The 52,009-nt window shown below is 35.9% G+C and carries 65 protein-coding genes, 26 tRNA genes and 1 pseudogene; 13 read left to right on the top strand and 79 right to left on the bottom strand.

From position 1 onward, the window contains the following. Positions 1–68: 68 nt before the first annotated feature. The 5 genes from JCM14932_RS10085 to JCM14932_RS10070 all read left to right on the top strand — a co-directional run bounded on the left by JCM14932_RS10085 (position 69) and on the right by JCM14932_RS10070 (position 5,765). Complete coding sequence (locus JCM14932_RS10085; RefSeq protein ID WP_025024747.1) at positions 69–2,120, top strand: SpaA isopeptide-forming pilin-related protein; 2,052 nt, start codon at positions 69–71, stop codon at positions 2,118–2,120. Between the two features lie 51 nt (positions 2,121–2,171). After that, positions 2,172–2,345: an LPXTG cell wall anchor domain-containing protein gene (locus JCM14932_RS17680; protein ID WP_081776151.1), complete on the top strand. Its 174-nt coding sequence runs from the start codon at positions 2,172–2,174 to the stop codon at positions 2,343–2,345. 139 nt (positions 2,346–2,484) lie between these two features. Beyond that, the gene (locus JCM14932_RS10080) at positions 2,485–3,912 is read left to right on the top strand and encodes a carboxylesterase family protein (protein ID WP_025024746.1); all 1,428 of its coding nucleotides are present in this window, start codon (positions 2,485–2,487) and stop codon (positions 3,910–3,912) included. A gap of 76 nt (positions 3,913–3,988) precedes the next feature. Continuing rightward, the gene (locus tag JCM14932_RS10075; RefSeq protein ID WP_025024745.1) at positions 3,989–5,155 is read left to right on the top strand and encodes an MFS transporter; all 1,167 of its coding nucleotides are present in this window, start codon (positions 3,989–3,991) and stop codon (positions 5,153–5,155) included. Positions 5,156–5,231: 76 nt separating this feature from the next. Next, entirely contained in the window at positions 5,232–5,765 is a 534-nt protein-coding gene (locus tag JCM14932_RS10070; protein ID WP_025024744.1) for a dihydrofolate reductase family protein, read from the top strand. Here JCM14932_RS10070 and JCM14932_RS10065 read toward each other — a convergent pair. The 4 genes from JCM14932_RS10065 to JCM14932_RS10050 form a co-directional block, all read right to left on the bottom strand. Continuing rightward, on the bottom strand, positions 5,745–7,550 hold the full coding sequence (locus JCM14932_RS10065) for a DUF2207 domain-containing protein (protein ID WP_025024743.1): 1,806 nt from the start codon (positions 7,548–7,550) through the stop codon (positions 5,745–5,747). The genes JCM14932_RS10070 and JCM14932_RS10065 overlap by 21 nt on opposite strands. A 51-nt stretch (positions 7,551–7,601) precedes the next feature. Continuing rightward, entirely contained in the window at positions 7,602–9,026 is a 1,425-nt protein-coding gene (locus JCM14932_RS10060; RefSeq protein WP_304515685.1) for a DUF6056 family protein, read from the bottom strand. A gap of 166 nt (positions 9,027–9,192) precedes the next feature. Further along, the gene (locus JCM14932_RS10055) at positions 9,193–9,510 is read right to left on the bottom strand and encodes a carboxymuconolactone decarboxylase family protein (RefSeq protein ID WP_025024741.1); all 318 of its coding nucleotides are present in this window, start codon (positions 9,508–9,510) and stop codon (positions 9,193–9,195) included. Between the two features lie 508 nt (positions 9,511–10,018). After that, positions 10,019–10,228 (bottom strand): hypothetical protein, encoded by a 210-nt coding sequence (locus JCM14932_RS10050; protein ID WP_025024740.1) that lies wholly within the window; start codon positions 10,226–10,228, stop codon positions 10,019–10,021. 373 nt (positions 10,229–10,601) lie between these two features. Here JCM14932_RS10050 and JCM14932_RS10040 point away from each other — a divergent pair, with 373 nt between their 5' ends. Then, on the top strand, positions 10,602–10,817 hold the full coding sequence (locus JCM14932_RS10040) for a hypothetical protein (RefSeq protein ID WP_025024739.1): 216 nt from the start codon (positions 10,602–10,604) through the stop codon (positions 10,815–10,817). A 380-nt stretch (positions 10,818–11,197) separates the two neighbouring features. On the opposite strand, the gene JCM14932_RS16035 is transcribed toward JCM14932_RS10040, so the two are convergent. From JCM14932_RS16035 to JCM14932_RS16605, 44 genes and pseudogenes are all read right to left on the bottom strand, one after another. Next, complete coding sequence (locus tag JCM14932_RS16035; RefSeq protein ID WP_051528112.1) at positions 11,198–12,181, bottom strand: GH25 family lysozyme; 984 nt, start codon at positions 12,179–12,181, stop codon at positions 11,198–11,200. A 136-nt stretch (positions 12,182–12,317) separates the two neighbouring features. Further along, complete coding sequence (locus JCM14932_RS10025) at positions 12,318–12,620, bottom strand: holin (protein ID WP_025024738.1); 303 nt, start codon at positions 12,618–12,620, stop codon at positions 12,318–12,320. Then, positions 12,620–12,916 carry a hypothetical protein gene (locus tag JCM14932_RS10020; RefSeq protein WP_025024737.1) on the bottom strand — a complete coding sequence of 99 codons (297 nt, stop codon included), beginning with the start codon at positions 12,914–12,916 and terminating at the stop codon, positions 12,620–12,622. Before JCM14932_RS10020 ends, JCM14932_RS10025 begins: the two co-directional genes overlap by 1 nt. After that, positions 12,913–13,287 carry a hypothetical protein gene (locus JCM14932_RS10015; protein ID WP_025024736.1) on the bottom strand — a complete coding sequence of 125 codons (375 nt, stop codon included), beginning with the start codon at positions 13,285–13,287 and terminating at the stop codon, positions 12,913–12,915. The genes JCM14932_RS10020 and JCM14932_RS10015 overlap by 4 nt, the downstream gene beginning before the upstream one ends. Before the next feature lie 39 nt (positions 13,288–13,326). Beyond that, positions 13,327–13,461: an XkdX family protein gene (locus JCM14932_RS16380; protein ID WP_081776149.1), complete on the bottom strand. Its 135-nt coding sequence runs from the start codon at positions 13,459–13,461 to the stop codon at positions 13,327–13,329. 1 nt (position 13,462) lies between these two features. Further along, on the bottom strand, positions 13,463–13,795 hold the full coding sequence (locus tag JCM14932_RS10005) for a hypothetical protein (RefSeq protein ID WP_025024735.1): 333 nt from the start codon (positions 13,793–13,795) through the stop codon (positions 13,463–13,465). Between the two features lie 12 nt (positions 13,796–13,807). After that, positions 13,808–15,016, bottom strand: coding sequence for a hypothetical protein (locus tag JCM14932_RS10000; protein ID WP_025024734.1), 1,209 nt, complete (start codon positions 15,014–15,016; stop codon positions 13,808–13,810). Continuing rightward, positions 15,009–16,034: a hypothetical protein gene (locus JCM14932_RS09995; RefSeq protein ID WP_025024733.1), complete on the bottom strand. Its 1,026-nt coding sequence runs from the start codon at positions 16,032–16,034 to the stop codon at positions 15,009–15,011. Before JCM14932_RS09995 ends, JCM14932_RS10000 begins: the two co-directional genes overlap by 8 nt. A 67-nt stretch (positions 16,035–16,101) precedes the next feature. Beyond that, on the bottom strand, positions 16,102–16,698 hold the full coding sequence (locus JCM14932_RS09990) for a hypothetical protein (protein WP_025024732.1): 597 nt from the start codon (positions 16,696–16,698) through the stop codon (positions 16,102–16,104). Between the two features lie 4 nt (positions 16,699–16,702). Further along, a complete protein-coding gene (locus JCM14932_RS09985) occupies positions 16,703–17,038 on the bottom strand; it encodes a hypothetical protein (RefSeq protein WP_025024731.1) in 336 nt (111 codons plus the stop codon). Next, positions 17,038–19,299 (bottom strand): phage tail protein, encoded by a 2,262-nt coding sequence (locus JCM14932_RS09980; protein WP_025024730.1) that lies wholly within the window; start codon positions 19,297–19,299, stop codon positions 17,038–17,040. Before JCM14932_RS09980 ends, JCM14932_RS09985 begins: the two co-directional genes overlap by 1 nt. Then, the gene (locus JCM14932_RS09975; RefSeq protein WP_369342900.1) at positions 19,296–19,670 is read right to left on the bottom strand and encodes a phage tail family protein; all 375 of its coding nucleotides are present in this window, start codon (positions 19,668–19,670) and stop codon (positions 19,296–19,298) included. The genes JCM14932_RS09980 and JCM14932_RS09975 overlap by 4 nt, the downstream gene beginning before the upstream one ends. Before the next feature lie 17 nt (positions 19,671–19,687). Next, positions 19,688–20,149, bottom strand: coding sequence for a phage tail domain-containing protein (locus tag JCM14932_RS09970; protein ID WP_025024728.1), 462 nt, complete (start codon positions 20,147–20,149; stop codon positions 19,688–19,690). Further along, positions 20,142–25,463: a phage tail tape measure protein gene (locus JCM14932_RS09965; protein WP_025024727.1), complete on the bottom strand. Its 5,322-nt coding sequence runs from the start codon at positions 25,461–25,463 to the stop codon at positions 20,142–20,144. The genes JCM14932_RS09970 and JCM14932_RS09965 overlap by 8 nt, the downstream gene beginning before the upstream one ends. After that, complete coding sequence (locus JCM14932_RS09960; protein WP_155832115.1) at positions 25,463–25,621, bottom strand: hypothetical protein; 159 nt, start codon at positions 25,619–25,621, stop codon at positions 25,463–25,465. Before JCM14932_RS09960 ends, JCM14932_RS09965 begins: the two co-directional genes overlap by 1 nt. A 68-nt stretch (positions 25,622–25,689) precedes the next feature. Continuing rightward, positions 25,690–26,103, bottom strand: coding sequence for a hypothetical protein (locus JCM14932_RS09955; RefSeq protein ID WP_025024725.1), 414 nt, complete (start codon positions 26,101–26,103; stop codon positions 25,690–25,692). A 12-nt stretch (positions 26,104–26,115) separates the two neighbouring features. Beyond that, positions 26,116–26,757 carry a phage tail protein gene (locus JCM14932_RS09950; protein ID WP_025024724.1) on the bottom strand — a complete coding sequence of 214 codons (642 nt, stop codon included), beginning with the start codon at positions 26,755–26,757 and terminating at the stop codon, positions 26,116–26,118. After that, positions 26,757–27,125, bottom strand: a complete 369-nt coding sequence (locus JCM14932_RS09945; RefSeq protein ID WP_034543135.1) for a DUF806 family protein — start codon at positions 27,123–27,125, stop codon at positions 26,757–26,759. Before JCM14932_RS09945 ends, JCM14932_RS09950 begins: the two co-directional genes overlap by 1 nt. A gap of 1 nt (position 27,126) precedes the next feature. Then, complete coding sequence (locus JCM14932_RS09940; RefSeq protein WP_025024722.1) at positions 27,127–27,561, bottom strand: HK97 gp10 family phage protein; 435 nt, start codon at positions 27,559–27,561, stop codon at positions 27,127–27,129. Further along, on the bottom strand, positions 27,548–27,901 hold the full coding sequence (locus JCM14932_RS09935; RefSeq protein WP_025024721.1) for a head-tail adaptor protein: 354 nt from the start codon (positions 27,899–27,901) through the stop codon (positions 27,548–27,550). The genes JCM14932_RS09940 and JCM14932_RS09935 overlap by 14 nt, the downstream gene beginning before the upstream one ends. After that, a complete protein-coding gene (locus JCM14932_RS09930) occupies positions 27,891–28,229 on the bottom strand; it encodes a head-tail connector protein (protein ID WP_025024720.1) in 339 nt (112 codons plus the stop codon). Before JCM14932_RS09930 ends, JCM14932_RS09935 begins: the two co-directional genes overlap by 11 nt. 2 nt (positions 28,230–28,231) lie before the next feature. After that, positions 28,232–29,446, bottom strand: coding sequence for a phage major capsid protein (locus tag JCM14932_RS09925; RefSeq protein WP_025024719.1), 1,215 nt, complete (start codon positions 29,444–29,446; stop codon positions 28,232–28,234). After that, positions 29,439–30,038 carry an HK97 family phage prohead protease gene (locus JCM14932_RS09920; protein ID WP_025024718.1) on the bottom strand — a complete coding sequence of 200 codons (600 nt, stop codon included), beginning with the start codon at positions 30,036–30,038 and terminating at the stop codon, positions 29,439–29,441. The genes JCM14932_RS09925 and JCM14932_RS09920 overlap by 8 nt, the downstream gene beginning before the upstream one ends. Further along, positions 30,007–31,203: a phage portal protein gene (locus JCM14932_RS15255; RefSeq protein ID WP_025024717.1), complete on the bottom strand. Its 1,197-nt coding sequence runs from the start codon at positions 31,201–31,203 to the stop codon at positions 30,007–30,009. The genes JCM14932_RS09920 and JCM14932_RS15255 overlap by 32 nt, the downstream gene beginning before the upstream one ends. Before the next feature lie 29 nt (positions 31,204–31,232). Further along, positions 31,233–31,424: a hypothetical protein gene (locus JCM14932_RS09910; RefSeq protein ID WP_025024716.1), complete on the bottom strand. Its 192-nt coding sequence runs from the start codon at positions 31,422–31,424 to the stop codon at positions 31,233–31,235. An 8-nt stretch (positions 31,425–31,432) separates the two neighbouring features. Next, entirely contained in the window at positions 31,433–33,301 is a 1,869-nt protein-coding gene (locus tag JCM14932_RS09905; RefSeq protein WP_025024715.1) for a terminase large subunit, read from the bottom strand. Then, positions 33,301–33,783 (bottom strand): phage terminase small subunit P27 family, encoded by a 483-nt coding sequence (locus tag JCM14932_RS15250; RefSeq protein ID WP_025024714.1) that lies wholly within the window; start codon positions 33,781–33,783, stop codon positions 33,301–33,303. The genes JCM14932_RS09905 and JCM14932_RS15250 overlap by 1 nt, the downstream gene beginning before the upstream one ends. Before the next feature lie 96 nt (positions 33,784–33,879). Continuing rightward, positions 33,880–34,389 (bottom strand): HNH endonuclease, encoded by a 510-nt coding sequence (locus JCM14932_RS09895; protein WP_034543133.1) that lies wholly within the window; start codon positions 34,387–34,389, stop codon positions 33,880–33,882. Further along, positions 34,390–34,644 carry a hypothetical protein gene (locus tag JCM14932_RS09890; protein WP_025024712.1) on the bottom strand — a complete coding sequence of 85 codons (255 nt, stop codon included), beginning with the start codon at positions 34,642–34,644 and terminating at the stop codon, positions 34,390–34,392. It abuts the gene before it with no gap. Between the two features lie 501 nt (positions 34,645–35,145). Then, positions 35,146–35,658 carry a hypothetical protein gene (locus JCM14932_RS09880; RefSeq protein ID WP_025024711.1) on the bottom strand — a complete coding sequence of 171 codons (513 nt, stop codon included), beginning with the start codon at positions 35,656–35,658 and terminating at the stop codon, positions 35,146–35,148. Positions 35,659–36,008: 350 nt separating this feature from the next. Next, complete coding sequence (locus JCM14932_RS09865; protein WP_025024710.1) at positions 36,009–36,377, bottom strand: hypothetical protein; 369 nt, start codon at positions 36,375–36,377, stop codon at positions 36,009–36,011. Positions 36,378–36,402: 25 nt separating this feature from the next. Further along, positions 36,403–36,699: a hypothetical protein gene (locus JCM14932_RS09860; RefSeq protein ID WP_025024709.1), complete on the bottom strand. Its 297-nt coding sequence runs from the start codon at positions 36,697–36,699 to the stop codon at positions 36,403–36,405. Further along, positions 36,696–36,971 (bottom strand): hypothetical protein, encoded by a 276-nt coding sequence (locus JCM14932_RS15245; RefSeq protein ID WP_034543131.1) that lies wholly within the window; start codon positions 36,969–36,971, stop codon positions 36,696–36,698. The genes JCM14932_RS09860 and JCM14932_RS15245 overlap by 4 nt, the downstream gene beginning before the upstream one ends. Positions 36,972–36,980: 9 nt before the next feature. After that, positions 36,981–37,724, bottom strand: coding sequence for a hypothetical protein (locus JCM14932_RS09850; protein ID WP_025024708.1), 744 nt, complete (start codon positions 37,722–37,724; stop codon positions 36,981–36,983). A gap of 14 nt (positions 37,725–37,738) precedes the next feature. Next, a complete protein-coding gene (locus JCM14932_RS09845; protein WP_025024707.1) occupies positions 37,739–38,200 on the bottom strand; it encodes a hypothetical protein in 462 nt (153 codons plus the stop codon). Then, positions 38,193–38,627, bottom strand: a complete 435-nt coding sequence (locus JCM14932_RS16375; RefSeq protein ID WP_081776150.1) for a class I SAM-dependent methyltransferase — start codon at positions 38,625–38,627, stop codon at positions 38,193–38,195. Before JCM14932_RS16375 ends, JCM14932_RS09845 begins: the two co-directional genes overlap by 8 nt. A 285-nt stretch (positions 38,628–38,912) precedes the next feature. Then, positions 38,913–39,395: pseudogene (locus JCM14932_RS15240) on the bottom strand (DNA cytosine methyltransferase); the annotation flags it as partial. A gap of 63 nt (positions 39,396–39,458) precedes the next feature. Further along, the gene (gene ssb, locus JCM14932_RS09835; RefSeq protein WP_025024705.1) at positions 39,459–39,977 is read right to left on the bottom strand and encodes a single-stranded DNA-binding protein; all 519 of its coding nucleotides are present in this window, start codon (positions 39,975–39,977) and stop codon (positions 39,459–39,461) included. After that, positions 39,974–40,420, bottom strand: a complete 447-nt coding sequence (locus tag JCM14932_RS15235; protein ID WP_025024704.1) for a conserved phage C-terminal domain-containing protein — start codon at positions 40,418–40,420, stop codon at positions 39,974–39,976. Before JCM14932_RS15235 ends, ssb begins: the two co-directional genes overlap by 4 nt. A 29-nt stretch (positions 40,421–40,449) precedes the next feature. After that, positions 40,450–40,809: a helix-turn-helix domain-containing protein gene (locus JCM14932_RS09825; protein ID WP_025024703.1), complete on the bottom strand. Its 360-nt coding sequence runs from the start codon at positions 40,807–40,809 to the stop codon at positions 40,450–40,452. A 142-nt stretch (positions 40,810–40,951) separates the two neighbouring features. Then, positions 40,952–41,077 carry a hypothetical protein gene (locus tag JCM14932_RS17465; protein WP_268870371.1) on the bottom strand — a complete coding sequence of 42 codons (126 nt, stop codon included), beginning with the start codon at positions 41,075–41,077 and terminating at the stop codon, positions 40,952–40,954. 87 nt (positions 41,078–41,164) lie between these two features. Then, positions 41,165–41,401, bottom strand: coding sequence for a hypothetical protein (locus JCM14932_RS09815; RefSeq protein ID WP_025024702.1), 237 nt, complete (start codon positions 41,399–41,401; stop codon positions 41,165–41,167). A 14-nt stretch (positions 41,402–41,415) separates the two neighbouring features. Then, the gene (locus tag JCM14932_RS09810) at positions 41,416–41,739 is read right to left on the bottom strand and encodes a hypothetical protein (protein WP_025024701.1); all 324 of its coding nucleotides are present in this window, start codon (positions 41,737–41,739) and stop codon (positions 41,416–41,418) included. Positions 41,740–41,748: 9 nt separating this feature from the next. Continuing rightward, complete coding sequence (locus JCM14932_RS16605; protein WP_155832114.1) at positions 41,749–41,892, bottom strand: hypothetical protein; 144 nt, start codon at positions 41,890–41,892, stop codon at positions 41,749–41,751. 52 nt (positions 41,893–41,944) lie between these two features. On the opposite strand from JCM14932_RS16605, the gene JCM14932_RS09800 reads away from it, so the two are divergent. Continuing rightward, on the top strand, positions 41,945–42,454 hold the full coding sequence (locus JCM14932_RS09800) for a hypothetical protein (RefSeq protein ID WP_025024700.1): 510 nt from the start codon (positions 41,945–41,947) through the stop codon (positions 42,452–42,454). On the opposite strand, the gene JCM14932_RS09795 is transcribed toward JCM14932_RS09800, so the two are convergent. Then, positions 42,432–42,650: a hypothetical protein gene (locus JCM14932_RS09795; RefSeq protein WP_025024699.1), complete on the bottom strand. Its 219-nt coding sequence runs from the start codon at positions 42,648–42,650 to the stop codon at positions 42,432–42,434. The genes JCM14932_RS09800 and JCM14932_RS09795 overlap by 23 nt on opposite strands. Positions 42,651–42,664: 14 nt before the next feature. After that, on the bottom strand, positions 42,665–43,375 hold the full coding sequence (locus tag JCM14932_RS09790; RefSeq protein WP_025024698.1) for a phage antirepressor KilAC domain-containing protein: 711 nt from the start codon (positions 43,373–43,375) through the stop codon (positions 42,665–42,667). 50 nt (positions 43,376–43,425) lie between these two features. On the opposite strand from JCM14932_RS09790, the gene JCM14932_RS09785 reads away from it, so the two are divergent. Further along, positions 43,426–44,109: a hypothetical protein gene (locus JCM14932_RS09785; RefSeq protein ID WP_025024697.1), complete on the top strand. Its 684-nt coding sequence runs from the start codon at positions 43,426–43,428 to the stop codon at positions 44,107–44,109. Between the two features lie 84 nt (positions 44,110–44,193). On the opposite strand, the gene JCM14932_RS17460 is transcribed toward JCM14932_RS09785, so the two are convergent. After that, positions 44,194–44,325 (bottom strand): hypothetical protein, encoded by a 132-nt coding sequence (locus JCM14932_RS17460; protein WP_268870370.1) that lies wholly within the window; start codon positions 44,323–44,325, stop codon positions 44,194–44,196. A gap of 75 nt (positions 44,326–44,400) precedes the next feature. On the opposite strand from JCM14932_RS17460, the gene JCM14932_RS09775 reads away from it, so the two are divergent. Further along, the gene (locus JCM14932_RS09775) at positions 44,401–44,646 is read left to right on the top strand and encodes a hypothetical protein (RefSeq protein ID WP_025024696.1); all 246 of its coding nucleotides are present in this window, start codon (positions 44,401–44,403) and stop codon (positions 44,644–44,646) included. A 228-nt stretch (positions 44,647–44,874) separates the two neighbouring features. On the opposite strand, the gene JCM14932_RS15230 is transcribed toward JCM14932_RS09775, so the two are convergent. Further along, positions 44,875–45,078, bottom strand: coding sequence for a hypothetical protein (locus tag JCM14932_RS15230; protein WP_369342901.1), 204 nt, complete (start codon positions 45,076–45,078; stop codon positions 44,875–44,877). Between the two features lie 205 nt (positions 45,079–45,283). Here JCM14932_RS15230 and JCM14932_RS09760 point away from each other — a divergent pair, with 205 nt between their 5' ends. After that, positions 45,284–45,958, top strand: coding sequence for an XRE family transcriptional regulator (locus tag JCM14932_RS09760; protein ID WP_025024694.1), 675 nt, complete (start codon positions 45,284–45,286; stop codon positions 45,956–45,958). Positions 45,959–46,231: 273 nt separating this feature from the next. Beyond that, complete coding sequence (locus JCM14932_RS09750) at positions 46,232–46,939, top strand: zinc-ribbon domain-containing protein (RefSeq protein WP_025024693.1); 708 nt, start codon at positions 46,232–46,234, stop codon at positions 46,937–46,939. 58 nt (positions 46,940–46,997) lie between these two features. Here the strand turns inward: JCM14932_RS09750 and JCM14932_RS09745 are convergent, their stop codons facing one another. Beyond that, positions 46,998–47,234 carry a hypothetical protein gene (locus JCM14932_RS09745; protein WP_025024692.1) on the bottom strand — a complete coding sequence of 79 codons (237 nt, stop codon included), beginning with the start codon at positions 47,232–47,234 and terminating at the stop codon, positions 46,998–47,000. On the opposite strand from JCM14932_RS09745, the gene JCM14932_RS09740 reads away from it, so the two are divergent. Further along, complete coding sequence (locus JCM14932_RS09740; protein ID WP_025024691.1) at positions 47,221–48,009, top strand: hypothetical protein; 789 nt, start codon at positions 47,221–47,223, stop codon at positions 48,007–48,009. The two genes, JCM14932_RS09745 and JCM14932_RS09740, sit on opposite strands and share 14 nt — an antisense overlap. 140 nt (positions 48,010–48,149) lie before the next feature. Next, complete coding sequence (locus JCM14932_RS09735) at positions 48,150–49,289, top strand: site-specific integrase (protein ID WP_025024690.1); 1,140 nt, start codon at positions 48,150–48,152, stop codon at positions 49,287–49,289. A gap of 241 nt (positions 49,290–49,530) precedes the next feature. Here the strand turns inward: JCM14932_RS09735 and JCM14932_RS09730 are convergent. The 26 genes from JCM14932_RS09730 to JCM14932_RS09605 all read right to left on the bottom strand — a co-directional run bounded on the left by JCM14932_RS09730 (position 49,531) and on the right by JCM14932_RS09605 (position 51,996). After that, positions 49,531–49,614: transfer RNA gene (locus JCM14932_RS09730), tRNA-Leu, on the bottom strand. A gap of 25 nt (positions 49,615–49,639) precedes the next feature. Continuing rightward, positions 49,640–49,710 (bottom strand) — tRNA-Cys (locus tag JCM14932_RS09725). A gap of 18 nt (positions 49,711–49,728) precedes the next feature. Then, a tRNA-Gln gene (locus JCM14932_RS09720) sits at positions 49,729–49,800 on the bottom strand. Between the two features lie 6 nt (positions 49,801–49,806). Beyond that, a tRNA-His gene (locus tag JCM14932_RS09715) sits at positions 49,807–49,879 on the bottom strand. Between the two features lie 18 nt (positions 49,880–49,897). After that, positions 49,898–49,968, bottom strand: a tRNA-Trp gene (locus tag JCM14932_RS09710). A 6-nt stretch (positions 49,969–49,974) separates the two neighbouring features. After that, positions 49,975–50,057: transfer RNA gene (locus JCM14932_RS09705), tRNA-Tyr, on the bottom strand. A 4-nt stretch (positions 50,058–50,061) separates the two neighbouring features. After that, positions 50,062–50,134: transfer RNA gene (locus tag JCM14932_RS09700), tRNA-Phe, on the bottom strand. Positions 50,135–50,139: 5 nt separating this feature from the next. Beyond that, positions 50,140–50,213 (bottom strand) — tRNA-Asp (locus JCM14932_RS09695). Positions 50,214–50,237: 24 nt separating this feature from the next. Further along, a tRNA-Met gene (locus tag JCM14932_RS09690) sits at positions 50,238–50,311 on the bottom strand. A 35-nt stretch (positions 50,312–50,346) separates the two neighbouring features. Then, a tRNA-Ser gene (locus tag JCM14932_RS09685) sits at positions 50,347–50,436 on the bottom strand. A gap of 50 nt (positions 50,437–50,486) precedes the next feature. Continuing rightward, positions 50,487–50,558: transfer RNA gene (locus JCM14932_RS09680), tRNA-Glu, on the bottom strand. 8 nt (positions 50,559–50,566) lie between these two features. After that, a tRNA-Ser gene (locus JCM14932_RS09675) sits at positions 50,567–50,654 on the bottom strand. Between the two features lie 8 nt (positions 50,655–50,662). Next, a tRNA-Ile gene (locus tag JCM14932_RS09670) sits at positions 50,663–50,737 on the bottom strand. A 14-nt stretch (positions 50,738–50,751) separates the two neighbouring features. Next, positions 50,752–50,822, bottom strand: a tRNA-Gly gene (locus tag JCM14932_RS09665). A 46-nt stretch (positions 50,823–50,868) separates the two neighbouring features. Beyond that, positions 50,869–50,942: transfer RNA gene (locus JCM14932_RS09660), tRNA-Asp, on the bottom strand. Positions 50,943–50,953: 11 nt separating this feature from the next. Next, positions 50,954–51,027, bottom strand: a tRNA-Met gene (locus tag JCM14932_RS09655). 33 nt (positions 51,028–51,060) lie between these two features. Continuing rightward, positions 51,061–51,134: transfer RNA gene (locus JCM14932_RS09650), tRNA-Ile, on the bottom strand. A gap of 8 nt (positions 51,135–51,142) precedes the next feature. Further along, positions 51,143–51,216, bottom strand: a tRNA-Met gene (locus JCM14932_RS09645). A gap of 33 nt (positions 51,217–51,249) precedes the next feature. After that, positions 51,250–51,323 (bottom strand) — tRNA-Pro (locus tag JCM14932_RS09640). Positions 51,324–51,334: 11 nt separating this feature from the next. After that, positions 51,335–51,408: transfer RNA gene (locus JCM14932_RS09635), tRNA-Arg, on the bottom strand. Between the two features lie 13 nt (positions 51,409–51,421). Beyond that, positions 51,422–51,507 (bottom strand) — tRNA-Leu (locus JCM14932_RS09630). Positions 51,508–51,521: 14 nt separating this feature from the next. Continuing rightward, a tRNA-Gly gene (locus tag JCM14932_RS09625) sits at positions 51,522–51,593 on the bottom strand. Positions 51,594–51,598: 5 nt separating this feature from the next. Continuing rightward, a tRNA-Thr gene (locus tag JCM14932_RS09620) sits at positions 51,599–51,671 on the bottom strand. A gap of 66 nt (positions 51,672–51,737) precedes the next feature. Further along, positions 51,738–51,820: transfer RNA gene (locus JCM14932_RS09615), tRNA-Leu, on the bottom strand. Between the two features lie 25 nt (positions 51,821–51,845). Continuing rightward, positions 51,846–51,918, bottom strand: a tRNA-Lys gene (locus JCM14932_RS09610). 5 nt (positions 51,919–51,923) lie between these two features. Next, positions 51,924–51,996 (bottom strand) — tRNA-Val (locus JCM14932_RS09605). Positions 51,997–52,009 lie beyond the last annotated feature (13 nt).

Here is a 52,009-nt window from a genome sequence, read left to right as displayed (position 1 = left end):
TCACCTTGTGTTTACTAATCATATGAATTTATAATTGGATTGTACTATTCTATGAAAGGGGAAAAAATATGGGGAAGAAATTACGCAATATATTTACTATTGTAATTGCCGCCTTAGGAATTTTTGTAGCAGCGTTATGTTTTAATTCTACTGAAGTTTCTGCGGCAGCTTACACTAGTGAGGATTTGATTTCCAGTGCGCAAATAATCAGTCAGGACAAGACTTATTCCTATTCGAGCACGGTCGGCGTCCAATATAACTGGGATACCACTGGTACCGGAATCAAGCTTGCAGCGGGCGATACCATAACTATGGAATTACCTGACGAATTGAGAGCTAAAAGTAATGCCGGTGTTCCATTCGATTTTCATGACGAAGCTGGAAACGTTATTGGCCAAGCTGTTGTGAATAAAGATAATACTGTAACAGTTACCTTCAATGAAAACATTGAAAAGTTCGATGATGTTAAAGGTAGTATCACTATCGGCAACGGAATTGGTGTTAGTGATTCCGCAATTGTTGGTGATAACCAAGTTGAGTTCCCAACGATGAATGGTAATCAAACTAGCAACATGACTGTTATTGAATCAGAAAACAATATCAGTAAAAAAGGTACATTAGGTACTGATGAAAATGGTGACCACATCATTACTTGGACAATTCTTGCCAATAGACGTGAACTCGATCTCAACAACATGAACGTTTATGAAGATGTAACCCAAAGAGATCCAAACTTGGAATACATCAAGGGTTCTGTTGTTGTTAACAAGGCTCATTGGATTGGAAACAACAAGTACGAAAAGGATGAGGTTGTTCCTAGTGGACAATACGGATTAACTGAGAATGATAAGGGATTCCATCTCAATGTTCCTAATTCAGAAAACCAAATGTATGCCATCACAATGAAAACACGTGTACCCGCTGATCTAGCAACTAACGGTGAATATGTTTTTAAAAACCAAGCACAAATAACTTGGGGTGTACCTGGTTCTGATGGTGAGACTCCTCGTGAATCTGCCAGCGGTAGTGTTACCTCTGATGTAAGTGGTGGTAACTCTGGTTCTGGCTCTGGTAACGTTTATGGTGCTGTTAGATTGACAAAGATAAGTGATGACAGTGAAAATACCTTAGCTGGTGCTGTTTATGACTTATACCAAGTTGGTAATGACATACCAATTCAAACTGGTTTGACAACTGGTACAAATGGTCAAATCAATGTTTCTAATTTAAAACCTGGAGATTATTACTTCAAAGAAACGACTCCTCCAGATGGTTACCAATTGAATGATACAGAAATTCCTTTCAGAATTTCTGGAGATACCAGTACACCTATTTTACTTGAAGGTGAAGATGACCCAGTTGGTGAACCATTAGGATCAATCATCATTCAAAAAATAGATTTACATACTGGCGAAAAATTACCAAATGCAACATTCGTTATTAAAGGTACTGATGCCAATAATCGTAGAGTCATTAAGACAGTCACAACTGACGAAAATGGTATTGTACATGTATCTGACCTACCATACGGCCACTATAGTGTGAAAGAAATCAAAGCTCCAGATGGTTATTCGCTAAACGATAAAACATTTGAGTTTGATATTACACCTGATGACCCTAATCCTAACTTGATCACTTTTGAAAATGAAAAAGATGACGAAGAATTAGTTGATGGTAACTTCTCAGCATCCCTTGTAAAATTCGATACCGATGAAATGGAAAATGATAACTATATTGGTGTCCCTGGTGCTGTCTACGGATTATATGATGCCGACGGTCAACTAATCGGAAGTTATATGACTGATAAAAATGGTCATATAACTGTTAGTGATTTAGTTCCCGGAAAGTATTACTTCCAAGAAACATTACCTCCAAATGGTTATGACATCAACGATGACAAAATTGAATTTGAAATCACAGATTCCGATATCGATCTTGGTCATTTAATTACTTCTGATCCTAAGATAACAACTGGCGGTGGTGGTGATGGTGAAAATCCTGACACCGACGGTAATGGCGACAAAGACGGCGGTGACGGCGATGAAAATCCCGATACTGACGGTAATGGTGGAAATGAAGGAAACAATAATGGTAATGAAGCGGCGGTGATGGTGGCTTGATCACTAACCCACTCGACTGATGATAATAATGGTAATAACAATGGCGGGGGAATCACTAACGGTGGTTCTACTGATCCATCAAGTCCAAAACCTCCATATGAAGGCAATACTGATGAATCACAAACTTACCTACCACAAACAGGTACTCAATCAGGTATCTTGGCTACTATTGTTGGATTGTTAGCATTAACAAGTATTCTTTACTTCAGACGCCGTAAAGCATAAAAATAAGAGATTGAACTTTTAAAAAGTTCAACCTCTATTTTTTTAGTTAATTTTACCCTTGACTATAACGTTACGATACAGTTTAGAATGACTAAGTGTTGAAACAAAGTGATAAAAAATGTGGAAGAAGGAATTTGAAATGTCACATCCTAATAAAAAATTTAATAACGTGCAAGAATGGCTCGGTATCCCCTACGGTACTGCTAGCCGATTTCAAAAAGCTCAAATTGTTCCATTTGAACCTAATCATGAATATAGTCAAAGTGGACCAGCATCATTACAATTAACTGATCCTGCTTTTTTAAATTCTGACAAAGGTGAAAGTGAAGACTGTTTAAATCTGAATATCTGGGCTCCAGATAATGTCCAAGAAAAACTACCAGTTGTTGTTTATATCCATGGTGGCGGTTGGACTTACGGCGCTAATTCTCAAGATACGTCAGACCTATCTGGCTTAGTCGCTAGCGGTAAGGTTATTGGTGTTTCAATTAATTACCGACTTGGAGCGCTTGGTTGGCTTGAGCTATCACAATACGGTGGAAAATTTAAAGACGCCAGTAACCTAGGCTTACAAGATATCGTTCTAGCATTAAAATGGATCAACCAATATATTGGATCATTTGGTGGTGACCCCAACCAAATCACTCTTACAGGTCATAGTGCTGGTTCATTTTCACTGTTAACACTCTTAGCTGTACCTGAAGCTGATGGATTATATAACAAATTAGCAGCATTTTCTGGATATGCCGCACGTTATATCCCAGCCTGGTGGGCTGAAGAATTAGCAGATAAAGTTTTAAAAACACTAGAGCTAACTTCACCAGAACAGTTATTAACAGTTGATCCAAAATCACTAATTAAAGCAGTCAATCAAGTTTTGCCAACTGACGTTTTGAAACGTGGAAATCTAGACACAATTTCCATTGGAATTGTTGACGATGAGTTCTTACCAAACGGCGTTTTAAAAGCTAATCCTGCTGATGTTATTAAAAGTGGAAAACATAAAGATATTGACTTAATAATAACTTCAACAACTGAAGAGGCAAGTTGGTATGCAGCTAATATCCCAGATAATGTTGATCCAAAAACAATCGAAGCCGTAATTGATGAAATGGTTTATGACTGCCATATTCCACGCAAACAGGCTGAGGCAATTGCCCTACATTGTGGAGCTGGTAAAGATACCCCTCTAAATGTCAGGACTCGTTTCTTTACAGATTATAATTTCACCTTACCAGCTATCCGAGAGGCACATGATCATGCTCAAGCTGGTGGACGCGTATATCAACTAAGTGTTGGTCCAGCCGAAGGTTCACCTGCTTATCATGGTACTGATATGTACGGTATTGTCGGCCAATCTGCACCTGACGCCAGTCAAGAACAATTAGACCGTGATAACTTTATCAGTCAAACATTACTTAACTTTGCTACTGATCATCATGAAAAATTATGGTCACCAGTGAAAAAAAATCAATTAATCATCAAAGATATTGGTCAACGACCTTATAAAGGTGTTGAACACGCCAAAACTGTACTAGAACTATTTAAGGGTATTCCTCGTCCATAATTAATATTTATAAAAGGGTGTTATAAACATCCTTTTTTATTTGTCCAAAATAGATTTCAAAAGAGAAAAATAAATTTTGACAAAGAAATTTTCATTTTTTTCAAAAGACATTATTTGCGTCATGTTCGCAACTTTCTTTTATCAATTTAGTATTCAGGCAGTTAACCCACTAATGAATGGATATGCCCACAATCTAGGAATCAGTAGTGCTTTTGCCGGTATCATTGTGGGAGTTATGAGTATTACTTCAATGTTATTAAGACCTTTTGCCGGAAACTTAACCGATCGAATTTCTAAATATCGCTTGGCACTAATTGGAGGTAGTTTGTGTGCAATTAGTGATTTTGGATATCTTTTTGCTTCCAGCGTACCTTGGTTATTAACTTTTAGAATCATCAATGGTGTAGGTTTCGTCCTATGTACTGTTTGTCTGGCAACCTGGATGGCATTCTTAGTTCCACGACAACATCTTGGAGCAGCAATGGGGTATTACGGATTATTAAATGCTCTTGCAATGGCGATTGCTCCGGCCCTAGCAATCAGTGTCTATCAAATTCTAGGATATAAATTCGTTATAATGCTTGCGGCCTTAAGTGCTGTGGCTATGATAGTTGTAATACAATTAATCAACAACCGTGCAAAACCTTCTATTAAGTTAGAAGGCCAACACTTTAAGATTATTCAATGGGATGCATTACCAGTTGCATTAATTTTTTCACTATTATCTATTCCCTACTTCGTTACTCAAGCTGATATTGTCATGTATGCTCAAGAACGTCATTTGAATATTACCGTAAGTCTATTCTTTTTATGTTACTCACTTGCTTTGATTGCTATTCGGATTCTACTAAAAAATTATTTTGACACCATTTCATTTGGCATTTGGTTTTCTATCTGCATAATTGCAACGATTGGTTATATCATCCTATTAACGATAATGCAAAACAACTTTGAAATGATTTTAGCAGCTGGATTAATGGCAGTCGGTTTTGGAGTCATGGTTTCTGTTTCCCAATCAACCGCCCTCTTATTAGCTCCCTTAGAAGAACAGGGACTTGCCAACGCAACTTATTATTTAGGAAGCGATATTGGTATGTCGCTTGGACCCATCATCGGCGGAATCCTACCAACTGTTTTTCCACTCAAATTCTTTTACCCAGTGATGTTGCTCGTCGTGCCTTTAACAGCAATTCTCTACTTATTTAATCGTCGTAAACTCAACGCCGCGGTACAATCCAATTAAGACCACATTATCACTTGCGTTATATGACAATTCTCAATAGACTAAGATAATCAAAACATCAAAGGTGGATACCAATATGAGAAATGTAATCTTTTACGGAGCAGTTAGTTTAGATGGTTATTTGGCTGATGATAATTATTCTTTAGATTGGCTCTTCAAATACAATGACGAAAAAATCATGAAAGAAAGTTATCAACCGTTCTTTGAACAAGTCGATACTGTGATCATGGGCAGAAAGACCTACGACGACCTAATGAGAATGTCAGACGAATTCCCTTATCCCAATACTGAAGTATTTGTACTTTCTCATCGAAAAATTGATTCTAAATATGTTAAACAAACAGATAAACCAGTTGATGAATTAGTTAAAGAATTAAAGGAAAAGTCCGGCAAAAACATTTGGATCGTTGGTGGCGGTCAAATTGTTTCATCCCTTATCGAACATAATTTAATCGACACCATACAGATACAAATAACGCCCGACTTATTAGGGTCAGGCGTCAAACTATTTCAACATATGAATCATGCCTCAAGATTTCAAACAATCTTTGCTAAACAGTACGGTGAATTAATTGACATCAAATACCAACTAAAAAGCCCCACCGCCTGATCCGCCACCGAATCCACCGGAGCTTCCTCCTGAAAAGCCACCTGAACCACCAGATACACTGGAGTTAGCCGAGTGACTAGATGAGAATGCTCCCGAAAAGGCTCGATCAAGATTCATACCATTACTCATACTGCCGATGCCCCAATAGTAATACATCATACCAGGGTTGGCTTCGAAGGCTTCTGTACCAAACTTGAGTTTGAGAGCTTTAACAACTTTTTTAGAAATACCGAAGGCGACTGCATATGGAAGTATTTGTTCCCACAAAATCAAATCGCCAACTTCAGCAAGATTCAAATCATCGACATCTTCAAACATTCGTCTGAAAGCCTGTAATTCATTGGCTATCTGCTCACCATTCTCCGTATAATAACTTATTTGCCTTCTTATAAGTAAATACCCTACCCATGCTATTAAAATTGTTATAATGGATATTATGGACATTGGCACTAACCAGCTTTTGACGAACAATGAAGACAACATAATTGTAATTACCATTAATACTGACACAAATATCGCCGAACCTAATAATCGAGAAATAGTATTCTTGTTATTCGTATCAATATATTGATTGCTGTGCCGCGCAGCTCGTTTCTTCCAGTCTCCAAATTCGTTGTATAATTTGCCCTTCTTGTCTTTTTTAGCAAATTTATTAATCTCTTTAATTGTGACACTAGTACCATCACCGATAGTTTGGATCATAAACTTAATCAATTCATCCTGTGGAGTTTTAAGCGCAGTGATTCTAAAGGTCTTGTCCTCTTTATCGATCCTCAAATTACGCCTGTTAACTTCAACCAAAACATCCCCAGTAAATCCTTTACTATCGCCATCATTAGCTTTTTGCAGAATAATATTTGCCATGCTTGGAGCCACATCTGGCGCATCAAACCAATGGTGTAATGGTGTTGGCATGGGATGTTTGTTTATTGGATACTTGACTAGTTTATAATAATTCAAAGCAAAAATTATTATAACTAGGAAAACAATCATTCCGATAAACAACTTGGTCAATCGACTTGGCATTTGCCTCTTATAGTTAGCCTCCTGGGCTAGCTTTTTTTCTTGCGCTAGAATTCTATCCTTCGCATTTTTATTAACTGTATTTTGATTTAACGATGTCACACTAGTCGGAAAAATAATATGACTCTCGACTGAATCACCCGCATCGACCCTATCAGCCGTCAAAATAACCTGGCCATTGTCTTTATTGACTTTATTAAAGCCATTCAAGGTGCCATGTGCCCAGGCACGCAAAGACTTAATATTATTAGTCGGTAAATTAATAGTGATTTTGACATTATTCAAATCATGATCCCAGCCACCACCAATGATTTTCCAATTCAATTCAGCGATGTCACGATAATTAGTAATAACGCCATATAACTTGTACTTATAAACAAAAGTAATTTTTTTATTAGATACAGCATGATAAACCTTTAATTTCATATTATCCGCTGTCTTATCAACTGAGAAAGTATCATTGGCTTCAGATGTTGATTGCTTAATATCAGTTATGCTATCTCCATCATGAACCATAATTTCTGGGTCTCCAACTCCCCTAATCCCTTTGAGAGCTTGATTGTAATAAACGCCATGGAAACTTCCAGCAAAATTATAAGTAACATTTTGCGTCATTAAAGCATCGCCTTGCTGATCAACATCAATATTGACTGTGTAATTCGTAATCTCATAGTCGCCATCAGCTTTAACATTTGTTTGAAATAAACCAATAGATAAGACAGTTATTAGAGTCAGCCAAATACTTACAATAATTTTTTTCATACAAACCCCTTATTAAAAAAATCCACTACAAATCTTGTAGCGGATTTCAATTTATAATAATCTTTGTAACCACGACTTATTCAAGAACTCTTTCCAATAAGTTGAGGATTGTTGTAATAATGCATCATTCGATAAGACATACTTGCGATAAGGAACATGATTTGGTAACTGTGCTTGTCCAGATAAGAATCTTTCATTCTGAACTCTAACCATATTAGCATGATAATTGGCAGTCATCTTGTATCCAACGCTAACTGCGCAAAGTGCTAAAACAACCACCAAAACAGTTTTAAGATTCTTGATTACTGATTTATTAAAATAACTAGCAGCCTTCAAGACATACAATATCGCTGCAATATACAAAAAGACATATGCAGTAAAGAATTCACGTGAATTGATAGGTGAAATAATGATGATAAATGGAGATATCAATGCAAAATACGTGAATAAACTGAAATACAAAACATAATTCTTTTTAGGCTTGAACAAATATATCGTACAAAAAATCAAGAATAACCAGTACAAAATCGTCATTACACCATCGACCAGAGTAACTCTAGTACTCAAATTACGATACATAAAGAATTGATCATAATTATGACGACTCAACCAAAAGTTAATAACCAAATAGTAAACAATTAAAAATATTGAAGCAAGATTGATCATCCACTTCATTTTACTTGTGTGCTTCAACTTGTTAGTAGCAATAATAATAATTGCTACTAACAATGCTATGTTCACGATCAAGTTCAATGTGTTAAACCAATAATGAGTGATATAAAAATAATTATTTATAATTCCATGAATATCAAAATTGGTATCGCGATATGTTGATTTCTCATGATAAGCTGGATGGCTGAACATAATAGCTGCTGAAACAATTGCTCCCAACAAGTAACTACCCTCAAACCATTCAAAATTAGAATGATAAACATATCTACCGATCAGTATAACAACCACACCAATAAAAATCTGATAAAGAGTTAGATGTTCAACGAACAATCCTCCTATAAGACTCATAAAGAACGCATATACGGCTAAAAGGATGGGGTTGTATACTTTATTACCATCGTATAAATCCTTGATAAACGTCAAAAATAGCAGCATCAGAGCCAACGGTGGAATATAGTTTACAAAGCCAGCATTCCAAGCCAAAACTGTACTGATATAGCCATCTTGAAAAGTAAAAATGAACAATCCACTTAATACCAACGCCAACTTCGACTTACCGGCTAACTTCCAAATACACCAAATCAATAATGTCCAAAAAACTGCATATGCTAGCATGGCGACCAGTAAATGATGAACCGTAAAGATCTCTGAAATGTTACCGATCCAACGGCCATTGCTACTACCACCATAAATCTTCTGTGGTCCATAAAAGCCATGATTCATCAAATACCTACCCTGAGCTCCACCCCAGAAAAAATCATCACCTGAAGGTATCACTAAGAATCTAAAAATAAAGAAATAAATAAAAAACTATCGGGAAAAATATCTTTTCCCAACCCTTACTAGTTTTACTTTGCATAAGGTTCCTCCAAAATCAAAATACCTCTTACAGTATAACCTATGAGATTGATTATTTGCAGAAACAAAAAAGGCAACCTAACAATAAGTTAAGCTACCTTAGATATGATTATTAGTCAGTCCAGATTTCTTTGGCACGATTGAATGCTGACCATGCCTTAGGCCATCCAGCATAAAATGACAAATGTGTTATTTCAGCAACGGTCTCTTCCTTTGTAATACCATTTTTCTTACCGATTCTTAAATGAGCATCCAATTGCTCCAAGTTACCGGCAGAAATAATACTTGCAATAGTGATCATTGATCTGTCATGTGCTGACAATTCGTTTTCCTTGCTCCATACTTCACCAAATAATACATCATCATTTAACTTAGCGAATTGAGGTGCAAAATCTCCAAGTTGTTCTTGTCCTGCAGTTTGTTTTTTCATATTGTCTAATTTCCTCCATTTTGACTTAATCTTCTTAACAAAGAACATTAAATCACTTGAAGTTAACTTTAAGTCAATAGAATATCGATATTATTTTTTTAATATCTAAAAAACGTTATTTATGTGTTATACTAAAGTGTACTTACGGATTGGTCCCGTCAGTACAACTATGTAACATCGAGTCGTCTGTTCTCAGCAGGCGGCTTTTTTGTTTGTTCAAAACTACTAATTCCATAAATAAAGGTGCTCGAAAAGTGTCCAAAATACCTTTTTCCATTATTTTAAAGAAAAATAAAAAAGCCAGAACACTGATATATCAGCATTCTGACTTTTATAATTTCGACTTTTTAAGAGTTATACTCTTGTAATACCGGTGATCGGGGTCAACCATCGTTGGTGCTGTAAAGCTAAGGTCGCTCGATGTGCCAAAAGTGTGCCATTTTAGAAGCCCACACATAATAGGAAAAAACACGTCACACTTTTTAAATAAATTTATTGCACAGGAATCTTATGATTTCTGTGTTTTTTTATTGTCCAATTCTAAATCATCTAAATCTGAAAGGAAATCAAAATACATATTCTTTTGAGCCATCACAGTAAACATTTCAGTGGCTGCCATATGAACTGGTATATCACCATTCTTTTGTTTCTTAGATATTCTAGAACACTCAGTATCAGCAGTGTCATATAGATCTTGATACTTCTTTTTAAACAGCATTTGTATTAATAATTTCCTTGACTATACACTGTTATCAGTGTATTATAATAAGTGTAGAGAGGAGGTGGTAAGAGTGAAAGGCAAGCACCAAAAAAGCCATGATGAAAATAAGTTGTTAGTCAAATTAGGGTTAATTGCAGTAATCCTAGAAATCATAGACCACATACTTGATATTACATCAAGGCTCAAGTAATGACACTAAGGTAAGAGGCAAAGCCTCTTGCTTTGTGTATCCAAATTATAACATGCCTTTACTCTGATATTATGAAATTTACTACTAAGAGGATACTTCAAATATTATTGATCATTCTTATAATAATTACATCCATTTCCATAATATTAAAATTATGGAATTTAATTTAGGAGGAAAATTATGACAGAAAAGTTAACTGAAGCACGTATCAAAGCCAACAAAAAATGGGACGAGAATAATAAGGTTCGTCTGGGATATTTGAGACACAAGGCTAGAGCTAAAAGCTTTATTTCTAAGGATCCCAAACCAGGTGCTACTAACCATGATGAATATCTTGAGGATTTATTAGAAATAAAGAAAATGGTAACTGATAGAATAAAAGAAATTAATCAATAATATTGCTCAACCTATTTAACTTGCTTATATAAATCGTACTGCCACTCATATGAACTTTTCTTACCACTAAGAAAAACAAATATAAAAATTGAAAAAACGAAAAAAGCCAAAAGACCACTTGAGGATTCTTTTGGTTCTTCTATACCCACTGATAGATAAATCTGCTTTTTTCAAAACAAATATGGATGCTAACAAGAATAAAGCGGATACCAGACTAGTAACCAAAAAAACACTGTATAAAAAACCAACAACATTCATCATAAAAGTATTCATTATAATTCTCCTATAAAAGTATTTATATACATGATACACAAAAAGCGCATAAATCACTTTAGCAATTGTGATTTATGCGCTTTTTTATTAATTATTTAAAAACTATTCTATCCATTAAACCCTGATCCTTGAGCATATTGAATTGGAATATATTCATCAGTAGCAACCTTATAACACAATCCAACGTTAGGAACGTTGGTCAACTTATCTGAAGTCTTCCACTCACTACCACCTTTGAACGTTTGATTAGAGTCTTTGATAGCTTGTCCTTCTGAGTTATAAGCATTAACACCGTAATCAGAACGATAGTTGATGACTAGCTTATCTTTGAAGGTCGTAATTGCTTGTGGAATCAACGTATCAACGCCAATCACATAATAAGGTCGGTCATTCACCGCCACAATACTTGCTGAAATCCAATCTGATCCAGAGATGACATTTGTTCCAATATTAGCCATTCCTTTACCATTAAATGTTGCATATGCTTTATAGTCATTTCCTTTAACTGAAACAACATTACTAATCGATGCACGTGGATCAACTTTTGCCGCTTGATCGGCTGTATAGAAGTTCGTATAGAGTTGAGACACATCAAAATTTCCATAGCTGCCTTGAAATTTATATGTACTCCCCCACTGCCAACCATTATTAGAGCTATACCAACTCTTGCCACTAGCATTGTACGGATAACTCGCAATCCAACCAGTTCCAGTGGGAACAACAAATCGGTTATTTACCCAACTACCCATGGTATAGACGTCACTTCGATAACCGTACTTTGCAACTTGGTTCATAAAAGCTTTATTATTAGCATTCATTTGAGATTTAGTTAATCCAGCTTGTGAACCATCCTCAACATCGGCAACTAGTACTGCGCCTATCGGTAATCCATCTTGTTTAGCCAAAGCACTAGCATAATCAGCCTCAGCCACTGCTTGGAATTCAGTCTTATATTTAGCATAGTGATATCCATTGATATATAATCCAGCGGCTTGAGCAGTTGAGATGTTATTAGCTGCCGTATAGTCGTGATAATAAGTACCCTCACTGATTTTAGTAACCACAGACTTAACGCCGTAGTTATTTCTCATATCTACAAAGTAGCTGTAGTCATATACCCATTGTGATTAGATACATCAACCATATCGGTACGAGCAGCATCAACATTAATACTGAAAAAAAATAGGCCTGCTAAAAGCAGACCTACCATATAAACTAATTTACATTTCATTTATTTGTTACTCCCGATTCTTTATAATCACTCTTAACGTCTTTGACCCCAGTGAATAATCCCGCGGTGAAACCACCCACTAACAAACCAGCTAACACTGCTTGCCCAATATTGGCATCTTTGTAGATTAATGCAACTCCTACCGCAATTAATACGCCTAATCCCATCGATACGAATGGCATATATTTTGATGGCAAGATGTTGTTCGTCTTAATCACTTGTGTAATTCCTGAACACAGTGCTGCAACGATCGTTAATTGTACTGCATCGATTAAATTCAATGACTGAATCCATTCCATTATTTGCCTACCTCGATTTCATTTAGTTTATTTTTCAAATCTCCCATTTGCCTGGTAAGTGAATCAACTACTTTCTTCTGTTCAATTAGTTGAAAAGTTAAATCTGACACCTGGCCCTTTAATCCATCACGTTCTTCTGTTGTTTTATCCAATCGCTCAAATAATTCTTCAATATGATCAGCGTATATTCCTTCACTATTATTCTTATTCTTTAATTGCTGTAGCCAGACACCAAAGAGACCAGTAATGAATGCACCACCTAATGCCGAAATCACAACTTTGAATGTCTCGATCACCTGGCATCACTCCAAAATGCTTCAAATAATATTCTTATCACAATAAAGAAAGTGAACACTGTACTGAAATGTGGAATCATGACCGGTGCTGCCAAATCATGAATTAGAAACATTATGAAATAAAACGACCAAATAAATAATAGTAGGAACACAACGATATCTCTGACAGATCCCTTTAGTTCACCACAACTAGCAATCATTGAATACAAACCGACCAGCACCAAAGCAATTGCAATCTGAGGCGCATCAATGTTCGTAATGAAGTCAGGTGGCCTGCCAATGAAGTCATCGGTTTCCAAGAATAAAATTCCCAAAGCAAAAACTTCAAATCCTGTTAAGAACCAAAAATGATTCTTTCTTAAATATCGCAATTTAATCACCTCTTTAAATTAAAAAAGCTAGTCTCTCGACTAGCTAGCAACGTAATCTTCTCCAGTGATCTCTTTGTATTGATCAGCGGTCAATGTATTAGCTTTGACATAATTCTTGATACTGTCCTTGGTACGTGTACCCCAACCTAATTGTAATTTTAATAGAAATACCATATTAGTTTCCTCCTGTTGTTGATTGTAATTGTAGATTTGTTAGTTCAGTGATTGACTGTTTGATGCTTTCGATATCTTGACCTTGAGCCATTAGCATACTGGTTAATTCTGTTTGTGATTTTTGATTTTCTTCATCTGGCGTTAGTTGTGATGATACGTGAACTAACTTGTTATCAAATTGTCGTACCGTCCATAAATACATTTCACTAACTAAAAAGGATGGATCACTTTCAACTAGTGTCCAACCTTTAATCTTTGATTGTTTTTCTGCAGTTTTTGAATCTGCAAAACCGATTATGGATCTAAATGAGTCCATCATTACTGCAATTTTCATTAAGCTTACCTCCTAATATCCTTTTACATTTTCAATATCAATACTTAAAGTTGAAGTCCCAGGATTGGCATTAATGAATAGCTTGATTCTTTCAATAGAAACCCCACCATCAATAACAGTTACAAATTTCTTTGTAATATCAGGATTGTATATAGTTTTTATTGACATTGCAATAACTTTAGGACTCCAATAATATGAACTGCCATCTGAAGTCCAATTATCAGTAGTATTGAAACTTTTAACAGTGCTCAAATCGACAAGCTGTTTAGATAAATCTACTGTATTACCATTTATCAAATCAATTTTATTTACTTTTATACTCTTTGGAAATTGAATATCTGAAGCTTTAAACCTGCAATAAGGCATTCCATTTTCGAGGCTAATAACAATATAATCACTAAATGTTATACTAATTCCATTTTTTATATTTTCAAAAAAGTTTGTAACACCATTAAAAACAACGTCTCCGGTTGCTGATCCATCAAACAACGACATATCAGGCAATGGAATTACAGATTTCTGTGTTGAAAATGTAGCAATCTTATCAACTATGACTTCATAATTAGCACCTGTGGCACCACTGCTTTCTCCATCGTTGTCATATCCCAATAACGTTTCAATTGAGATTGTCTTATCAGCATTGAAAGTAAGTAGCAACCTAGGAGCTTTTACGTTCTTTCCACTTAATCCCTCGCCAATGCCGTTAATTGGAATTGATACTTGCTTATCAACGACCATATCACTTGCCTTAATATAGATAGGGTATGGTGAAGTTGTGGTAAAATATCCATCTTTCAAGATATTAGCGGTATCGTAATTCAAAGGCAGATCGGTAACATCACCTTTCTCACCAGCTGTGAATGCTGTCTTCTGTAGATGAACTAAGAATGTGATACCATCACCAACCATGTTCATCTTTGATCCAACATCTCTCAATAATGTTGCTGATGTGACAGTTGACGGATCACTTGGACCTTTCCAAAGTAGGTATCTTTCTGTAATCTCACCATTGACCAATGATCCAGGATAGTAATCCACTCCAGCACTTGGGTGATCACCGCTATCACCAGTATCTGTATTTCCTCCACCAGAACCGTTGTCAAAAACAACTACACCATTCTCATCTGGCAAATAGTTCTTATCCCCACTTCGAATAACCTTAATATTCTTCTTATCACGTTTTCTCGAAGCCACAATAAATTCTGAAAGTTTATTAGCCATTTGTATCCTCCTTATTCCAATCATCGATCACAGCTTGAGCATCAGCAGTTATCGAATCATCAACATTGATATCACCATTACTGATCAAACTAATTACCTCAGTTTTTAAATTATCCTTAGTGATCAAGTTTGCCTGATTGATCTGAGCCTTCAAATTAGCAAGCGAAGTATTCAATGTTGTCTCAAAGTCTGATTCTTTACCCTCAAGCTTGTCTAAATTAGTACCTAACTCATCAAGCTTCTTCTGTTTCTCACCAATTTTATTCTCAAAATCAGCTAGAGTTGCATCGATTTTTTCTTTGTAATTATCCAAAGCATCCATAACTACCTGATCAAGGAAATTAATCATATAACCAGTGTGTTTGTATGCTGCAGCTGTTAATTCTCCAATATTAAATAGAGCACGTTGCATTTCTGAAATGTAAAATGCCATAGGACGTGGGAACGCCACGTTATTAGAAATGATATGCAAATCAAAGTCCAACGTGATGGCACGTGTAACACGGTCTTCACTTTCAATAACCAACTGGACTGTATGATACTTACCAGCAGTCAACGCTACTGCTTCCTCAGGCTTCCAATCAATTTCACCAATATTGGCATTAGTGGTATCAAGCCCTTCATCAGTTGAAATCAAATGCCACTGACCGTCATATCCTCGAACTGAGAACATCTTATATTTAGACAAGTCCGCAGGACCACTTTCATCCCAAACATGCATATGAATAGCATATGAACTAGCTTCGCCTTGACGTAGGTACGCTACCGGTAGAATTCTAGCTTTTGTTGCAGGATTATAAATATTTTGTGGAACTAGATGATTACTTTCATCATCTGTTTGCGCCTTTGGTAGATAGAATGCTTTTTGATGTCCCATATAGAACAACAATGGCTGCTCGAGCGGAATGTCAGCATTAATCTTGTCATATGGTTCTTGGTGATCCGCATCGTTATCACTATATGCCAAGGGTGGTAACATTGGATCTTGCGTTTGTGAGTCTTTAATATCGTCTACCATTTAATTACCTCCTTTTATTTGTCCCAATCGTCAATAACAGATTGAGCTTCATCAGTTACCTGGTCGTTCACATCAATATTGCTTGGCATCTGATCTGACGGCTTGGATTGTGGAATGTTCCAATTGTTGTATTGTTTGGTAATCTACCTTGAATATTGGAGATTTTTTTGTTTTGGGTTTTCAACAGGTTATCCACTTCAGTCTTCGAATAATATTTAGTCTCAACATTCTCATGCATAAATTCCGATACGCTGACATTGATTAGCTTCAGAATAAACGATTTGAAATCACTCAATGAAGTCTTGAATTTCGTAAAGAAATCACGCTGATCAATAACATAACCGACCATTGAATTAACAGTGGTTTGAATCTGCTTGCGATTGTTATTCAAATCGTCTCGAGCATTGGAATCAACAACACCATTCCATGAATCTAAATCAAGCTTTGCTAGATTATTAGGTAGCTCAGGCGTATCTGGCCAAACCACTTTGTCATCAACATTGCTGAACTCATATAACTCAGAATCATATCCACCGTCATCATTCTCCTTAGCAATCACAACATCCTTCCCATTTTTGAAAGTAAGAACAACTTTCTTGCCGTCCTTAGAATTCAAATTTAAGTTGGGAAATTCTGATGCGATTACTTCTTTAGATAAATTCAATTGATCACATCCTTTCTTGAATATCTGATACCACGCCATTTACTACATTGAAGTAATAATTGGTTGTCAGTACCTCGATCATTCCATTATCTTCATCAATAAAAATCGCCTGTAGAATTCCCTTGGGAATATTTGCAGGCTTATTTACTGTATTCGAATCAAAATAAAAAAGACCTGGAGTATTGATCGACTTCAAATCTTTAACATATTTTGCATATTCTGTTTTGTTTCCTATCAGACTGTTTACATATTCAGTTAATCCTTGCACCGCTAAATAATGAGTCTGTGGATAAAAATATTTTCCGTCAGTTGGATCGGCCATCCTCTTGATATCAATCATTATACTTCGCCTACCTTTGTTGTTAGCCATGGATTGGTAATTGAGCCGTTGGATAGAGATATGGCTGCGTTATATCTTGCATTTGCTAATGATGTTTGAATAGACAACTCATAGTCAGAAAGTGTCTGAGGAGTTGAATTTAGGTTAATCTCATAGCTATTTGAATAACTTAAAGGATTATATTTAGAACTTACAACTGTTACCCAAGTAGTGAAATTCTCTGGTTGAATATCACAATAAATCATATCACCGATATTTAATTCGTTATCACCTGAATAAGTGAGTGTAATATCCACAGTTGGTTCAGTTTTCATTTGAGATAATGCATATTTTCTCATTTCTATCGGATCTTCAATATCATTATTGGTTATTGCAGGTCCAGGACGTTCACCCCATTCACTAATAGACTTTTCATCTCTAATTATAAATGGCTGAAAGTAATCTGTTGAATGATCATCAGGTGCTGCATCGTCATCGCCCTTATTTACCTCGGTTGGTTCGACATCAGTATCACCAGTAAATACAAAGTTATCAGCACAGACCCATTCGTTAGTTGCCACTCGATACCAAGTTTTACCATTAGCACCATCGGTAATCTCACCATTGATTTTCCATTGAGTACCATCAGATAATTTCCTACCAACTTCATGTTGAGGAGTCCAGGGTGAATCATAAATAATTGATTCAGTGGGTGTTACATCCCCTGGTGATACATCTGTCTTACCGCTAAAGTCTAATTGATCTTGTGGTACCCATTCATTAGTTCCAACTTTGTACCAAGATTTTCCTTGAGCACCATCACTAACAGAAGCACTAACTCTCCACTGTGAACTAGGAGATAATGTTCTCCCAGTTTTATTTTGAGGTGTGAAAGGCGAATCGTAAACATAAACAATATTTGACTCTTTGGAATCACTAGAATCAGATTTTGTAGTATCAGAGTCATCGTCACTAGATTCGTCAGTCTTGTCATCAGAATCCTTAGTAGAATTACTATCTGTTTCTTCAGCTTTTACCGTTCCCTGACCTGTTACTGGATTTATTGTGTGATCTTCAGGTTTAACATTACCATCCTTATCAAAACTAATATATTTAGCATCAACCCACTGGTTGGTGGCAACCTCGTAATAAATTGTATCATTAATAACCCTCTTATTATTAATGGCCCAAGTAGTTCCATTATCTAAATGATTAACTATTGAGTCTTGCTTCTGTGGATCACTCAAAGCTGGTGCTCCACCAACAAAACTCACTGTTCCAACAGCATTACCAATAGGCAAGGAATTGCCACTACTTGTATTTTCTTTATCGGAATCAGTAGAAGTTTTTATCGTTCCTTGTCCAGTAACTTCTGTAATAATATGATTCTCCGGTTGAATATCTCCATTCTTATCAAACACAATGTATTTTTCATTTACCCAACCATTAGTAGAAACCCGGTACCAAGTTTCACCATTTGCAACCACTTTGCTATCCATTACCCACTTAGTTCCATTAGGTAAAGTCTGAACAGTATTCGTCGGTTTATTAGGATCATCTACAACAGGCGCTCCATTCATAAAGCTGATTGTCCCAACAGCTGTTCCGATTGGTGATGTCACAGGTGCATTAGTCTTACCATATACCCGTGCAATATTCTGAATTTCAGTTGTATCAATATTAGCCGTAAATGTAGGCGTGTCATGTATATATCTAAATGACTTATCAGTCTTATGCTGCCACTTACCCAATGGAATTAACGTAATATTCTTATTATTAGCAATAACTACTAAATTGAACTTTTCAATACAATCATTGATACATTCCAATCCAGATTTTTCACCATAATCAGTAAAAGTTGCAGTTTCTGTACTTCCCTGAACTTTCCAAGTAAATCCGTGATTTCCAAGTTCATTCTGATCAAAAATGAAACTCATTAAGTCACTTGCCGAAAGCTTCTTGGTTCCATTAATCTTGTCATAATTATAAACATACTGGCAATCGAACCAAATATGAGTAGCTGACACTGTACGTTTCAAATCATAGGCTTCATCATCCTTTTCCGCCTGTTTAATACGATATTTTTGACCATCAAAAATAATATAATTTTCATTTTGTAACAGCTGATAACCAATACTTTCATCATTCACAGCAGTAAAGTCAATCTGATCTGATTTATTCATTTCAATGGAATTACTTAAAGAGTCACGATCAATACAAGTCAAAGTTTCATCATAAACACCATCTTTATCTTGGACTCGGTAACTATCAAACTTAATCATAAGTAGATAAATGGAAAGTCAAAAGTCACAGTGCCATTAAAACCACTTAAGTTAAAACTATTCCATCCCTTTTGCAAATTAATATGACCATGATTTGTATTGATTTCACACGCTGCACCATTAAGAAATGGATGAACCCCTTTAAGAATTAATGAATCATTTGATGAGATGCTTTGATTCATTTGAAATGTATCACTGGTATCATTATTGGTTAAAATTGGAGTTCCTGATCCTTTAAATAGAATATCTAACTCGTGGTTCTGCTCATACGGTTGTATATCAAAATCAGAAGGATTATAGATTTTGAAACTACCTGCGTAATGAGTGTAACTAATATTAGTACTGGATAAATTTAGATTATCAGTGATCAAATCTTCTTTATTAATGTCTATTGGAAAATCTGTTGATCTAACGACCGAGTACATATAAGCACTTGGTATTTCAAACTCCACTGAAAAGATTTATCGTAAAATCCAATATCAGTATAAGAAAAAGGCTTAGGTATTCCGTAAAAACAACGACCAATGTCATAGCTTTGACGTACTCTTACCAAGCCTCTATTAAAGAACTTATTATAAAACTCATGAAATCTACTCTCTAAATCTGTACCATCAGAAACTTCTATCCAAAAATCAGCTTTTGCCGTTCGAGAAGCATAGATAATTGGTCCTTGTTGAATCTGACCATCAATACCTGTATTTGTTTTGAAATTAGTTTGAGGTTGAGGTGAGCTCACTGTTAATCTAGCAAAATGTAGTCCTTGATAATTACTTATTTCAAATTCATCTTCACCATCATTTTTTAATAGCAATGAATCTTGACGGTATCTACCATTCAATCTTTTAGGCAAGTGATGTACCTCCTTTAACTTGGAATTTAGTCATTCTACGATTTTGTAATCCTATCTTGTCAAAAATGTTTGCAACATCATTTAGAGAACTAGTATCACTACCACTATTACTTGATAATGCTTCATATAATTTACCAAGTAATTTATTTTGAACCTGCGTCATCAATAATTGTTGCTTTTGATTTTCCTCAATGCTTGCAGTATCAACATTAAAGTTTGTATTAGATGATTCATCGTTACCACCAATAGTATCCTTGGCTTGCTGAAGTATCTGTATAGCTCTCATTTTATTATTCAGGGGAATCATTACTTCAGGGCCGGCTTCACCACCAATAATATTAGTTGGTTTTGTCAAAAAACCACCTGCAGCCATGAACCTTGGTCCAGATGGTCCACTAGCTGAACCACGCCATTCACCATATTTACCGTTATATCCCATACCCATGTCAGTTCTCCAAGTTGCATCATTAAATAATGCAATCAGTTGATCCAACGGGTTATGTATATTGGTGTGTCCAGGCATAGCGTAGTTAAGAAATGTTGGCAAAATATACTGAAGAATACCAGTTGATGGATGCCCTGCCTTAGCATTACCATCCCAATTGTTAGTGATATTAGGATCACCGCCACTTTCATTGGCAATGATTCTTTCAATCATATCCACATTGAAATCAGTTATAGTTTGATGCATAAATGCGGCGGCTGCACGAATCATTGGGCCATATGCTTTAGCCGGTCTAGCACCACCAGCACCACTGAAATCCATATTCTCTAATTCTTTTTTAACTGGTCCAGCAATTGCTTTTAAAAACCCATTTGCTAGTGATGTACCAAAACGATTAACAAACTCATTACTACTGAAACTGGCCTTCTCAAAGAATGGCTTCTTCAAAAATGGTACTGGGTCTTTTTTTAATTCATCTAAGTGTTCAAATACGTAATCAGTCATATCAGCAGATGTCTTTTGAGTATCGCCTTTACCAGTCGCATGATGAGGTAGATTGGCTACCATTCCCATAAATTGCTCAGATAAATGATGAGGTAGAATCGATGTTTCAGGAGATAAATATCTAATTTCCTCGCCTTTAGTACCTACTGGATAAATTCCACTATTCTTGTCATAAGCTAGTTCATAACCTTGTTCACCAACTACTGCTAATCCTCCAGGAGTACCTGCTGTACCAACAGCATATTTAGCAAGATTTAATGATTTACCACCAAACGCACTGATAACAGAATTAACTCCACCAATGCCTTTGTTAATTTCGGAAATGACCTTACTCATTGATTTACTTGCAAGTCCAGGTAGTGAACTAAATGATGTTTTGAAATCGCCTTTGACTGAAGATAACCAACTCTTCCATTTTTTTAGAAAATCACTTGTAAAACTATTCTCTCTTTTAGAAATAGAACTCATCTTACTGCTATATGTACTAGCAGCGGTTGAGAGCCCAACTTTCATATCTTCAGACGTATTCTTCCAAGTATCTTTCCAGTTCTTATTGAACGATGATTTGAAGTCCTTGAGTGCATCAATAATTCCATCAGTATCATTCTTAAAATCTTTATCAAATGTAACTTTCGATGTTGCCTTATTGGCTTCTGTTATCTGAGAACTGAGCAATTTACCAATATTCTGCTTATTGAGTGTTTTAGTAAGATTCTGAAAATCCTTATCTAAATTAGCAAAAGGATCAGATTTGCCATATAGCTTCATGAATTTATTCAAATTCTGGAATGCTTTTTGAATATCCTTTATTGGCTTAGCAAACTTAGTCCAATCTTTAGTATCCTTTTGAATACTCTTGGTCAACTTATCAAAGGCTGATGATAAATTATTCTTCTTTAAATCTTTAGCCATATCATCAAGATATTTAGTTACCTTGGTATTCTTCAAAGTAGTTTCCAACTTTGGTAAATCTTTGTTGAATTGTGCAAATGGATCTTTCTTATCCATAGACTTACCAAACGAAGTAAGTGTTTTAAATAAGTTGCTAAGTTGATTAACCGGTTTTGATAATTTACTCCAACTCTTTGTATCCTTCTCAAGACTCTTAGTTAACTTGTCCAAAGTACTAGTTATCTTATTCTTCTTGAGATCCTTATCCATACTATCAAGGTACTTAGTCAATTGTGATTTCTTTAAAGTTTTTTCTAGTTCCGGTAAGTCCTTATTAAATTGAGAAAACGCATCATTTTTATTCATCGACTTGCTGAACGAAGCCAGTGTTTTGAATGATTTGCCAATATCACTAATAGGTTTTGATAATTTACTCCAATTCTTTGATGAACCATTTAAGCTTTTATCAATTTTGGATAGTTCGTCAGCAGGACTATTCTTTTTAAGAAATTTCTTCAATCCAGATAAGGCATCCTCATAATTCTTGATAACTGGAATCATATCCTTAACATTTTGAATATCTTTCTTAGATACCTTAGTTGTCGCTACTTTGGTAATTGCTTGAGCGGTTGTTGTTTTCTTAGTAGGCTTATTCACTTCAGAATCAGTCTTTTTTACACGTTTAGCTAACTTTTCGTATTTCTCAACATCCTTTTTAGCCTGTTCATACTTCTTAGTATATACAGAACGCTCTGACGCAGAGGCACCTGGCATAGCCATATCACTTTTATACTGATCAGCAAGTTTCTTACGTGACTTAACCATCTGCTCATAATATTCGTTAGTACCCTTTTTAGCTGTGGCATCTGGATGGTACAACCACTTTTGAAATGCAGGAGCAGCACTCTTTCCCAACTGGTCACCTATTGTTGCTCCCAAACTAGCACCTGCAGGTCCACCAATAACTGCACCTATTCCAAATCCCATGGTAGTACCGATTGAACCACCAATACTTTCAACTTTCTTACCTTTACTTTTGGTAGTTAATGCATCGAAAATATCTTTGCCTGCAATTGCTGCACCCATAGCTATGGATAACTTACCACCCCAAGTATTTCCCAATGATGTTAGATTACTACCAATTGAACTTCCGTCCAATTTAGAACTAATCCCATCCGTCATTGAAGTACCTGATTTTTCTCCAACTTCTGCAGCAGCTTGTTCAATACCTGAATTAGTTATTTTCTTTTTCAATCCACCGAATGCATCAGTAATATCATTGATCTTAACTGCAAATCTTCCAATTTTATCAGTGGCCCACATACCGGCAATTAATCCACCAACAACCTTTATAGCTGTTTCATGCTTAGCTATTCCTGAAACAAATTCATTCATCAGCTTTAGTGGATCTTCAGCCTTTTTACCATTGTCATGAATAAGTCCAAACATGATGCCAATTACTTTTAAGGTGCCAGAAAAGGTGTTCCATGCACCAATTGTAATATCTTTAGCGATAGTTCCAACTGATTTAGTAATACCCTGAAGATCATTGCCATGCTGTCCAAGATACTTAAAAAAGTCAGCAGTGTTATCTGCTAAATGACCAACCCAGGTTCCAATCCCTTTAATGGAATTCTCAAAATCCTTTGAACTGGCTGCCTTGGCCATTCGATCGCCAATTTCAGTAATTGCTGGTAATGCTGCACTTGAAATCGTCATTGTAATTGCATCAGCAGATTGTTTTAACCTATCCAATGCAACTTTACCTGTCTGACTATTCTTCTCTGCTAACTTACTTACATAATCGTTTTTAGCAGAATCAGCAACCTTAGCATTCAATTCACCCAATTGTTTGGAGTTTTCAGCAAGAATTAAGCCAGCTTGTTGTCCGGTTGTACCGAATAAGTCGTGGAAAATATCAGTTTTTTCATTTTTTCCCATTCCTTGAACTTTGTCATGCAATAATCCAAAGATATCAGTCATAGACTTCATATCTCCCTGATTATCAGTGAAATCTTTAGTACTTAGACCCAATTTTTCAAGTGCTTCAGTTCCACCTTTCGTTGGTGAAATCAAACTATTTATAGCTTTACGTAGTCCAGTACCCGATTTGTCTGCTTCGAGGCCATTATTTGAAAGAAGACCCATTGCACTTGCTGTTTCAGATAGTGAGAATCCAGCTTGATGAGCCGTAGATCCGACATATGACATACCAACACCTAAATCACTGAATCCTGTCGCCGTCATATCAGCTGCATATGCTAAATCATTAACCGCAACTTTAGTATTTTTTATCATCCCTTTAGTGGAATTGGTACGCATACCAAATGATTCCAACGTTTGTGATGAAACCTTTACAACATCTGCAAAGTCATCACCAGACGCCACTGATGCTTGTAATTCAGACTTCATAGCGCCTAATGCTTGCTTAGTGTCATAACCACGTTTGATTAGATCCTCGTACCCATCAGCAATCTCTTGTTGAGATTTACCATATTTCATAGCATACTTCTGACCATCATCTTGCATCTTAGAAACATTACGAGTAGATTCGGCCATTTTTTCACCACCGGTTACTGCAAGGTTAGTAATTTGCTTATAACTATTTTCCAATTCAGTGGCCTTTTTAGCACCACTTACAAACATTGCACCCACAGCTACACCAGCAATTCCAGCTGTCATTGCCATATTTTTAAGATGACTAACACTATTCTTGATACTAGTATTCATATTGCCAATTGCTGTTCTAGAATTTACTGCAGCTTGTCTAATACCAGTAAAATGTGTACCCATGCTACCTAACTCTGATCCAAGTTCTCTATAACGTGTTTTACTCTTAGCAACTTCAGTCCCTAATTCATTAACACGTTTGGCTTGTAAAGAATATTCCTTAGAAGCGGCACCGCTCTTGGTCTTAACACTTTCCAATTCATCAGATTCCTTAGAATATAAGGAGTTGAGTTCTTGAATACGTGATTTCAGTGCTGTTCTTTCAGTCGCCGATGCTTTTATAGATTGACCTTCAGCCTTGTATCGTTGAACTAAGGATTCAGAGATATTCTTAGCACTCTCCATTGCTTGCTTTTGTTCCTTTATACCAGTTGTATAAAGATTCAAAGTACCTTTAGCACGATCCTGTTGCATAATCATGTCATTCAATTTACGAGTAGCAGTATTTACTTGATTACCATACTGAGAAAATCTCTGACTGCCTTCAGTAGTTGTTCTATCAAGGTTACCCATCTCTGATTGCAGTCTGTTGATAAGATTACGTTGTCCTTCAATCGCACGTCCTAGACCTTCAGTTTTAACCTGATAGGCTGATTGATATTCACCATTAGCACGCTGAACCTGTTCATTGATTTTCCATTCTGATGTTAGAGCTTTGACTTGATTTCTCAAGGATTGAAGAGATCCCTCAGCTTGAACAGAATCAATATGAATACCGGTATTTAACTCCATATCCTTTGCCATTATTTACCTCCTTTCTCATAGATTGATGAAATACCTCCAGATTGAATGAAATCAGTCAAACTCAATGGACCAACATCATTATTGGGGTTATGTAGTTCACGCTTATCATTAAGAATCTCTGAAAGTACAAAAAATGGCTGAGATTCTATTGTTTCCAAATCCCAACCTGTTTCCTGCATAATGGACTTTTCATAATTCAAGAAATCGTTATAAACGATATACGGATCTACTTGCTCCTCTTTCGTGGCTTTTTTGGGTCAATATCTTCCTCGTCTGAAGTAACACCGTGAGCAAGTCGACCAGCTAACACGGCCGTTGCATCACCAGTCATGTCATCAAGCATAGAAACCTGTTTTGGATTCAACTTCAAAATTTCTTTAATAAAGTTATATGGAACATTCTGAAAATCCATCGATGATTGGGAAACTGAAGAAAATCCATCCATAATAGCTTGTGTGGCTTCCTTTTCGCCTAAGTCTTGTTTCTCTAACTTATCAATCTGATCAAGGCTAGATTTCAAAGCTTTATTCTTGGTACTGATCTTTGTGTAATATTCGTAAGATAATCTCATATTCTTATTACTTTTTTTAATCGAGAATCTTCGATTAAATGCATTGATCTGGAAATATTCCTTCGACATTAGCTATTCCTCCTATTTATCAGTTGAATCTGTTGGATTAACATTAGAAGCTGATGAACTTCCACCATCAATTGTTGTTAATGGCATACCATAAATCATTGTTTCCCACTTATTGGTATCGAAGTCTTTTTCATCCTCAAGTGCTTCAAAGTAAGCAAAACCATCTGAATCACGTGTAGTAGCTGTGAATGTCAATTGATCTTGATCATAGACAGTTGTATTTGTATTTGTTTTTGGAGCTACTGATGTTAAATGAAACGTTCCTTTAACAAGTGCTAAATGTGCTGTTATTGATTCATCCACCGCATCATGAGAAATCATTTCAAAAATACAGTATGGGGCCTGTGTTTTCTTACCAATCCCAGCAATACCACCATCAAATGTTTCCATTCCTAATATTTTTTGTCTTACCGCTAGTGGAATAGCATTAGCAATAAAAGCTACTGAAATTGCTCCAACACCTTTTCCACCTGCTTTCCACTCCTGGTCTGATCCATAAATGGGCGTAATTGTAGGTGAAATGTTTGAAATTGTAGCACTTACAACTGAACCTTTCTCTTTAGGATCGACATTGAATATATTATCTTTTTGAATATTCTCCGTATTCGGATCAAAAATACCGATTCTTGCTGATTGAAATCCTGATAATGCCATTAGTAAATTACCTCCGTATTTTCATATTTCATTGTTCTAGTTAAATACCCGGTGTCAGAATCGACATCCGGGTATGAGTTAATTTGATAGAAATGATACTTTTCTAATTCATGATTGATAATCGATTCAGTTCTGTCAGGTTCTGTATCGCCTCGATAAAAGATTTGAATTTCTATCATATTATCCTTAGCTGTACTCACGTCACTAGCTCTGTTTGTAAATATGCTATGAATTTCAGTAATCAAAATCATTGTTTTATCAGTGCTTATCAAATCCTGTGGAATATTTTGTGCAAAAAAATTGGAAGAATTAATTTTCAATTCTTCCGACTTACTCAACAAAATATTTAAAATCTTATCTGCAACCATATTAGTCACCCGTTAGTTCTCTATATTTTTTAGCTTCAGCGGCTAAAATCATACTTTTGGACTCAACTAAGGATTTTTCCTGAAAATGAAGTCCACTAATAATTCTTGTTTTGTGAGCTTTTGCTCCTTTACCACCATGAGCCGCATATCCATCATTCAAAATTCTGGCAATATAGCCACTATGGCCCGTGGTTGATTTGAATCCAACATAAGTAGCTCCATCTTCAACCTTATATCTGATTCCAATATCATCTTCGAGTTTGACTTTAGTCTCTCTTGAATATTTTCCTTTATGCAAACTATTATTCATGTTGCTTCTTAATGACTCTTTATAAACTAATGCGCCTGCTTTAGTCATTTGTTTTTTTTGATTAGGTGTCAAAGAAAGATCAGATAATGCTTGATCCAACTTCTTCATTCCCTCAAGAAATTCCAATCCTGTCCACCTTCTTAATGGTAACCAAATCAAATGAATGCGCTGTATTGCTCCACTCTGGAGAAGTACCCGTTATCTCATACAACAAGTCCTTAAAACGCGCGTATTTAGCACCATTTAGACCACTTTCACGATGTCTAATAATCAGAATTAAATCAAAATTATCTGACGCACCTAAAGTTGATATTTGCTGATTTACTGTCATTGTATAAACTCCACACCAAACAGTTTCAGTTTCTTTGAAATCTGGCTGCATAGTTCCTTGAGTAGTTCTGACTGGAGCCGCAACGCCTAAATGTAATCTTGTATTCAATCTGCTAGGGTTGATATTACGAACCATTTTCAATACGCTCCTGATATATTCGATTATATTTTCCACGCAATTGGGCAATTATTGAGTTACTAGCCAAATCAACATTATTAACACGTCCTGTCATACTCGCGGAACGATATGTGTAATACGAACTAGCAATAGCAATAACTGCTGTTTCATAAAGCGTTTGAGTTTCAGGTAATTCATAGAAATCCTTCATTAAACTTCCCGTTTCACCAATTGCACCTTTTACATATGATTCTGCAGCAATCAAATTGCGATTTAAAACCTCGTCATCATCACTACCATCAACTCGCAGACTTAGCTTAAGGCTACTCAATAATTCATCAGTCATTTCTACTTACCATCTGTTGTAGTTTCAGTAGTTGGATTAACTGTCGAACTATCATTTGAGGTTGCTTTGGCGTCTAGAGTTAAGAAGAAACCAGCATTATTATCAGCCTTAACAATGTCATATCTAGTACCAACTTGTAAATATTGACCATAAATACGATCTTCAACCCAACGTGCAACAATTTGAGCACGATCAGCATAGAATACAGCACGTTTTAGATCACCAATCCAGGCATGTGCTTCACCTTTAGCACCAAATAAATCATCATCAATTTTAAACACTGGCATCCCTAATAATGACTTACCACTAGCCGATTGAATATCATCTTGTAACAAATATCTTCCATTTCCATCTTTCAAAGTATCTAACCATTGATAAAAACTCCCTGTTACAACTAATGAACGTGTATAAGCTTGATCTAATCCAACATTATCAACCTTCTTAATATCGTCCAATGTTTTAACAGTGATTTCTGTAAATGTTTTTAATACTGTTGCAGTATCAAAGTTAGTAGTATTAATCTTTTGTTCATTTGCATCTTCACTCAATAGTGGAATTAAATCGACTGCTGCATCATCAATAGATTCTTGTGAAATTGCTTCTGCACCACGTCTTGTTTCAACACTCCAACTAATTGGTAAGAAATTAGGCTTGGCTAGCTCTGGATTATCCTCTAATTCAGAAACTTTATTAAGTTTTGCAGATGCTCTCTTTCGCATTGGGTATTTACCAGAACCAGTTTTAACAGCCGAACGTGTAACGAATTTTGCAAGATCTACAACTGTTTTAACTTCATCTTGAGGAACATAAATAATTTGTTCTGGAACAGTTTCACTAACATCAGTTTTGCTAATCCCAGGAGTAACATCACGTGTCAATTTGTTCGGAATAATCAGATCTCTATCCTCAGTAAAGTTCAATTTATCAGATTGTTTTGTACCCTTGCTATGTAGATAAGTATTAATTGCTGAACGCATTTCTTTTTCAGGATCATCGTCTTGATGAATCTTTGAACGTTTTTGAGGAAACTTCTTATCATCATCACGTTCCTCGTCTTCTAGATCTCCGGAAAAGTCATCAAGATCCTTAGACATCTTAAATTCCTTAACAAGTGCTCGGATCTCCTTTAATTTTTCGTCCTTTTTATCCTGTGGTTCGTTACTGCGAATAAAAGTTTTCGCTTCATCAATTCTTGCTAATAATTCCTCTTTAGTCATACAAATCATTCTCCAGTCTAAAAAGCTCCAGTTCATCAATTGAACTAGAGTTTTTATTTTCGTATTTTTCTTTATTAAATTCATCTAGTGATCGTTGAGATACTGATGTTTCCTTATATGCAGGCATAGGCGTAATCGACAATTCATAAAGACTTTCAACCTTAGTAATGTGTCTGATTGCAACATCGTTATCCATGTTCTCCCAGGCATCTCCGGAAATTGTGAAGCCAAAACTACATCCCTTCAAATTGCCATTTCTAACATTCTCAGCAACATCATTGCCAATAGTAGTGTTAGGGATATCTGCACTAAAGAATAATCCATGCTCATCAACCGTTAGCAATAAAGTATTACTATCGACCCTCGCTAGAATATTGTCGAATTTATGATTGTATAGTAGCTTTACATCACTTAAATCGACCCCATCTAGAGCACTTCTATCAACATATTCTATGAACCCACCCAAGTCTTCACTAGGTTGATCAAAGACAATTGCATATCCTGATAATTTATCAGCAGAATTCTCATCTGAACGCTTTTCGATTTTTAATTCGCCATTTTCAATCACTCTCAGTTCCTGTACCTTGCTCATTCTTATCACCTCCTTTCATTTTTTGTACTGAAATAGGCGGTAGCGGATTCTTAGTTTTTTTAATATCATCAACTGTTAATAAATCAGAATTACTTCTCAATAAAATATTTTGAGCTAACTCTGCTGAAATGACCCTATCCTTAACCAATCCACGAACACGATTTTCAACATGTTGGCCATCAATATCACTTATTGCATTGATATCATAAGTGATATTTCCATTGAGCTTTTTCTGCAGTTCAGATACAACTCCACGTATATATCTACCAATCGTTTGAGCATACTGGATTGAAATCATCTCAATATTGCTGTGCTCACTTTCACTTCCAAGATAATCTTGCGGAACTCCATAAACTTTGGCAATTTGATTACTGGTCCAATCAGTTGATGATAACAATCTTGAAATATCTTTATTAACTTCAAGTGGTTGGTATTCTTCCAAGGCATCAAGAACAACAACATGTCCATTTTCAGCTTGTTTCTCAAAAGCCTTTCTAGTACCTTCTTTGGTATGGCCATCAAGAAGTCCACCTTTTTGTATCTTCAATAATCCAGTAATGTTGAGACCATTTTTCATTGCTCCGAGCGCTAATCCTTTATTTGCATCTTGAAGCTGCAATTCTTTGGTTAAGGCACGTAATGGTGATACGCCTATCAACCCACCATCAATACTCATTGTCTTTAAGTGAATCATTTGAGCACTGGGGACGTTCTTAATATCTGCCTCTTCAGTCTCCGGAAAAGTAACATCATAGCTTAGTTGATTACCATCACCAGACCTAAATATTTGAACTTGTGAAGGTTTCAAATACTCTAAGTGATCACTTCTACCTGACTTGTCACCCCATATCAGTACATAGGCATTACCAGATAAAAGCATTTGAACATACATTGATCGCCAAAACGAAAATTGATTAGATGTCGAACTAGGATTAGTAAGAACCTTATTCGTAAAAGTATTATTAACTTCAAAATGTACGCTGGCCATGTCTTCAGCAAGCTTATTAACAACTGCATAAATATCTGAATACTTTAATGCTGCTCTTGCAGATACATAATCAGAATCAAAGACTATTTTATTATTACTAATTGAATAACCAATTCCAAAATCATCATTCAACATTTGATAAGGTTCTTTTGACGGTCGTAAAGATCTAAAAATCATATACTCACCTCTTTTCTAAAAAGCTAAATTTATTTAGGTTTATTCATAACAAATACAACTAATAGCAACGTTGCTACAACGACATAATTACCAACTAATGATCCAAAATGATAACTGTTCACATCTAATAGAATCAGAGCAATTAAAAAAAGCACTGTATCTAAATTAATTAGTAACAAGTGCTTTAACTTGGTGAAATATTCAACTGTATTTTTAATCATGTTACCTCCTAAAAACTAAAATCATCTGAATTTAAATAATTGAGAATATCATCATCAGAATAACTAGATAATGGATCTTTTCTATCTCTCATATCGTTGAAATGATACATAGCTTGATACATTGCATCAATCAGTGCATCAACAACATCAATTTTTAATGACTGTCTACTTTTACCAACTTCCATACCTGCCTTGTTATCCGAAACTTCAGCATTCATCAAAGCTTTTTTCATAATTTCGTCATCTAAATGAGTAACCTGTCTGTGATAAAAACCATTTTGAACAAATTTAATTGATTCAGTCAAAACATATGATGTCTGCTTAACAGGCATGATATTCCAATCAGTTTTATCATTAAGGGTTTGGGTGAAATTATTAGTACGCAAAGTATCATATCCAAAGAATACTGGATTAAGATTCTTCTCATCTATATATGTAAGCAACCACGTATAAACTTGATCCAAGTTTATTAATCCACGCTCATTATTTGTAATCGTACAATATCCCAAATCTGCCATCTTTCGATATTGAATACCATCAGACTTTTCTTTGGCTTCTATTGAGCCTAGTAATTTCCAAGGAACAAATGAGTGCTGTACAAGATGATACATTGCTTGATCACCATCTTCATATGGAAATATAAAGAACAACGCAGTGTTATCAGATGTCAGACTGGCATCAAAACCTATATATACATCTCTATTACTAATATCAAATTCTGAAACAGTGGTCGCATCCCAATCATCACCATCAATATATGAATTAGTCTTGTGATCTAACCAAATATTCAAGTTCTTATTAGCAAAACTAAACTCTTCTCCATTTACCCTTTTAACATCTAATTCACGTTGTAATCCTGAAATCAGTTGCTCTTTTTTGTCTGGCAAATCTAGTAAAGGATTACTTTTGACCCATGTTTCAGGTTTATCAATTTCATCTTCTTTATCTTGTGACCAAATTAGGCAAAGCTGATGATCACCAGCACGTTTTTCATCTTGTTCCATAGCTCTGATAATAACGTCCTCCTCCTGCTTGAATGGAACCGTTGAATCAGGATAAGCAGTTGAAATTTGAACAAATTGAGAATTCTCTGTATTAATTTGTCCTGAGGTGATTTTGGTATTAACAACACTATGATTAGTTTCACCAGCTTCATCATACACAGCAAACAGAAAATGATAACTATCAAACTTACCTGATTCAGCAGACAACTGAAGTAATCTATTATTAGTATTACGTTGAATAACACGATTATATTGAACATCCATATCAGTCTTTTTTGCAAACTCTTCAAATAAACGATTATCTTTTGTAAGTTGATTCATCATTGTTGAAATGTATCCAAAGATTTTTTTAGCTTGCTCAGTAATATTACTAGTAACCATCAGATCCTGATTATTTTTACCCATAGATTCAATCAAATAAGAATAACAGGCAATAATTGCACAAAGATAAGTTTTACCTTGTGCACGTGCAACAGAAACAATCACTGAACTGTATCTCTTATTACCATTAATTCCACGCCATCCAAACATCTGCGATAATATGAACTTCTGCCAGCCCATTAAATCCACAGGCTTACCTGTATCAACATTGGGACATATTGCAGCAAAGTTTAAAACTTGTTCACACTTTTTTACATCATATATAAACGGAAAGTTATCAACTTTTTCTTCCACTCTTCTTAAATCGCTGATGTGCCGGTAACATGCTAACTTCAATAAATATCCTGTCACAATTTTTTTATCTAATACATCAAAACAGTATTGAGTACCATCATCATTATATTTATCACGAATAACAGAAAAGTTACCCTTGGAATATTCCTCGAGTAACTTTTTTTCACGTTCACTATTCTTAATTTTTGTCAGATCCATTATCCACCAAACTCCTTCATAGCTTTCTCTAATTCAAAGTCAGAGTCATCTTCATTATCCAATAGTTGAGAATGAGAATTGAAATCAATTCCCAGCGTGATACCCAATGTACGCATATTCTTAGAACAAATATCAATAATATTAACAGCCGGATTCTTTTTGAGATTACCATTTGAATCTTCATATACACTTCCATACTCTTTCAACTGCTCATTGGCTTCTTTGTATTCAGCATATTGTGTACAAAATAATTCAAGATTAGTTTGGTCCAATGTCGTAACTAATCCAACCTTGTTCAATTGTGGTACCAACTTTTTCCACAAAGCTTTGGCATCATCCATCATATAACGAGGTGGTCGGTTGGATATTTCTTTGATGTCTTTTCGTGCTGCCTTTAATTTTTCTTTTCGTTGGTTTTGCTCTGGATGATTAGGGTCAACTAACTTCAAATTGCGTTTTCTTCCTGCATTTCGGACGTTCATATTCTCACCTCCTCTGTAAAAGTTTTAATTTTCGGGGTTTCTTTTTATCTCATGACCACTATGCGAGCTGTCTCCTTAGAACGAATAGGCGGGGGCCTATTTAGAAAAGTTAGGTAGTTCTGACAGATTCTTAATCAAGATATCAGCCTTAATACTTCGCTTTTCATCCTGATAACCAGTGTGATAGAAACGTTGTTCCCACTCCGTCTTAGCTCTGTGACAAGTATTACAGCAAGTAACCAAGTTAGAGATATCAGTCATCAGTTCAGGCGCTGCTTGAGCAGGTACAACGTGATCAACTATCTTAGCAGGTCTAACAAGACCAAACCTCAAACAATATTGACATAAGTAATTATCACGTTCTAATACAAACAGGCGTAACTTCTTCCACTGACTAGAATGATAGAACGATTCACGTTTGCTCCTTTCCTTAGATCTATATCTAACATTAGAGTTGTAGTCTTTGGTATGACTTGCAATATGTTGATGCATCTTATTCATACGCTCTTGATAGGCTGGTAGTTCATCAGCATGCTCATTACAGAACAGTTCAGTACCTGACACTAGGTTATGACAACCACTGTGCTTGCACCTTCTTACGAACATCTAATTGCTACCCTTATCGGCCTTAATATCATGCATGATATGTAACTGATTATTCAATGCTGAACAATACTCATTGGCTGTCTTATCAAAGTTACTATCAGTCATCTTCATATCTTTGTACTCCATATACTTAATAACTAGGTGGTACATAACATCAGTGATACCAAACTCTAACTCTCTCTCTTTGACATCACTGCCAACATCTACTTTGAACTCACTGTCACTAACCATCTTAATATTAAGAACTTGTTTCATATCCATTCCTCCCAAAATAAAAAGCCCACAGACGTGGACTCAAAAGGATAGTACAGGATTCGAACCTGTGAATCACATTGCGTGATTACTTGCTAAACAAGTGTGATAAGCCTGACTCTACCAACTATCCATATATCACCTATGAACGCAAGCTCGGTGAATGATTGCATGGCCCATGATGTTTAAGAAATATGCTCCGATTCGGTTATAAGATCCGACAACTACAATCGCTTTTTGTTCTAAACATCCGCTGCATATTCTGGATATTTATCAAACGTGCCAATGTGAGAATCAGGAGTCGAACCTGAAAGAAGTAAACAATTAGCAGCAAATATAATTTAGAGGAGGAATTACAATGACTAACACCACATTGATCAACTAACTCCCGGCTCTCACGATACAACAAAAGGGATGCCATTAATTGACATCCCCTGAAACAAACTTTTATTTTATACTACTATATTAACACCTAGCTAACTGCACAAAAAGGACAAGAAAGGGTCATTTTGAACTTAGTGATTCAATACCCGCAATACCAAATAAAAACGTTGAGAACTCCTCTCTGGACGTCTCAAGGTCCCGCTTAACGGTTCTTTCAGATGAATGCTGAATATTAGCAATATCTGTAATGGTTGGTTTGCGTTTTGAAAAAGGGTCAATATAGTACATTTTCAAAACTTCGAATCTTCTTTTAGCAGCATCTCCATCTTTATCACAGTAGATTTCATAAGCAATTAATTGAGCATTGATATAATGCATCATCTCTCTAGTCTTTAACTTGTACTTGATAACTGACTTCAATCTAAGATCATCAGGATCGAATATACTGCTAAGATAGTTATCCACCGTTGAATTAATATCATGCACGTGACTGTTCAAAATGTGATAGTTTTCAAGCAGCAGTTTAGTATTATGTAATTTCCAGTCCCTCAACTCATTAGATGACTTCTTATTCTTTCGGCTTTCCTCATCCAATGTTTTCTTTACGATTCTTTTGATTATTTCTTCGTCCAAAATACCGTCCTCCCAAACATCCCTTTTGCAATATTTATTACTTAGGACAACTGCTTAAGCTCCAAGCATCGTTTTTCAGTTGGACCTTGAGCAATCCATCTTCTAAATCTAATAGAATCAATATTGTCAAACGACAGAGTACCTTCTATCCGATGCTTCTTTATAATTCGCTTTTTCTTTGATTTATATTCTTTCCAGTTATTTAATCCCACTCTTTTCCCCTCTCAGAATCAAAATATCCAATACTCATATAGAACGTGTAACACTTATTACAAATATCCTTACCGTTGCCCATTCTGAAATCTGCTTTCTCACCGCACATATAACAAACATGCTTCCTATTGACCATCTTAATCAACCTCATAACCATTATTGATGGCATCAATACATTTTGCATAAGCTACATGAGTATATTCATTACCTTCAAATATCCATTCACGCAACCTAATTTCATATTGATTAAACTTCAAATCATCATAAAGTAATCTGTTAAGATCCCTGATCAAATTAATCTCTGAATGTCTAAATGGGCCAAATGAACTTGCTTGAATTTTTTCTTTTTCGTGTAAATACCAGGTATCAAATACTACGGGCATCGTTATTTTTCCAAGTTCTGTTTCAAGAATTTTACCAGCAATGGTAGAAATATCACTCGCACATTCAATAACCTTTAATCTATCTTTTGGATAACTTGATTTCAGTTCAATATTTATTTTCATAATAATTTACTCTCCAATCAAAAAATTATTTTGTATTTTCATTTCTTCCATACCAATCAGATAACTCAATAGCCTCAATAATACTTTTTGCCTTATTATCAGTACCACAACCATTCCTGATGGTAGTGTAATAAGGACTAATAGTTCCATCATCTTCACACATGATTGTAAACTCAGTATCATCATTCAGATTTTGGAAAGTCATTAATTGATCGTCAATCGGAATTTCTTTAATTCTCCAATGATCAGGATTGAATCCCTCCAATTTCAACATTTCAAAAGTTGCACGTTCCATTTCTTCTTCAATTTCACTTATCATCATTTATCAACCTCTTTATTAGACTTCAATTCGATTAACATCCCTAATTCCAACATCATATGAAATTCTTCTGATGACTTGTATTCGTACATGTCATTTTTGCTTTCTGTGGTTTTATCAAGCAGCTGAACTGAATTAGATCCAACTATGTAAAGGCTTCGTCTGCTGATAGCCATAGAATCTCTAACAGCACGACTCACTTGAAATATATGGCTCCTTCGCTTAGGCCAACTACTAGTTGCTTGATATGTTCCTATCAGTTCAAATTTCCTCATAACAATAACCTACGAAATAACAACGACATGTTTTGATTCAACTTCTTCAGCAAAGTTATCCTCTAGGTATGTTGCTACTGAGTTCATAGCCTCGTTCTTCCAAGCACCACCATCAGCTTCAAAAATTGCCGTTAGCATTCCATTCTTCATACGAAAGATAAACTTACTTGCTGGTTGTGTAACCTCTGCGAACGTTCTATATGGGGCAAGTGTAACGGGATTAGGAACTTTCACTTCACTAACAGATGCAACACCTGTCTTGATATTAACTGATTGACTTACACCATCATCATTTGCTGAATGAACTGTCTTTTCTTCAAGATTTCCAATGACTTTTAAGATAATTTCTCTATCTGGATTTTCAACAAATTTTGATTGCAAAGTAATATTCATTTCTTCCTGATCAAGGAATTGGTAAAAATCAATTCGTGGTAATACAGCTCTTGAACAAACTAACTGCTCACGTCTACCGTATGAATCAAGTCCACCATAAACATCAACCATAGTTGGGGATGTTACTTGAATATATAATTTTTCGTTTTTACGTTCAGGCATATTTTTAACAATATCGATCAGGCCTGTAAGTGTGTTTAATTGAACGGAATCTTCTGATAGGTTCTTTGGCAACATGAGGCGAACATCCCCATTGCCATTGATACAGTAATTTCTACCATCAATATTGATTACCTTGTTATTTGAAGCTTCATCCGATATTTCTTTCAATTTGTTAATTACATCTACTGTTAAATCCATTATTATTCCCCGCCTTACGCATTTTTATTTTGAAAATCAATTACTTTCTTTGGCCCTGAATCTTGATGATTTGATTCTTCAGTTTGTGATTTTTCAACCTCATCAACATCTTCACCGATATCTGTTTTAGCTTTACCATCTTCAACGTCAATGTATGTTTGACCAGGTGTATTAGACTTAAGCTCATTAGCTTCGATACGACCATTATTCATGTCACGTCCAACTAGCATGGTTGTAATCACTTCTTTTTCAGGAGCAAGTTTTGATTTAACTGTTGTCATGACTCCAACGGCGTTTCTCGTATCGTTGGGTGCAAATACCAAATCAATTTGAATTTTTCGCTTAGTAGTTGGATCAGTATTTGGATCTAGGATATTCTTTGTTACCTTTTCAATTTCACGAGTGAACTTCTCTTGAACTCCACCATCGCCAATTTCAGTTAAATCAAAATTAATTAATTTTTTATTTTTAGTCATCATTTTTCTCCTTCATGAATACAGACCACCTTGTTTTAGATCTTCCATCTCCAAACAATGGTTCTTGACAAAACACTTTCCAAATCTTAGCCATTGATATCTGCTCTGTATTCCATTTAAAGATTAAAGTTCCATGAGGTTTCAGAACCCTCATGCATTCATCAAAACCAGACTTCAAGTCTTGCTTCCATGTATCTTCATCAAGCACACCATACTTCTGTGCTAACCATGAATTGCTACCAGCATTAATTAAGTGTGGCGGATCGAATACAACCATATAGAAGGATTCATCTCTAAATGGTAAATGTCTGAAATCAGCTAACCTATTTGGATTAACAATTAATCTACGTCCATCACTTAAAGTTGTCTCCAACTTTCGATTATCAATAAACAAAGTGTCTTTATTATTCTTGTCATACCAAAACATTCTTGATCCACAACAAACATCTAGAATTGTTTTCTCATTCTCTTTACTGTCAACATTCTCTATCTCAACAATCAACTCAAATATTGGTAATACTTGCTGTGGTACAACAGCGTTGCCTAGTGCCTTAAGTCTGTCCACCCCTTCGGAAAGCCCATTATCATTTCGTTGAATTCGGCTGCTTGAACTGGCGAGTACTCGAGCGCCTGAAGATAGTATGTCATTCGCATCGTTCCAGCGTGTCTGCCTGGTTTCGTTCTCAAAGCTCTGCGTAAACTCCCCAATACATCGTTCCTCGCAACCTTGGTCCACGCCCCCCCATCGCTTGCGGTTGGAGTTGGCCACAATAAATGTTCTTTGCCGTTTATGCAACGTCCCGATGGCCAAAGCTGGAAGTATAAATGTCCTTGCTTCGTAGCCAATACTCTCCAAGTCAGATAGCGTTCTGTCGAGCTCCATATTGGCGAAGTTAGCAACATTTTCTCCAACAACCCAATCGGGCCTGATTTCTTTGATAATTCTAAACATTTCTGGCCAGAGATCACGGTCATCTTCTGTGCCTTTTTGCTTCCCGGCAATACTAAAAGGTTGGCAAGGGAATCCTCCGGAAATAATGTCAATTGATTCAGGATCAACACCTACCTTTCTAAGCGATTCCTTATCAATTTTTGTTACATCGGGCAATATTGGTACACCCTTGAAATTCTTTTTTAATACTTTAACTGGAAACTCTGCCATTTCAGATAACGCAATAACATTAATACCTGCCATTTGTTCAGCCAGTGCAATTCCACCGATCCCAGCGAAGAGTTCTAATGAATTCATTTTTACCTCCTAAAATGGTAAATCGTCATCCGATATATTAATTGGCTTGCTACTGTCAACAAATGGATCATTGCCATTGCTAATTCCATTCTTATGCTCGTAATCATAGTCATACGGCTCTGGAACATCATCAGACTTGGAATTGCTTGCTGCAGGCGCATTATTTGAATTTTGTTGATTAGAATTAGATTCACGTGTAGCCTTTTCAGCTTTTGATTCAAGCAAAGAGAACTTCTCTGATACGACCTCAGTCACATAAATTCTTTGTCCTTGCTGATTTTCATAACTACGTGTCTGAATACGTCCATCAATACCAACAAGTGAGCCTTTGCTAGTAAAATTAGCAAAACTTTCTGCTGCCTTACGCCAGATAACACAGTTGATAAAATCAGCTTCACGTTCACCTTTAGAATTTGTGAACTGTCTATTAACAGCTAGCGTAAAGCTTGTGACAGCTTGATCAGAGGATGTATAACGCAATTCAGCATCCCTTGTCAATCTACCAACCAATACAACTCTATTTATCATTGCTCCACCTTCTCAGATCTAAATTTCCTCAATCTTTCTTTTATTCCTTTTTGTTTTGCAGCATATTCTTCGTCAGACATATGGATCTCATATTTTGACCAGTCAGTTCCCTCTTCAACACGCCTATGTTCATTGTCATAATGGGATTTAGGCACAGGTCTGCTATTTAAGTAATCCTCAAACTTATCAGCAAACAAAGTTCTAGGTCTCAAATACTTATTCATCTTCGGATCATTAAGCCAAACGACAATCATGTTATCAATCACCGACTTGAAATCATCAACATCAAATCCATCATCGATTCTCAATTTGATATATTTTTGATTAGACTTAGAGTTCTTAAATTGTTTTGAAGTCTTCTCGTTGAGATAATCAATTATTTGTTGATAAGGGATATCTGGTTGAGCTTGCTCGACAATATCTTTATTACTAACATGGTTCACTAAACCTGGTACACTATCCTCGCAATTTTCTAAGTAGGGCTTTTAGTATTCTCAGTAGGGTTGCTTAATTTATTAACTACCCTGTTTAGATAATTAATAGGGTAAATTTCCCTTTTGATCACTTGCTTGGGATTGTCCTTTGCATATATCAATTTGACCTTTATATATTTCTTTTCAGCCAAACTAGATATTAATTGGGAAATACGTGATGAACTAACATGTAAGAATTTAGAAAGATACTTGTTACTAGCAAAGCATCCCTTTTCATAACTTGATAAGCTGTCTAGTTCAACGAATAGCAGCATCTCCATCTTGGTCATATTCTCATCTTCCCAAAGTTCCCTAGGGATCCATATACCCTTAAAGTCTCTTTTTAATTCTTCAGTCATCTCAATCACCATAACTTTCAATTGTTGTATAGATGGCTGAGAACGTAGTATAATAAACACGTGTTCGAGTGTTTGAGAGATACACGTCCTCAACCTTGATTTGGTCATTGTCAGTCGCATGACAGTGACTTTTTAAATTCACTTAGTCTATTAGCTGATTCAATAAAGTTATGAATGTGATTCCTGGTAGGAAATATCCTAGCCAGGATTTTTTTTGCTCAAATTCAATTGCTAAATCAATCAGCTTGGTTAATTCTTGATTACTCAATTGATCACCTCCCTAGATCTTTGTAAAAAATATAAAGAACTATAATTCCAATTGCATATATAACCAATCTCCCAAACATGGCATCACCTAATTGATCGAAAAATGATAATTGATATTATCTTCGCCAGTTTCTGAAACTGTTACTACAATATTTGCATCTGACAATGCTCTCAACTCTTGAGAATTGAATTTAAATGACAATCTCATTCTGAAATTGGAATTACCATAACCAATTTCTTTCAAGATTTTTCTGGATAATTCTTGAAGTTTCTTTTCATGTTTTGCCATTGGTACTGTTTCTTGTAATTGAATAAGATCATGCATATTAATTTCTCCTTTTATTTTGGTATTTCCAAATTCCAAATTGCCTCGGTATGCTTTCTGCAAAACTTACAAAAGGTTTGATAATCAATCTTGTACCCTTGACCATTGACTGGATAGAATACTGGTCCACCTTTTCTAGCGTCTAACGAATCTTCGAAGTATCTTAAGGTTGCTAGTAATCTTTTATCATGCAGACCACTAATCTTGGCTACCTCTTTGAATGACAGATAAAGAGGCTGCAGCTTAGCATCGCGAACTTCATTCAGTACTATTGATCTGATTAAGTCATCAGGTAGATGAACCTCTGCCATGAAAGGTTTTTCTTGAACTTCTTGCATATTTACACCTCATTTAACATTGAAATCAGTAAGATTCTTAATGATTCCTTTTATTGATTTATATTTCATTAACAAATAAGTAACTAACATTCCTGATCCAATCATCAATACAGACCAGTTAATGGTGCTTAACGTTGAATAATTCCAATGCATAAATTAATCTCCTTTCGTTTGATATACTTTCCCTAGAAGGGAGGTGAAAATAATGGATATGATTAAAGCAAAACAGTTAGAATACGCACTGGATATTTATCATGAATACGCAACTACTCGTGACAATCCTATTAACGATTATCCTGACTTTAAAGTTATATGGAACTACAATGGACAATTGATAACATGTAACACTTATAGGAAACAAGGTGATAATCCAATTATCAAAGAAACACGCAATGGTAGCGACTTTCGGACAGTAATACCAGATTTCAGTAATGAATCAGCTAATGATCCGTTTGTAACAATACGGCACGAAATATTTAATAAACTTTTGGATTATATACAAAGCTATCTATACCTATACAAGAATCCTGAACATTTATTAAACTTCTTAATTGAAGAAGTAAATCAACTAAAAGGTTGTGATACTGAAAATGTTGATAAAAGTACGCTTTACAATGTTCAAACAGTTAATGACAATACAGCGTTAAAGTTCATGATGATTGATGAGAATACAGATTTAGTACCTGTATCACTTATTTCAACTTTAAAAGATTAGTTTCATAATGTAATTTGTTATACGCATATTGAAGTCCCATGTACGCTTCTTGGTACGTGAGACTTTTTTCTTTAAGTAAATCAACTACCTCTTCACCAATATCCTTTCCTGCCCCAAAATTCATGGCATTCATATCTTGAACATCAGGAAATTGTTCTAAATACATATGTCTTTTAGTTTTAATTTCTTCTTCCATTTCTCTCACAATAATTAAGCCTCCTTCAAAAATTTATTAACAAAGTATGTCTGTCCCTTACCAGTAACTTTGGGAGTTCTAGTAACTCGAACTGAACCATCAGGATTGTTGTATGTACGTTCTTTAATCTCAAATATCTTCAAATCCATTGATCGTTGAGTGGGTAAATTTCTATCTGAACGATTACCAGCAATCAGGTAACCACGGTTACGCAACCATGCAAATAACCTCTTAGAACCGATATCTACACCATTCTGATTGAGTAACTTTGCTAACTCACCAATCAGAATACTTGTATCGCTAGTCTCAACTGCATTGGCAAAAAGTACCTTTGGTTTCATTCTTTCATTTGCAATTTTTAGTTGAGCATTCTCGTTTTGAAGAATTGCATACCCTCTTTTGACAATTTCCTGAGGGTCATTCCATTTTCTTTGAAGATCAATAAAATATTCCCTGAATTGAGAACCCTTTGATGTCTTGCTTAGCATTGCTAAGTGTTCAGCCATATTAATGGTTATTGAATAATCATCAACCTTACGAATAGCACCGTTATTAACAAGCGTAGTTCCAACTACACTTGTGTAATCTATTCCCTCTTGGAACATTTTGAAGTTTTGATTTACCCATAAACTAAATCTTGTTTTTACTTCTAGCCCTTTGTAAAGCTCACGAGCATCAACGACTTGTTGATCATCTTTTACAGTTACATTTATTAATGAATTAATACTTACACCTTCTTTATTGATATACTTGTCTTAAAAAAGAGATGACAACTTTGGATTTATCTAAATTTGACTGGATTGCTATTGGATCATTAATCATTTCACTACTTAGTTTTATTTACACATTCACTAAAACAAGAAAAACTATCAACGTAACTTGGGACGACAATCTAATTGAAAATCCCCCCGATTCGACCTTTATAATTGATCCAAACGGAAAAACACCAACTTTCACTCACGTACTTACAGGTTCAATTTCAATCGTTAACCCTAGTTCAACAGACATATCGTATTTTGATTTAAGAATGTTTGACCCCTTATCAAATCTCAACGTTGAGATCATTACTAAAAAAACTGTTCAACCATATATAAAAAGTAAGAATATCTATCAATTCTTAGACAACCAATACGACAGATTCCAACAAATGGATGTTCCTGAAAGAAAGTTTGGAATATTGAAAAGTAATTCATACACAAAGATTGACGTAATTGGTGACTTTGATGTACTTCCAGAAAAAATGAGTAATGTAGAAAAACTGACCGCTTCGTTTAAGATTCCCAAAAGAGCCATTTTTAAGGATCGATATGCTATTACAAACAGAAAAAAGTTTAAATATTACTCAAAAACCTATGACATTACTGGTTGGAAAGCACGCTGGCAATCAATGATAAAAGAGCAACAACAAATGATATTAAAGGCAAAGAAAGATGTGCAAAATAAGCAACAAGAACAATAATTGTAACCACTACAAACGTAATTAATATTGAAATAATAAAATCCACTTTTTTTCTTCCTTTCGGTTAATCATCGAGTAATACAATCAATGTGAATCTGGAATACTTTTAGTTTTAGAAGCTAGCTCATTAGCCAATGAGTTAGCTTCTTTTAGTTTCTTGATCAACAAATCAATATCGGTAAAATCTACATCTATTTTCAATTTGTTTGGTTCCATTCATCTCACATCCCTTCTAATCTACAAATCATTGTTATAATTTAGTTAATTCAAAATATTGGTGGTGATATAAATATGGATGACGTAGTATTCACAGTAGAGTTTGATGGTACTGATTCAAACGAACGTGCGAATGAACTATTGTCAAAAAATTGGAAATTGCTACATGTTGGAACTAAATGTGTTGATATCATTGACTCAACAAATCAAGTAGATTACGAGACCTCATATGTCCTTGGTGCAAACAAGGAACAATATGAAACTTACAAGAATGAAATTGCCGAAAGTGAAGCCAAATTCAAAAAAGAATTCGGTGAATAACAATCCTCCCTTTGCCACTTATCTGGTAAAGGGCTTTTTATTTTCCATCGATTTCTTATACACAAACTTGTCAACACATATCAAAACGTCATTGATCTCATAAGGTGTCAATCCTGATGAGCTGACTTGATTAATTATCTTTTTCAATAATCGATTTTGATTCACATCTAAAGATTGAATACCCAAATCTTCATGCCTGTAATTCTTATACACAGGTAAAATATTCATTTATCTCACATCCCTTCTAAGATATTGCTTTACGTTGCTTTTTGGGAACGATTGGGGCAAAAAAAATTTGAATATCATTATAATGTCCCAATTCCTTTGCCACATCCGCCAATTCATCAGCCCCAAATGGAATGATACCATTTCTCGTTTTATATATGAAGATCTATTCATTCCGATTCTTTTTGCTAATTCATCTTGAGTCATACTCTTAGCAATCCTCTCAGCCTTGATTCGGCGTGTGTTTACTCTCATGGGACCACCTCTCTTTCATGTCTATACTTTAACCTTTATCGTTCCCTTTTGTCAACACTTTATCATCTAAAAATACATTATTGTGCTTTTTGGGAACTTTTTATATTGTTCCAATTGGGAACATCTGTTATTATATGGTTATTGGAGGAAATTGCTTATGAGAAATAACGATGAAATTGTCAATATACTAACAACTGCTCGAAAAAAGAAAAAGATTTCAATAAGCGAATTAGCCAGAATGACAGGAGTAGCAAAATCTTCACTTTCAAGATATGAAAATAAATCTAGACAATTTCCATTAGATCAAGTAAGTAACTTTTCTAAAGCTCTCTCACTTAGCCCTGAATTTGTTCTTGGCTTTAATGATAATGAAGATGAAATAGATAATAACTCCATTAGTAAATCAAACAATTATAACTACTTCGATACCGGTATATCTGCAGGGATGCTGATGGAAGTTGATCCATTTACAAAAGATGATGTTCAGCAAATTACTCTTTCAGATGTAATCATGGGTAAATACGCTGGTGATCAAGACATAATTGTTTCCCATGTAAATGGTGAATCCATGAATCGTATCTTGCCTGATAAATCGTTAATAGCAATTAAGAAGTTTCATACAATCGATGACCTTAGGGATGGCGATATTGTCGTCTTTCAAGATGGTGGTGATATGTCTGTTAAACGATTCTACTTCGATGACAACAGTCGGATAGTGACTTTCAGTCCTGACTCCTATGATTCTTCATTTAGACCAATTAATTATCGCTACGAAGATTTTGGCAACGTCCGAATTGTTGGTAAGGTTGTCGTTTATACGGTTGAAATTTAACAAATGCAAATGAGGTCTTATTATGACTAAAGAAAAAAGAACAGTTGATCTTCGGCGTGTTCTATTAGAAGCCTCTGCTGAATGTTTTGCAAAGAGACATATCAAATGATTCAATGGACGTGAATACTGGGGTGAAGATGCTATCCAATATGGATACAATCTAATAGCATTCACACAAGTACTAGATCGAAAGTTCCATGTACACAATTAAATTTCTATTGTCCAGATACCGATGACATAAAAAGCTGAATACACTGTTATAAGGGGAATAACATGGTAAAAGTTGAAATTAAAAAGCCATATGATTCATCAATCACATTAACTGATGGCTATGCAATAATTGAAAGATTTGGAATGGATTCAGTTATTGAATATGGTCCTGAAAAAAGACAAGATATTTCTTTAGACAAAATAAAATCAGTTAGTTATAAGGATGCTGACGAAACAGATGGGTATCTAAAAATAATATCGACAGATAATCAAAGTGTGTCCGTACCATTCAGTGATCAATCCTTAAACGATGATATGAATAATATTAGTACCATTCTTAAGAAGAGTATTAAACCTGAACCAGTCGAAACTGATTCCAATAATAACGAATCAAGTGAAAAAGTATTCTGCTACAAATGTGGTAAAAAGATAGATAAGAACGTTGTATTTTGCCCCTACTGTGGTACTGAGCAAAATCATCCATCTTCCAATAAATCACCTTCAATAACAAATAACGATAACTCCATAGATGATCAGGAGAAAATCAATCCTAATTCATCTGCTTGGATAGCTCTGGTAGCAGTCGGCTGGGTAGTATTTGCAGTATCTATAATTCCTGCATTTAGCTGGCTACAGTTCGTTTCATTTATCTTGGGTATAGTTATTCAAAATGCATTTCCATCTCATAAGGGTGCTGGTATGGCTATCTGGATTGCATCTGCTGCTATATTTGGAATTTCATTTATGTTTGGATTCTTAACTGCACTTTGATGGTTTGCGCAAATAAAAAAGCCCTGTACTAATGTACAGAGCAAAGATTAATTTACTATTAAGAGATAATATTATTACTTCTTAAATATTTTAATGCACCACTGTCCAATTGAAGCCAATGAATATACTCACCATCAGATAAATCAACAACTGGATCCCCTTGCAATAAATGAACTAATAATTCTTTGGTTATATTGGGTTTATCATCATATTGCGAATACATCCCCTCTGTATCTGCAATATCAAATACATCATTACTATTACTTATTGGAAATATGTCGTTGGAAGGAGTCATAGTTATCACCTCTAATAAAAAGAATAAAAACAAAACACGTATTGATAGATTACCAAGCGAAGCTAAAGACCAACTTACTGAATATATTGAAGATTTAATCGATGATGCTGACAGATATGATCATGGTGAATTAAAAAAGATTAAAAGGTCATCGGTAATTTTAAGATCATTATACTATGATACAAAATTTTCACATAGCTTATTAAAACAAATTGGTGATAAAGAATACATCAAAATGGATTCCTATTCCAATAATAAAAATGAGAATGATGTATATTACGGAAATATCTTTACAGCTTCCTTTGAAATTAGAAGTAAAAAAAAGTACCTCTATACCTTTCTCTTTCATCCAACTAAAGAACATCCTAAAAGAATAATTCATTTTGATAATTGGCTTAATGGTAATGTCATAACACTTGCAAATACTCAAATAACTCGAAAAGAAGTAATTAGAATAATGGCCAATCAAGATGGCGGCGCTCATTTTGATCCTAAAATTGATAATGTTTATTCAAAGTTACAAAGAGGAAAAATTGGTTGGCAATACGATAAAATGAGTAAAGAAGCATCGCTATTTTTGTTTGGTACACCTGACGAATCGCCAAAAAGTCCTGAACATATTGAGAATGCCATAATGAGACAAATAGTTCATGAAACAATAACATCATTAATCAGGTGGTATAAATTACCAATAGAGTATAATCCTGACTTTGAATTTCTATGGCAAAGAAAACTAAATCGCATAGGTTTTCAATTTACCGCTACACAGAAGTAATTTATATTTAAAAGATGCATTAAATTAAATACTACAATAAGTCTCAAAATTCGTAGGCTTATTTATTTTTACCCTATTTCACTGAAAGGAGGTGATTTACATGTTTGTAACAACTAAAAACTATCAAGGAGGTATATTAAATGGCTCAAATATTTCAAAATAAAGCAACTAGACTATATGGTTTCCGTATCTTTTACTACGATGAGCATAAGAAAAAGCAGTCTATTCAAAGAACAGACTTCAAACGTAAAGTAGATGCAATTAATGCTGCAGCAAGATTAGAGATCCGTAAAGGAAACTCAAACTTACAAAAAGCCGAACACATTACTTTCGAAGGATTCTTTAAGGAGTGGATGAATACTTATAAAATCGATAGATATAGTGAATCTACTGATAACAAGTATAAGAATGCTCATTTGTTTATCAAAACTTTCTTTGGAAATAAGTTATTAAAAGATATGACCAGGATGGACTATCAACGAATGATTGATACCTATTCCCTAACCCACGTGAAAGATAGTATTTATAGATTAAATGGATACATTAACTCATGTTTAAATGATGCCATTGATCAGAAACTAATAAATTCTAACTTCACTAGGAATGTTGTCATAACTTCTAAGAAGAAAGGAAAATCTAAGGAGCTCAAATACCTGCAGTATGATGAGACTCAACATCTCAAAGCTATGGCACTTGCTAATGCATCTATATTTAACGTATCAGCATATGAGATACTCTTTGCCCTTGGAACTGGTGCTCGCTATGCCGAAATAGTCGGTATGACCTGGGATTGCGTGGATCTAGATAAAAATATCATCGACATCAACAAAACATATGATTACAAAAAAAGAACCGGCTTCCTACCCACTAAGACGGAAAGCTCGGTTCGATCTATAACCATATCACCAGAATTAGCAACACAGTTACATAAGTTAAAGATAGAACAAAAAGCATTATTTCTCAAACAAGGATTCAAGAATAAACTGAATCTGGTGTTCATGAATTATCAACACTACGTCCCGTCCGATACTGCAGCTAATAAAAAGCTACGTAGTTACCTACTATCAGACAAGATCAAAGCTAAGAATTTGATTGGATTCCATGGTTTAAGACATACACATGCTTCTATACTCATTGGACAAGGATTGACCTTAGAATACGTTTCTCAACGTCTAGGACATTCTAACGTTGGTATAACATCACGGGTATATGTCCACTTACTAAATAACTACCGTGAGAAGGAAGATGCCAAGGCAATTAAGGCGTTAAATGATCTATAAGATTTTATTTAAATATAGTAAAAATAGAATCTAAAGATTAACCACAAAAAATTCTGTTCTCACACGGGGTAAACCAAAAGTGTGCCAGCGATGTGCCAAACCTCGAAAATGTGCTAAAATGTGCCAACACTTTGTGAGGTTGGTTAAAGGTCGAAGGACAATAAAAAAGCCAGCAACGTTGATTTAACAACATTACTGACTATATCGACTTTGTGAAGTTGAGGTTAGATAAACCTCATTATACCGGTGATCGGGGTCGAACCGATACTCCCTAGTGGGAACAGGATTTTGAATCCTGCGCGTCTGCCAATTCCGCCACACCGGCATTTTAATACTTAGGCATAGCCCAAAGGCGGTAACCGGATTTGAACCGGTGATGAAGGTTTTGCAGACCTCTGCCTTACCACTTGGCTATACCGCCATATTGATATTGTAACTATTGGGTTAGCTGGATTCGAACCAGCGCATGATGGAGTCAAAGTCCATTGCCTTACCGCTTGGCTATAACCCATTAAAGGGCGGTATGTGGGAATCGAACCCACGTGTGTCGGTACCACAAACCGATGTGTTAACCACTTCACCAATACCGCCATGATAAAAGGTAGAAACAGGGATAGTAGGAATTGAACCCACACTGACGGTTTTGGAGACCGTAGTTCTACCTTTAAACTATATCCCTAAACTATGGAGGGGAGTGGATTCGAACCACCGAACCCGAAGGAGCGGATTTACAGTCCGCCGCGTTTAGCCAGACTTCGCTACCCCTCCAAAATGGCGCGGGACGGAATCGAACCGCCGACACATGGAGCTTCAATCCATTGCTCTACCAACTGAGCTACCGAGCCATTAACGGTCCCTGCGGGAATCGAACCCGCGATCTCCTGCGTGACAGGCAGGCGTCCTAACCAACTAGACCAAGGAACCAAAAAGTAATTATAACGAAGCTAATTGCGGGAGCAGGATTTGAACCTACGACCTTCGGGTTATGAGCCCGACGAGCTACCAGACTGCTCCATCCCGCGATAATAAAAATGAAACTATAAAACTTAATTAGTTAAGGAGGATGTGGGATTCGAACCCACGCGCCGTTTTCACGACCTGACGGTTTTCAAGACCGTTCCCTTAAGCCGGACTTGGGTAATCCTCCATTGCTTAAAAAGTAAAACTTATAATACTATAATGATGCATAAGCATCAATGACCCGTACGGGATTTGAACCCATGTTACCGCCGTGAAAGGGCGGTGTCTTAACCACTTGACCAACGGGTCATAAAAAACGGAGAAGGAGGGATTTGAACCCTCGCGCCGCGTTAGCGACCTACACCCTTAGCAGGGGCGCCTCTTCAGCCACTTGAGTACTTCTCCAGACATAGTGGGCCTAAATGGACTTGAACCATCGACCTCACGCTTATCAGGCGTGCGCTCTAAACCAGCTGAGCTATAGGCCCATAACAAGCGGCAAAGCGGGTGACGAGAATCGAACTCGCGACAACAGCTTGGAAGGCTGTGGTTTTACCACTAAACTACACCCGCATTAAAGCCTCTTAATGATTAATATGACAAGGCGTTATCATATTAACGGTCCCTGCGGGAATCGAACCCGCGATCTCCTGCGTGACAGGCAGGCGTCCTAACCAACTAGACCAAGGAACCAATTAATTCAATTGCGGGAGCAGGATTTGAACCTACGACCTTCGGGTTATGAGCCCGACGAGCTACCAGACTGCTCCATCCCGCGATAACAATATGAATTTAAGCTTTATTCCTGCGATGGACCCTGTAGGACTCGAACCTACGACCGAGCGGTTATGAGCCGCCTGCTCTGACCAACTGAGCTAAAGGTCCGGAATAAATAGCGGCGAAGGGGATCGAACCCCCGACCTCCCGGGTATGAACCGGACGCTCTAGCCAGCTGAGCTACACCGCCAAAAAAAATGAAACTTGCAACATTATGCTGCTATCGGGAAGACAGGATTCGAACCTGCGACCCCCTGGTCCCAAACCAGGTGCTCTACCAAGCTGAGCCACTTCCCGAAATAAAGCAATGCACCCAGTAGGAGTCGAACCTACAACCTTCTGATTCGTAGTCAGACACTCTATCCAATTGCGCTATGGGTGCATATTCATTATAGTGCCGAGGACCGGAATCGAACCGGTACGGTAATCACTTACCGCAGGATTTTAAGTCCTGTGCGTCTGCCAGTTCCGCCACCCCGGCGTTACTATAATGAAAGCGGAAGACGGGATTCGAACCCGCGACCCCCACCATGGCAAGGTGATGTTCTACCACTGAACTACTTCCGCATTAATGCCGACTAGAGGATTCGAACCTCCGACCCCCTGTTTACAAGACAGATGCTCTGCCAACTGAGCTAAGTCGGCATAAAATGAATTATGCTTATTCAATTTTAATAAAAAACTCTCAATATTGCAACAACAATATTGGTATACGGGTGAAAGGACTTGAACCTTCATGTCCATAGGACACTAGAACCTAAATCTAGCGCGTCTGCCAATTCCGCCACACCCGCATAGTGTGTGTATCTTTGTTGCAAATGAGTCGTGACGGGTTCGAACCGTCGACCCTCTGATTAAAAGTCAGATGCTCTACCAGCTGAGCTAACGACTCATGGATGGAGGATACAGGGATCGAACCTGTGACCTCCTGCTTGTAAGGCAGATGCTCTCCCAGCTGAGCTAATCCTCCATGAATGAATAGC

This window comes from Companilactobacillus nodensis DSM 19682 = JCM 14932 = NBRC 107160, from assembly GCF_000615905.1.
Taxonomy (GTDB): Bacteria; Bacillota; Bacilli; order Lactobacillales; family Lactobacillaceae; genus Companilactobacillus; species Companilactobacillus nodensis.
Note: the sequence above shows the minus strand (reverse complement) of the source record. Positions and strands in the feature narration are given on the sequence as shown.

Bases quoted from the DNA above. Each gene is read 5' to 3' on its own strand.
- JCM14932_RS10085 (WP_025024747.1), top strand. From the start codon at position 69: ATGGGGAAGAAATTACGCAATATATTTACTATTGTAATTGCCGCCTTA.
- JCM14932_RS10080 (WP_025024746.1), top strand. From the start codon at position 2,485: ATGTCACATCCTAATAAAAAATTTAATAACGTGCAAGAATGGCTCGGT.
- JCM14932_RS10070 (WP_025024744.1), top strand. From the start codon at position 5,232: ATGAGAAATGTAATCTTTTACGGAGCAGTTAGTTTAGATGGTTATTTG.
- JCM14932_RS10065 (WP_025024743.1), bottom strand. From the start codon at position 7,550: ATGAAAAAAATTATTGTAAGTATTTGGCTGACTCTAATAACTGTCTTA.
- JCM14932_RS10055 (WP_025024741.1), bottom strand. From the start codon at position 9,510: ATGAAAAAACAAACTGCAGGACAAGAACAACTTGGAGATTTTGCACCT.
- JCM14932_RS10050 (WP_025024740.1), bottom strand. From the start codon at position 10,228: ATGCTGTTTAAAAAGAAGTATCAAGATCTATATGACACTGCTGATACT.
- JCM14932_RS10040 (WP_025024739.1), top strand. From the start codon at position 10,602: ATGACAGAAAAGTTAACTGAAGCACGTATCAAAGCCAACAAAAAATGG.
- JCM14932_RS16035 (WP_051528112.1), bottom strand. From the start codon at position 12,181: ATGAGAAATAACTACGGCGTTAAGTCTGTGGTTACTAAAATCAGTGAG.
- JCM14932_RS10025 (WP_025024738.1), bottom strand. From the start codon at position 12,620: ATGGAATGGATTCAGTCATTGAATTTAATCGATGCAGTACAATTAACG.
- JCM14932_RS16380 (WP_081776149.1), bottom strand. From the start codon at position 13,461: ATGGTATTTCTATTAAAATTACAATTAGGTTGGGGTACACGTACCAAG.
- JCM14932_RS10005 (WP_025024735.1), bottom strand. From the start codon at position 13,795: ATGAAAATTGCAGTAATGATGGACTCATTTAGATCCATAATCGGTTTT.
- JCM14932_RS10000 (WP_025024734.1), bottom strand. From the start codon at position 15,016: ATGGCTAATAAACTTTCAGAATTTATTGTGGCTTCGAGAAAACGTGAT.
- JCM14932_RS09995 (WP_025024733.1), bottom strand. From the start codon at position 16,034: ATGGTAGACGATATTAAAGACTCACAAACGCAAGATCCAATGTTACCA.
- JCM14932_RS09985 (WP_025024731.1), bottom strand. From the start codon at position 17,038: ATGATTGATATCAAGAGGATGGCCGATCCAACTGACGGAAAATATTTT.
- JCM14932_RS09980 (WP_025024730.1), bottom strand. From the start codon at position 19,299: ATGATTAAGTTTGATAGTTACCGAGTCCAAGATAAAGATGGTGTTTAT.
- JCM14932_RS09965 (WP_025024727.1), bottom strand. From the start codon at position 25,463: ATGGCAAAGGATATGGAGTTAAATACCGGTATTCATATTGATTCTGTT.
- JCM14932_RS09955 (WP_025024725.1), bottom strand. From the start codon at position 26,103: ATGTCGAAGGAATATTTCCAGATCAATGCATTTAATCGAAGATTCTCG.
- JCM14932_RS09950 (WP_025024724.1), bottom strand. From the start codon at position 26,757: ATGGCATTATCAGGATTTCAATCAGCAAGAATCGGTATTTTTGATCCG.
- JCM14932_RS09945 (WP_034543135.1), bottom strand. From the start codon at position 27,125: ATGGTTGCAGATAAGATTTTAAATATTTTGTTGAGTAAGTCGGAAGAA.
- JCM14932_RS09935 (WP_025024721.1), bottom strand. From the start codon at position 27,901: ATGGTTCGTAATATCAACCCTAGCAGATTGAATACAAGATTACATTTA.
- JCM14932_RS09930 (WP_025024720.1), bottom strand. From the start codon at position 28,229: ATGACTGATGAATTATTGAGTAGCCTTAAGCTAAGTCTGCGAGTTGAT.
- JCM14932_RS09925 (WP_025024719.1), bottom strand. From the start codon at position 29,446: ATGACTAAAGAGGAATTATTAGCAAGAATTGATGAAGCGAAAACTTTT.
- JCM14932_RS09920 (WP_025024718.1), bottom strand. From the start codon at position 30,038: ATGAGCAAGGTACAGGAACTGAGAGTGATTGAAAATGGCGAATTAAAA.
- JCM14932_RS15255 (WP_025024717.1), bottom strand. From the start codon at position 31,203: ATGATTTTTAGATCTTTACGACCGTCAAAAGAACCTTATCAAATGTTG.
- JCM14932_RS09910 (WP_025024716.1), bottom strand. From the start codon at position 31,424: ATGATTAAAAATACAGTTGAATATTTCACCAAGTTAAAGCACTTGTTA.
- JCM14932_RS09905 (WP_025024715.1), bottom strand. From the start codon at position 33,301: ATGGATCTGACAAAAATTAAGAATAGTGAACGTGAAAAAAAGTTACTC.
- JCM14932_RS15250 (WP_025024714.1), bottom strand. From the start codon at position 33,783: ATGAACGTCCGAAATGCAGGAAGAAAACGCAATTTGAAGTTAGTTGAC.
- JCM14932_RS09895 (WP_034543133.1), bottom strand. From the start codon at position 34,389: ATGTTCGTAAGAAGGTGCAAGCACAGTGGTTGTCATAACCTAGTGTCA.
- JCM14932_RS09890 (WP_025024712.1), bottom strand. From the start codon at position 34,644: ATGAAACAAGTTCTTAATATTAAGATGGTTAGTGACAGTGAGTTCAAA.
- JCM14932_RS09865 (WP_025024710.1), bottom strand. From the start codon at position 36,377: ATGAAAATAAATATTGAACTGAAATCAAGTTATCCAAAAGATAGATTA.
- JCM14932_RS09860 (WP_025024709.1), bottom strand. From the start codon at position 36,699: ATGATGATAAGTGAAATTGAAGAAGAAATGGAACGTGCAACTTTTGAA.
- JCM14932_RS15245 (WP_034543131.1), bottom strand. From the start codon at position 36,971: ATGAGGAAATTTGAACTGATAGGAACATATCAAGCAACTAGTAGTTGG.
- JCM14932_RS09850 (WP_025024708.1), bottom strand. From the start codon at position 37,724: ATGGATTTAACAGTAGATGTAATTAACAAATTGAAAGAAATATCGGAT.
- JCM14932_RS09845 (WP_025024707.1), bottom strand. From the start codon at position 38,200: ATGACTAAAAATAAAAAATTAATTAATTTTGATTTAACTGAAATTGGC.
- JCM14932_RS16375 (WP_081776150.1), bottom strand. From the start codon at position 38,627: ATGTTTTGGTATGACAAGAATAATAAAGACACTTTGTTTATTGATAAT.
- ssb (WP_025024705.1), bottom strand. From the start codon at position 39,977: ATGATAAATAGAGTTGTATTGGTTGGTAGATTGACAAGGGATGCTGAA.
- JCM14932_RS09825 (WP_025024703.1), bottom strand. From the start codon at position 40,809: ATGACTGAAGAATTAAAAAGAGACTTTAAGGGTATATGGATCCCTAGG.
- JCM14932_RS09815 (WP_025024702.1), bottom strand. From the start codon at position 41,401: ATGCATGATCTTATTCAATTACAAGAAACAGTACCAATGGCAAAACAT.
- JCM14932_RS09810 (WP_025024701.1), bottom strand. From the start codon at position 41,739: ATGCAAGAAGTTCAAGAAAAACCTTTCATGGCAGAGGTTCATCTACCT.
- JCM14932_RS16605 (WP_155832114.1), bottom strand. From the start codon at position 41,892: ATGCATTGGAATTATTCAACGTTAAGCACCATTAACTGGTCTGTATTG.
- JCM14932_RS09800 (WP_025024700.1), top strand. From the start codon at position 41,945: ATGGATATGATTAAAGCAAAACAGTTAGAATACGCACTGGATATTTAT.
- JCM14932_RS09795 (WP_025024699.1), bottom strand. From the start codon at position 42,650: ATGGAAGAAGAAATTAAAACTAAAAGACATATGTATTTAGAACAATTT.
- JCM14932_RS17460 (WP_268870370.1), bottom strand. From the start codon at position 44,325: ATGGAACCAAACAAATTGAAAATAGATGTAGATTTTACCGATATTGAT.
- JCM14932_RS09775 (WP_025024696.1), top strand. From the start codon at position 44,401: ATGGATGACGTAGTATTCACAGTAGAGTTTGATGGTACTGATTCAAAC.
- JCM14932_RS15230 (WP_369342901.1), bottom strand. From the start codon at position 45,078: ATGACTCAAGATGAATTAGCAAAAAGAATCGGAATGAATAGATCTTCA.
- JCM14932_RS09760 (WP_025024694.1), top strand. From the start codon at position 45,284: ATGAGAAATAACGATGAAATTGTCAATATACTAACAACTGCTCGAAAA.
- JCM14932_RS09750 (WP_025024693.1), top strand. From the start codon at position 46,232: ATGGTAAAAGTTGAAATTAAAAAGCCATATGATTCATCAATCACATTA.
- JCM14932_RS09745 (WP_025024692.1), bottom strand. From the start codon at position 47,234: ATGACTCCTTCCAACGACATATTTCCAATAAGTAATAGTAATGATGTA.
- JCM14932_RS09735 (WP_025024690.1), top strand. From the start codon at position 48,150: ATGGCTCAAATATTTCAAAATAAAGCAACTAGACTATATGGTTTCCGT.